The organism is Bacteroides xylanisolvens XB1A (genome assembly GCF_000210075.1).
In the GTDB taxonomy this organism is placed as follows: Bacteria; Bacteroidota; Bacteroidia; order Bacteroidales; family Bacteroidaceae; genus Bacteroides; species Bacteroides xylanisolvens.
The window spans coordinates 300365-342603 of sequence record NC_021017.1 but is presented as its reverse complement, the minus strand read 5'-3'; the positions used below and the strand labels follow the sequence as shown (position 1 = coordinate 342603).

The following is a 42239-nucleotide window of genomic DNA, read 5'->3' as shown; positions in this document are numbered from 1 at the left end:
AGAGTAGTTTGTCCTGAACAACAGAATGATATAATAAAATTATTAATATTATTCCTATCCAACACGGACCGTATTCCTTGAACTTGACAAGGCATACAAGTCACTATAATACCATTTTTAATACTCGATATATTCTCCTTTAAAAAAGAGAATATATCGATATCTTGATAAACACTACCACAGATATTTATTTCATTAAAGTCATATATCAATTTTGGAATATAGCCGCACTTTTCTTTATCATAAACAAAAGTCATAGAGGTATCATATTCAGACGTTGAAAGGAGATATTTAATGATAGATGTTCCTATACCGCCCGAAGATGCTTTATAACGAATCAGGTCATCTGTTGAATATCCGATATAATAAGCTAATGCTTTATTTATATTAGAATTTTCTCTCATATCTCTTATTAAATTTATTCTTGATATATGTTATAAAAAACGTGCGTTCATCCTTAGAAATTCCACTGAAAAATATAATGATACATGTAGCTACCAATGACACTAAGGAAAGTATTATAAAACGTTCTAATCCTTGCGTCATGAAACTAATTATAATATATGGAGATATCAATGAAGACATAGAAACCAATATAACCCTTACTATAACATCCTTAAAAAATATTCGTATAGACAATCCTATAATCCTATGTAGCATTATTAAACGAACAACAAGGCAAAGAATAGAAATAAAAATAGTTGCATAATAACAATATGCTGGCTCAAATCCCATTTTAAAAAGACCATATGAAAGCGGAAATGCCATCAAAGCTAATCCTCCCACAATTATTTGGTAATTCCGTATGTTGCCAGTGGCTAACATTGCAGTAAATAAAGTATTTGAGAGAGATTGACATAACATATATATCAAAGATAACTGTACAAAAATAACTGTATATTTTGGTGTATTTTTCAGCCAACATGCAAGGATATATTCTGTTTCGAAAAGAATGGGTATTACCATAATCAACAAAAGATAAAAAGAATAACGCGAACCAGTCATCACAAGTGTCATCATATATTCTCTATTTCCAGATGCATAAGATTTTGTTATTTGCGGATTAAGTGCCATAACAAAATTGCTTACAAACTGATTTAAAGCATTATCAACTTGTGTCGTAATTCCTCTAGCCGCATTAACTGCTACACCAAAGAATATATTTAAAAGAATATTAATTCCATAGTTAGTCAAAACGACCGATGAGGACCCAATTATATTCCAGCCAGAGAATCCCAAAATTTGTTTATAATAAAAACGTTCTTTTACTAATTTGAATTTACATTCAATAAAATTTTTCGAACAATATACCCCATAAACCATACGAATAGCTAAAGAAACCAGCAACATTAAAGCTCCATATATTATCAACTTATCAAAAGTGGATAATATCAATAGATAAACGATGAGTAATTTCAGAATAGACTCTATTAAAGTGATATAAGCAAAAGCAGCCATCCGTTCATGTGCAATTATAGTTGAATTATATGGGATGCTAATAATATTAACAACAAATGTTATTAATGAAAACTGAAACACCCAGTTAGCAGCCGTTAATCTTGATATAGGGATATTCATTTGATTATTCAAAAAATATACACCTACGCTCTCTGCAAGTACGATTATTACGAGTGCTATAATTATATGTATTAATACAGCTGTTGAGAAAATCTCCTGACTATGATTTTCATCTTTTTTTCCTAATTCATATGTAATGAAGCGTTGTGTAGACGATGTTAATGTAGCACTAATTAAAGCGAACATTCCAACAAATCCACCTACAACATTATAAATTCCAAAATCATTTATACCTAAAACTTCTAAAAATCACACGTGAAGTATACAAACTTATGGCCATTGTAATAAATGTCCGAATATAAAGAAGTAATGTATTCTTCGCTATACGTTTAGAATTATTTTGTGTAATATTTTCAGTCAAAATAGAAATTTACCCGTTAATTATTAATGTTTATAGAAAACTTTAATAATTCATTTTACCAATATAAAAATGCTCTTATTAAAGAGATTTATCATCTCTGCCATTATCTTTTTGATAATCACCAGTTGTCACATTATCCATCCAGTTCTGATTATCCAAATACCATCTAACAGTTTTCTCTATCCCTTCTTCAAACTGCAAACTTGGCTCCCAACCTAATTCATTCTTCAATTTATTCGAATCGATTGCATAACGTAAATCATGTCCTTTACGATCTGTAACATAAGTAATCAAATGATCTGAAGTACCCTCGGAATTACCTAACAAACGATCAACAGTCTTTATGATAACTTTTATAAGATCAATATTCGTCCATTCATTAAAACCACCAATATTATAGGTATCAGCCGTGTTTCCGTTATGAAAAATCAAATCTATCGCCCTAGCATGGTCAACAACATATAACCAGTCTCTTACATTTTCCCCCTTACCATACACCGGCAAGGGTTTGCCCTGACGGATATTATTTATAAATAATGGGATCAATTTCTCCGGAAATTGATAAGGACCATAATTATTGGAGCAGTTTGTTACAATGGTAGGCATACCATAAGTATCATGAAAAGCCCTCACAAAATGATCACTACCTGCCTTGCTAGCTGAATAAGGACTATGGGGCTGGTATTTAGTCTCCTCCGTAAAGAATGTACCATCGAATTCCAAAGCACCATAAACCTCATCTGTAGAAATATGATAAAAACGCTTATCTTCATAACATTCAGGAAGTATCTCCCAAGTCAGTTTTGCAGCTTGGAGCAGAGAGAGAGTCCCCATCACATTCGTTTGAGCAAATGTTAACGGATCTTTTATACTACGATCTACATGACTTTCAGCAGCCAGATGAATAACTCCATCAATATGATACTGCTTGAAGATTTCTAGCATTTTCTCAAAGTCACAGATGTCGGCCTTTACAAAGGTATAATTAGGCTGATCTTCGACATCTTTCAGGTTGGCTAGATTACCGGCATAAGTCAGTTTATCCAGATTGATTATATGATATTCAGGATATTTATTGACGAACAAACGTACAACGTGCGATCCAATGAAGCCTGCTCCACCTGTAATCAGTATATTTCGTGCAAAATTCATGTCTATTTTAATAATCTAATTGTTGTTTCAATTCATTTATACATTTCTGCAGAGAGTCTTTCCAATAAGGAACAGTGATTCCAAAAGTAAATTTCACCTTTGTTTTATCAAGTACAGAAAAATGAGGACGCTTTACCTTACTGGGAAATTCATCGCTGTGACAAGGTTGAATATTACACACATTACCACTCAAGTCACAGATTTCCCTCGCAAAGTCATACCATGAACATACGCCTTCATTACTGAAATGGTAGATACCCTCTTTATAGAGTTGATTCTCCTCAATCACTTGATAGATAACAGATGCCAAGTCTCCGGCATAAGTGGGAGTACCAATCTGATCAAAGACTACTTTCAGGGTATCTTTATCAGATGTGAGCTGTCGCATCGTTTTTACGAAATTCTTCCCATAAGGGGAATAAAGCCAAGCGGTACGAAAGATAAGATAATGACAGCCGGTTTCCTGTATGCTATGCTCACCAGCCAGCTTCGTTTTACCATACACACCCAAAGGATTAGTTTCCCAATCTTCCCGACAAGGGACATTTCTGTCTCCCTGAAAAACATAATCAGTAGAGACATGTATTAAGGTAGCATCAGTTTCTTTAGCTACAACAGCCAGATTCTCCACTGCCTTATTATTCAATAAATCAGCAGTCGCGAAATCGTCTTCCGCCTTGTCTACATTGGTATAGGCAGCACAATTAACGATGACATGAATTTGGTTGTCATTGACCATTTTACGGATAGAATCACGACTGGTTATATCCAACTCTGCCACATCGGTAAAAATATAATGGTTGGAGCTGGTTGATGACACACGGCGCATCTCATTACCAAGCTGACCATTAGCTCCTGTTACTAGAATATTCATTGAGCTTAATACAGATTTTCGTTATAATCAAATAACCAGCTGGCTTCTTCCAGACGTTCGTGATGTTTGTCCTTCTCGGAAAGGATTATTTTATCAGCAGGAACCTTCCAGTCAATTTTCAACGCGGGATCATCCCAAGCCAAAGCACCTTCACATTGGGGAGCATAGAAGTTGTCACATTTATACTGAAAAATAACCTCTTCTGTCAAAACAACAAAGCCATGGGCAAATCCACGCGGAATAAAGAACTGACGGTGGTTTTCTTCAGTCAATTCCACTGCTACATGCTCTCCAAATGTTGGTGAGCCTTTACGGATATCGACAGCCACATCAAGGACAGAGCCTTTAATGACACGTACCAGTTTACTCTGGGCATAAGGTGGTTTCTGAAAATGAAGACCACGTAAAACACCATAGCTGGATTTACTTTCATTATCCTGGACAAAATCTACCTTACGGACCTTTTCTGTAAATTCACGTTGAGAGAAGGATTCGAAAAAGTAACCACGGTCATCTTTAAAAAGGCGAGGTTCAATGATGACAACACCCTCTATAGCAGTTTTGATTATTTCCACTGTGATTAGTGTTTATTAGTTATTTAAATTACCGGAAAGGAATATGGCATTATTCCAGTCCCAGTTCATTTATCACTTTTAAAAGGTACTGGCCATATTGGTTCTTTAGCATGGGCTTGGCCAGCTCACGCATTTTATCCGCTGTTATCCAGCCATGACGCAGGGCAATACCTTCAAGACACGCTACTTTCAATCCCTGACGCTTTTCAATCACTTCAATAAAAGTACTGGCTTCGGAAAGAGAATCGTGCGTGCCGGTGTCAAGCCAGGCAAAACCACGGCCTAACAGTTGAACCTTTAATTGGTGGTCATTGAGAAATTCCTGATTAACAGTAGTGATTTCTAACTCTCCACGGGGAGAAGGTTGTATATGTTTGGCTACATCCACCACTTTATTGGGGTAGAAATAGAGTCCCACTACAGCATAATTGGATTTTGGATTTTCTGGTTTTTCATCAATACTCAAAACATTTCCATCCTTATCAAAATCAGCAACTCCATAACGTTCGGGATCAGCAACCCAATAACCGAATACGGTTGCTTTCTGCTCCTCCTCTACTGTACGAACAGCTTCCTGTAACATACGGGTAAAGCTTTGACCATAGAAAATATTATCACCTAATACCAGGCAGACGGAATCATTCCCGATGAAGTCTTCACCGATAATAAAGGCTTGTGCCAGACCGTCCGGAGAAGGTTGTTCGGCATATTCAAACCGTACTCCGTAGTCGGAGCCATCACCCAAAAGACGCTTGAAGCCCGGAAGATCATAAGGAGTGGAAATAATCAGGATCTCACGGATTCCAGCCAACATAAGGACTGAAATCGGATAATAAATCATAGGCTTGTCAAAGACAGGAAGCAACTGCTTACTCACTCCTTTGGTGATAGGATACAGACGAGTGCCTGAACCACCAGCTAAAACGATTCCTTTCATAAAAGCTTATTTCAATTTTAGAAAATAAGTAAACTGTTTTGAGATGGACACAAAGTAGCTTTTATTCTGTGTCTATTTAAATGGTTCCACATACCCAACCGGCATATCCGCACAAGCACACCCCAGCATATTCAACCGGACAGCAATCTTACTTCTACCATCTACCGTAACAAGTTCTCCTACAAGACCAGTCAAGGGACCTTTAATGACACGCACTTTCTCACCACGTGCCAAAGGAGCACTATTCATACAAATTGCCTCTTCGGAATAGTCGAGCATAAAACGGAAACGAGCCATTTGTTCATCAGGAATGATAGTTGGACTGCTCTCACCACGCATTACCATATACCGACTAACTGTAGAAAAGGAAAGAACCTCTTTACGTTCTTTGGGATCAGCGTGTACAAAAACCATCATAGGAAGCAATACGGATTCAACCACTTTACGGCGGTCACTCCATTGATGTACTTCTTGCTGGACTGGTACAAAATTTTCAATCCCCATTTTATCTAAACGCTCGGCTACTTTCTTTTCATGATGCATACGGACCAGAGCGACATACCAGCGTTTAGAGTGTGCTACGCCTTCCCCTGTCCCAATACTAGGCCCAGCACTTAAAGTTTCTTTCGTTAGAATCATACTTTTTTACCCCTTACTTTTCCGTTACTTCTTAGGTAACGGATAAGGTACTCATTCACAGAAAAACAGATGAAAGCAGAAAAACATGGACAGGAACTGCCTACAAAGATGTTTTTCTAACCTACGCGAAGGGAAAAGCATCTTTGGAAACAGAGTACAGGAATTTCAGGCATGATCAAACAGAATCATCATGTCCTGATATATTTTTGTTGCATATTTCAACAATTCAGAAAAAAAAGAAGATTTTACTTGTTTACTATTTGTATTTTTGCATATCTTTGCACCGAATAATTATCCGTTACCTAAGAAGTAACGGAAACATTTCGCCCTTGATTTCTAACACTTTATCGTTAACTATCAACCTAAACGATAGTTTCTAATGTAAGATAAATTCCCTTTATTTACCTCTGTACGTTCTTTGAGTTCAAAACCTTTTAAATAGATTTGTGTCGTTTTTATAGATTTATGCCCCAATGATTCACTGATCATTTCAATTGGCACTCCACGATACTTCGCTGTCGTTGCCCAAGAATGGCGCAGTGTATAAGAAGAAACCGGAGATTTCAACCGTAAAACTCTCGCCAAATCTTTCAAACGATTATTAAAATTCCGAAGAGCAGACTGATATTCACGGTATGCCCTTTCATCTTTCCGTTTTTTGTTACTGCAAAGTATATCAAACAGATAGTCCGGACAATCGGGAATGGGTTCCTGATTACTCCGGAGTTGATTTATCATTCCCCTGGCGGTATCCAATACTTCTACGCTCATAGGAGTTTTCGTCTTGATTCGATTATAGCGCAACACGCTCTGATCTAAAGCTGATTTTTCCAAATGTGCCAAATCAGCAAATGACATTCCACAAAACTGAAACATCAGGGCGGCAATAATTTGTGTACGACGTAAACGTTCCGATTTGGGATCTTCATACAAAAGCTTATGTAATTCACCGGCAGACAAAGCTTTCTTTTGCCGGACATCCACACCTGTATAGACATCATGAAACAATCGAGGAACATAAGGGGCACTCCCCGCTTCCACTCCCCGATTGTAAATACTACGAAGCATACGCATATACGTAGAAATCGTATTGGGCTTCAAACCACACTCATAAAGATACTGACCATAACGTCGTAAACGTTCCTTGGTAACTTGCTTGAACGACACATTCAATGTACCACAATACCTCCCGAAAGAATAAAGGGCGTTCTTATAAACGTGCGCCGTAGAATAACGCCCTTCCTTTCGTAAACGATTGATGTAGTTCTCACCACATCGACTAAATCCATTTTTATTCATCATTTGCATCACTAGTTATTTTATATATATACTATTTGGCAAGCGACAAAAGAACAAATCTTTTTGCAGGTTCAATTTCACTTTCCAGATATTATTTTCAAATTAACATTCATTAATATTGCAGAAATTAACTAATTATGAGAAGCGAAAAATCTAAAAAAGGAAGTAAAAACAACAAAGCAAAAAGAAATGTTCAAACAGTGGAAAAAGCCCCCGGAAGACAGTCAAAGGAAGAAATCATCAGTGAAGAAGAGCTGGAAAACAGAATAGCAATCAGTGGAGATATCCGCCTTTATCTCACCATGCATTTGAGAATCTTTATTGATGGATATTTCCACCATCCTAAGAAAAAAAAGCTGATAAATCTGGCCCAATATATCTATGACCAAAAAGTATTATACATTCACAAGCATGGCGGCTATAAGTTAATGGAACTTAGCAGTATACATGCTGAATTGGCGGCATTGAAAAAGTCTGTCGAAGAAGAATATATGAAAGAGAAAAAGGAAAAAAGAGAACAGGCTGAAAAGCTTAAAAGCAAGTACTAAGAAAAAATAATGGGACAAGTGAAATATAAGACCTACCTTCGCCGCCGTTTTCAACCGGTCGGAAAACAACAAGAATTTCTCTCAAAAAATAGTGACGGTATGCTGTTGTCATAGCGTCACTATAATGAAAGGATAGTAACGCTATGACAACAGCATACCGTCACTATCCGACAGGGGATATTTATGTTTAAATAAAAACTTAATTTTTCAATCAAAAAACAGAAGAAAATGAGACAAAAGATCAAGAAAGGCAAGTTGGAAGCTTGCAAATTAGTATGGAAAAAACGTATTACTGCCGAAAAGGGGATTTCGGATAAATGTGCGGAGAGAATTGTACAGGAGTGCATTAAACTAATAGAACACATGTTGTATGGAAATGCAATGATAGCTTTTCATAAGCAGGATGGTACGTTCTGCCTGGAAAGAGGAACACTGGTAGGATATGAAAAATTCTTTCATAGAGAATTTAATATCACAGCACAACAAGAGTCTATTATCTATTGGAGTGAAGAACAAAAAGGATGGAGAAGATTCATGATCGGAAACCTGATGGAATGGAAAGCTATTGTATAGTTTATAATAAAAAATACTGAATAATGAATATGATTAATAAAGGGATACCTTACTTCCCGACACCGGCAAACTTTTTTGACGAAGAAGTGATGGAATTATTAGAAGCCAAATTCGGAGTATTAGCTTCTTACATGGTCATGAGATTGCTTTGCAAAATCTATAAAGAGGGATATTACATCTCTTGGGGGAAAGAACAAAATCTAATTTTCGTCCGCAAAGTAGGTGGCGGGATCAAAGAGGACATGATGGAAAAGATTGTCGACCTGTTATTGGAAAAAGGATTTTTCCATAAAGAAACCTACGAGAAACACGGTATACTCACTTCGGAACAGATTCAAAGAGTGTGGTTCGAAGCTACGACACGAAGAAAAATAGATTTCTCACAACTACCTTATTTATTAGAGACCAAACAGAGAAAAAGGATACACAAGGATGAGTTGAACAAGGAAAATGCTAACATTTTTCCAACTCAAGAGGAGGTGAGTTCAGAAAATGCAGACATTTCTCGACAAACTAAACTAAAGGAAACTAAACTAAATACTGAAGAAGAAGAAATAAGCGATGCTTCGTTTGAAATTCCGGGGTATGCATACAATCAGGCCACACACAACATGAACGGACTGATAGACAGTCTGGAACGCCACAAAGTAACTAATTTGAAGGAGAGGCAGACAATTCTCCGGTTATCAGACTATGGCAGGAAAGGCACCCAAGTATGGAAACTACTCTCCAATACGGCCTGGAGCAAAATCGGAGCACCGGGGAAATATATCATTGCAGCACTAGCCAGCGGACGGAAATAAACCGACTGATTAAAAGCTGATAAAAAAGGTACGAAAAATCTGTGCTTTTCACAAATTCTTCGTACCTTTACGCTCCGGTAAAACAAGTTCTATCCACATAAAAGATAACAAAATGGAAAACAGAAGTTTAGTAACCATTGCCGAACATTCTAAAGAAAAAATCCTCTACATGCTCGAAATGGCGAAGCAGTTTGAAATGAACCCCAATCGCCGGTTATTACAAGGAAAGGTAGTAGCAACCCTGTTCTTCGAACCTTCCACCCGTACCCGCTTGAGTTTTGAAACAGCTGCCAACCGTCTCGGTGCACGAGTAATCGGATTCTCTGACCCCAAGGCCACCAGCTCTTCCAAAGGGGAAACACTTAAAGACACGATCATGATGGTGAGTAACTATGCAGATATTATCGTCATGCGACACTATCTCGAAGGAGCTGCACGATATGCCAGCGAAGTAGCCCCGGTGCCCATTGTCAATGCAGGTGATGGAGCTAACCAGCACCCGTCGCAGACGATGCTCGATCTTTACTCTATCTACAAGACGCAAGGAACGCTGGAAAATTTGAATATTTTCCTGGTGGGTGACTTGAAATACGGCCGCACCGTACATTCTTTGCTGATGGCGATGCGACACTTTAATCCGACTTTCCATTTTATCGCTCCCGAAGAATTGAAAATGCCGGAAGAATACAAACTTTACTGCAAAACGCACCAAATAAAATACGTTGAACATACAGACTTTTCCGAAGAGATTATCGCCGACGCCGATATTCTGTATATGACCCGTGTACAACGCGAACGTTTCACCGACCTGATGGAATATGAACGGGTGAAGAATGTATATATTCTCCGTAACAAAATGTTGGAAAACACACGTCCGAACCTGCGTATCCTGCACCCGCTTCCCCGTGTCAACGAAATTGCTTACGATGTGGATGACAACCCGAAAGCATATTATTTCCAACAGGCACAAAACGGTCTGTATGCCCGCGAAGCAATCCTTTGCGATGTATTAGGTATCACATTAGAGGACGTTAAAAACGATATTTTATTATGAGCGAAAATAAACAAGCATTGCAAGTAGCTGCCCTGAAAAACGGAACAGTGATTGACCATATCCCATCTGAAAAGCTCTTCACCGTAGTGCAACTGCTCGGTGTGGAACAAATGACAAGCAATATCACGATCGGATTCAACCTCGACAGCAAGAAGCTGGGTAAAAAAGGAATCATCAAAATTGCAGATAAATTCTTTTGTGACGAAGAGATCAACCGTATTTCGGTAGTAGCACCGCACGTCAAACTGAATATTATCCGCGATTACGAGGTAGTGGAAAAGAAAGAGGTAAAAATGCCGGATGAGCTTCGTGGCATCGTGAAATGTGCCAATCCGAAATGTATTACCAACAATGAACCGATGAGCACCATCTTTCATGTGATAGATAAGGATAATTGCATCGTGAAATGCCATTATTGCGAAAAAGAACAGAGACGTGAAGAGATAACAATCCTCTAACTTCAGCTCACCACAGATTACACGGATTCACACAGATTTTTATTTTATGGGACAATAACATCTATATCTGTGTTAATCTGTGTAATCTGTGGTGAAAAAAATGACAACTATGAAACAGGACTGGAAACCAGGAACGATGATTTATCCGCTGCCGGCTGTACTAGTCAGTTGCGGAAAAGAGGAAAGCGAATATAATATGTTCACAGTAGCATGGACGGGTACGATTTGCACGAACCCGCCCATGTGTTATATATCCGTACGTCCGGAACGCCACTCATACGATATTATCAAAAAGAACATGGAGTTTGTCATCAACCTGACAACCAAAGACATGGCTTTTGCCACCGACTGGTGCGGAGTTCGTTCGGGACGTGATTATCATAAATTCGAAGAGATGAAACTGACACCCGGACAGTGTACGGTGGTCAGTGCACCGCTGATTGAAGAATCACCCCTTTGCATTGAATGTCGTGTAAAAGAAATCATCTCTCTTGGCTCACATGATATGTTTATTGCCGACGTAGTAAATGTGCGTGCCGATGAACGGAACCTGAACCCCGAAACCGGAAAGCTGGAACTGGCGGAAGCTAATCCGCTGGTATATGTGCACGGAGGATATTACAATTTGGGAGAGAAAATCGGTAAGTTCGGTTGGAGTGTAGAAAAGAAAAAATCATAAAAGGAACGATACTGTCATGGATATGCTGCGTAAATTCATTTTTTTAGGTTTATTAGTTGCAGCCGGCAGCCCGGTTGTCGGACAGAATTATAACGCAGACAGAGTAGACCGTCCCAACACAAAAAAATAAATATCGGTATCAAAGCGGGCTTCAACTCTTCCATGTTCATGGTGTCTGAACTGAAAATTAAAGATGTAACTATCGATGAGGTGCAGAATAACTATAAGATTGGTTATTTCGGTGCTCTCTTCATGCGCATCAATATGAAAAAACATTTCATTCAGCCTGAAGTGTCGTATAATGTAAGCAAATGTGAGATTACTTTCGACAAACTCGGTTCCCAGCATCCTGCCATCGAGCCTGATTACGCTTCGGTGCAATCGGTGTTGCACAGTGTCGATTTTCCCGTTCTATATGGATATAACGTAGTGAAAAAAGGACCTTACGGAATGTCTATCTTCGCAGGTCCCAAGCTTCGCTACCTATGGGGAAAGCACAATGAAATCACTTTTAAGAATTTCGACCAAAAGGGTATTCACGAAAAGTTGTATCCGTTCAATGTCAGCGCAGTGATTGGCGTAGGTGTCAACATCTCACGTATCTTCTTCGATTTCCGCTACGAACAAGGTATAGGAAACATCTCCAAGTCTATCATTTATGACAATATCAACTCCGACGGCAGTACGGGTGTGAGCAACATTATTTTCCGTCGCCGTGACAGCGCGTTAAGTTTTTCACTGGGATTCATTCTTTAAGAATAAAATATCATTAAATCCCGCTTTTTACTAACATTTTTCTTACTGTTCCTTCATTCTTTATTTATTTTCATTAACTTTGTGCGCTTAAAATAGGTATCTCGAATTAGAAATTTAATCTTACTTATAAAAGAATGAAAAGAGACGACATCATTTTCGACATCATCGAAAAAGAGCATCAACGTCAGTTGAAAGGAATCGAGCTGATTGCATCAGAAAACTTTGTGAGTGACCAAGTAATGCAGGCAATGGGTTCTTGCCTGACTAACAAGTACGCAGAAGGTTATCCCGGCAAACGTTACTACGGAGGTTGCGAAGTAGTAGACCAAAGCGAACAAATCGCTATCGACCGCCTGAAAGAAATTTTCGGCGCTGAATGGGCAAACGTACAGCCACACTCGGGAGCACAAGCTAATGCTGCTGTTTTCCTTGCTGTTCTGAATCCGGGCGACAAATTCATGGGATTAAATCTGGCACACGGCGGACACCTGTCTCACGGTTCATTAGTGAACACTTCCGGTATCATCTATACTCCTTGCGAATATAACCTGAATCAGGAAACAGGACGCGTTGATTACGACCAGATGGAAGAAGTCGCTCTTCGTGAAAAACCAAAAATGATTATCGGTGGTGGTTCTGCATACTCTCGTGAATGGGATTACAAACGTATGCGTGAAATCGCTGACAAAGTAGGCGCTATCCTGATGATCGACATGGCTCATCCTGCCGGTCTGATCGCTGCCGGAGTGCTCGAAAATCCGGTTAAATATGCACATATCGTCACTTCTACTACACATAAAACACTTCGCGGACCTCGTGGTGGTGTCATCATGATGGGTAAGGATTTCCCCAATCCATGGGGTAAGAAAACTCCGAAAGGTGAGATCAAAATGATGTCTCAATTACTGGATTCTGCCGTTTTCCCGGGTATCCAAGGCGGACCGTTGGAACATGTAATTGCTGCTAAAGCAGTTGCTTTCGGCGAAATCCTGCAACCTGAATTTAAGGAATATGCTAAACAAGTACAGAAAAATGCTGCCGTACTTGCACAGGCTTTGATCGACCGTGGCTTTACCATCGTTTCCGGTGGTACAGACAATCACTCTATGTTGGTCGACCTGCGTAGCAAATATCCTGATCTGACAGGTAAAGTGGCAGAAAAAGCATTGGTTTCTGCTGATATTACCGTTAACAAGAACATGGTTCCGTTCGACAGCCGTTCGGCTTTCCAGACTTCCGGTATCCGTTTGGGTACTCCTGCTATCACAACTCGTGGTGCAAAAGAAGACTTGATGCTCGAAATTGCAGAAATGATCGAGACTGTATTGTCTAACGTAGAAAATGAGGAAGTTATTGCACAAGTACGTGCACGCGTCAATGAGACAATGAAAAAATATCCTCTTTTCGCTTACTAAAACACAATTTTAAAGCTAGTAATTGTAAACTGTTATTAGCTTAATTCCCATTTAAGGTCTGCTCTTTACGAAAGGAGCAGGCCTTTTTTTATTTATTAACGGTCCCGTTCGAACCATCTTTCCGGAATTTCGTTTTTGTTACTATAAAAGAAATATATGATGTCATATATCACCCACAACAAGTACGAATTCAACCGTACAGTGTACATGAAGAGAAAAGAGAAGCGCACTGGACTCTATATACAGTCATCCCCGTCTTTCCACATTCATTTTATAGGGAAAGACGGGGATTTATTTTTATCGGCATAGCGCCAGAACAAGTGTTCTTTAAGTGTATATCAGCTCAATCCTTCTATTTCTCCATCCACAATATCGATATGCAATGCTTGCGGTTCTTTAGGCAATCCCGGCATACGAAGAATTTCTCCGGCAATGGCTACAATCATTTCAGCTCCGTTATTGATTACAATATCTTTAATATGGAACTCGAAATTGTTCACCGCGCCATAAATCTTAGGATCGGCAGAGAATGAATACTGTGTTTTAGCAATACAAACCGGGTAATGAGTGATGCCCATTTTCTCGATCAGTTTGATACGGTTGCGTGCAATACTGCTGTAAGTAATAACGCTGGCTCCGTAAATATTAGTAGCCACCTTTTCAATCTTCTGCTGTATATTATCTTCTTCCTTATATGTATAACGCAAAGGTTCGGACGGATTATTTTCGATTGTATCTACCACCAGGCGGGCCATGTCTACTGCCCCCTCTCCTCCTTCACTGAACGCATTGTTGATAGCAAAACCGACTCCCAACTGTTCGCAATGCTCACGCAGCAATTCCATTTCTTCATCGGTGTCGGACGCAAACTTATTGAAAGCTACAATAACCGTCTGACCGAATGAACGAAGATTACGAACATGTTTGTCCAGATTACGCAATCCTTCTTTCAGTCCTTCCATATTCGGTTCTTTGATACGGTCGAGACTGACACCTCCGTGCATCTTCAATCCTTGTGCCGTAGCGACAATCACCGTGAGACGCGGTTGGAGTCCACTCTTGCGGCACTTGATATTGTAGAACTTCTCTGCACCAAGATCAGCACCGAATCCGGCTTCTGTGATTACATAATCGCCGAAAGACATTGCCAATTTAGTGGCCAGAATAGAGTTACAACCATGCGCAATATTAGCGAACGGACCGCCGTGTACAAAAGCAGCGGTTCCTTCCGTAGTCTGCACCAGATTAGGATGGATGGCATCTTTCAGCAACACAGTGATAGCTCCTGCCACTCCCAGATCTTTTACGGTAAAAGGCTGGTCATCATAAGTGAAGCCCAACAGGATGTTTTCGATACGACGACGCAAATCACTCACATCTTTGGAAAGACAAAGAATCGCCATAATTTCCGAAGCAGGAGTAATATCGAAACCGGACTCTTGGGTAATCCCGTTAGATTTAGGTCCAAGACCGACAACGATGCTGCGCAACGAACGGTCGTTCACATCAAGCACTCTCCGCCAAAGGATTTCTTTCAATCCGAAACCTTTTGCCTGGTTCTGATAGAGATAATTGTCGAGCAAAGCCGAAATCATGTTATGAGCAGAGGTGATGGCGTGAAAATCCCCTGTGAAATGAAGGTTAATCTTATCCATCGGAAGCACTTGTGCATATCCTCCACCGGCCGCTCCTCCCTTCATTCCGAAACAAGGACCGAGAGACGGTTCACGAAGAGCGACAATCGCATTCTTTCCAATTTTATTCAGTCCCAAAGCAAGACCGATAGATACGGTAGTTTTGCCAATGCCCGCTTTGGTTGCCGTGATAGCAGTGACCAGGATGAGATTGCTTTTCTTCACTTTCTCTTCATCAATCAGTTGTTCAGGGATCTTTGCGATGTAGCGGCCATAATTCTCCACTTCCTCACGAGGAATTCCGACACCTTCGGCAACTTGCTTAATCTTCTTCAGCTCAATGCTGCGAGCAATTTCTATGTCTGATTTCATACAGAATATGATTAGTTTTATTTTTGAAAGAACAAAAGTATAACAAAAAAGCGAAATAGAGAAATTTAAAGTTCATCGGATATTTATATATCTATTTATCATAAACACTATAAACTCTTTTCACGCAATAACTGTTGTAAATGACATAACCTAAAACAACAACTTAATTATGGAATGGATTATTAATCAACTAAGGGTACACCCTGAACTTGCTATTTTCCTGACGCTCTTTGCCGGATTCTGGCTGGGCAGACTCAAAATAGGGAAATTCTCATTAGGGACAGTCACCAGTGTTCTGCTGGTCGGCGTGTTGGTCGGGCAACTGAATATCACTGTGGATGGCCCGATGAAAGCTGTGTTCTTTCTGCTTTTCCTGTTTGCCGTCGGCTATAAGGTAGGTCCACAGTTTTTCCGCGGATTGAAAAAGGATGGGCTGCCACAGGTGGGATTCGCTGTACTGATGTGTATTGTCAGCCTGGTGGCACCGTGGATACTCGCCAAAATCATGGGATACCATGTAGGGGAAGCTGCCGGACTTTTGGCAGGCTCACAGACCATATCCGCCGTGATCGGCGTGGCAAGCGATACAATCAACCAATTGGGAATCAGCGATGCACAAAAAGCAACATTCATCAATGCGATTCCGGTAGCTTACGCTGTAACTTATATCTTCGGTACAGCCGGTTCTGCATGGATTCTGGCTTCTCTCGGCCCTAAAATGCTGGGCGGACTGGATAAGGTGAAAGCCGACTGCAAAGAACTGGAGGCTCAAATGGGAACATCGGAAGCTGATGAACCCGGATTTTCCCCGGCTCTTCGTCCGGTGGTATTCCGTGCCTATAAAATCACCAATGAATGGTTCGGCAAAGGAAAGAAAGTCAGTGAACTCGAAACATATTTATGTAAGAATGATAAACGGCTGTTTGTAGAACGGATTCGTCAAAGAGGAGTGGTGAAAGATGTTGATCCGAACCTGATTCTTCGCAAAAATGACGAAGTGGTACTAAGCGGACGCCGTGAGTTTGTAATCGGAGAAGAAGACTGGATCGGTCCGGAAGTGATCGACGCACAATTATTGGATTTTCCGGCGGAAACTCTTCCCGTAATGGTGACTCACCGGACGTTTGCCGGCGAAACGGTAGCCAAAATCCGGGCACAGAAATTTATGCACGGAGTCAGTATCCGTAACATCAAGCGTGCCGGAATCAATGTTCCGGTATTATCCAAAACAGTTGTGGATTCGGGAGATATTCTCGAGCTCACCGGTCTTAAACATGAAGTGGAAGACGCTGCCAAACAAATGGGTTACATTGACCGTCCGACCAATCAGACGGATATGATTTTCGTCGGGCTGGGCATTTTGCTCGGTGGTCTTTTCGGTGCACTGGCTATCCATCTGGGAGGTGTTCCTATCAGTCTTTCTACCAGTGGCGGCGCATTGATTGCCGGACTTCTGTTCGGTTGGTTACGCAGCAAGCATCCTACTTTCGGAGGTATCCCCGAACCCTCTTTATGGGTATTGAATAATGTAGGGCTGAATATGTTTATCGCAGTGGTCGGCATTGCTGCAGGCCCCAGTTTTATAGCCGGATTCAAGGAAGTCGGAGTCAGTCTGTTTATTGTCGGTGCACTGGCAACTGCCATCCCTCTTCTCGCAGGATTGCTGATGGCGAGATACCTGTTCAAATTCCACCCTGCCCTTTCATTGGGATGCACGGCAGGAGCACGTACCACAACAGCGGCACTGGGAGCTATTCAGGATGCAGTGGAAAGTGATACACCCGCATTAGGGTATACAGTGACGTATGCAGTCGGCAATACGCTACTGATTATCTGGGGAGTCGTCATCGTGTTGCTTATGTAAAACTATATAAATAAATATCATTATGGAAAAGAAAACAAATAACCCTGCCATTACGAAAAGTTATGCCAAGAAAATGGAAACGATCAGCCCGTTCGAGCTGAAAAACAAACTGATCGATATGGCAGACGAAAGCATTAAGAAAATAGCACATACCATGCTGAATGCGGGAAGAGGTAATCCGAACTGGATTGCTACCGAACCACGCGAAGCATTTTTTCTGTTGGGACAATTCGGACTTTGCGAATGTCGCCATGCGTTTTCACTGGAAGAAGGAATAGCAGGTATTCCGCAAAAGGCTGGAATAGCTGCCCGTTTCGAGGCTTTCCTGAAAGAGAATGAAAAAAGCTCCGGGGGCTAATCTGCTGAAAGAGGGCTACAATTATATGTTGATGGAGCATGCTGCCGATCCGGATACGCTGATTCACGAATGGGCGGAATCGGTCATCGGCGACCAGTATCCTGTGCCCGACCGTATTTTACATTTTACAGAGTTAATCGTGCAGGATTACTTGGCACAAGAGATGTGTGACCGCCGTCCGCCGAAAGGGACTTTTGACCTTTTCGCCACCGAAGGAGGTACGGCAGCCATGTGTTATCTGTTCGATTCTTTGCAAGAGAATTTCCTGTTGAATCAGGGAGATGCCATTGCTTTGATGATTCCCGTGTTCACTCCTTATATAGAAATCCCGGAATTGCGACGCTATCAGTTTGACGTTACCGAAATTTCCGCCGACCAGATGACTCCTGACGGATTGCACACCTGGCAGTATAAGGATGAAGATATAGACAAGTTGAAAGATCCGCGGATCAAAGCATTATTTATCACCAATCCAAGTAATCCGCCCAGTTACGCACTTAGCAGGGAGACTACCGAACGTATCATCAACATTGTGAAGAATGACAATCCGAACCTGATGATTATTACGGATGATGTGTATGGAACGTTTATCCCTCATTTCCGTTCATTGATGGCAGAATTGCCACACAATACGCTTTGCGTTTATTCGTTCTCCAAATATTTCGGAGCTACGGGATGGAGAACCGCAGTGATTGCTTTACACGAAGACAACATCTACGACAAAATGATTGCCCGCCTGTCGGAGGAGCAGAAATCAATATTGAACAAACGTTATTCCAGTCTTAGCCTGCAACCGGAAAAAATGAAATTTATCGACCGCATGGTGGCTGACAGCCGGCAGATTGCGCTGAATCATACCGCAGGGCTTTCTCTGCCTCAACAAATGCAGATGAGTTTGTTTGCCATCTTCTCGCTTCTGGATAAAGAAGACAGTTATAAAACCAAGATGCAGGAAATTATTCATCGACGCCTGCATGCGTTGTGGGATAACACGGGGTTCACACTGGTAGAGGATCCGCTGCGTGCCGGATATTATTCGGAGATTGATATGCTGGTATGGGCGAAGAAATTCTACGGAGATGACTTCGTTGCTTATCTGCAAAAGACATACAATCCGCTGGATGTGGTTTTCCGTCTGGCAAACGAAACTTCACTCGTGCTGTTGAATGGCGGTGGCTTTGCCGGACCGAAATGGAGTGTGCGTGTGTCACTGGCTAATTTGAATGAGGCCGATTATGTGAAAATCGGACAAAGTATCAAGTGTGTGTTGGAAGAATATGCCCAAACATGGAAAGCATCAAAAGAATGAACTGATTAGACGATTTACGATCGTATGATTGAGGATAGTAACCTCAATCGTACATTGTAAATCGCCTAATCGTAAATAACTGAAAAGATAGTTTTTTTCTAAGAAAACATAACGGAAGCAAATAGTCAGGTTGAAAATCTCTATCTTTGTGGTAAATCAACCTTTACGAAGATGAAAAAACTGATTCTATTTCTTTCGCTGATATTATCGGTCGGTTTTGCATCCGCACAGTCGGAAATTCCTTCCGATAGTATTCGTCATGCTCCATCCACCAATATTAAAGAGTTTGGTGGCTTTCTGCTGGATATGGGGCTAATGAATGTAGCAACTCCCGAACTTCCCAAGTTTAATTTAGAGATGCCTAATATGACGAAAGATTATAATCAGCTCTTTCGTTTAAATACAGATGTTACTTATTCGCAAGGATTCACTGATTCTTTTTCTTCGTCTTCTTTCTCCGGCTTTTCTGGCTTTGGCTACGGATATGGTTGGGGACTGTCTTCTTCTCCACAGTTTATGCAGATGGGGTCTTTCAAACTGAAAAACGGAATGAGAATCAATACCTACGGAGATTATGATAAGGATGGCTGGCGAGTGCCTAACCGCAGCGCTATGCCTTGGGAAAGAAATAATTTCCGGGGAGCATTCGAACTGAAATCAGCAAATGGTAATTTCGGAATACGAATCGAAGTGCAACAAGGACGAAACGCGCCTTATTAAATAAGGTACTTCAATATAAAACCCCGGAAGTCTGAAATAAAACCAAGTAGTCCTATAGATTAGATCAGACAGTCCGGAATTAAATCAAGTAAGTTCGGCACAGAATTAGGAAAGCTCGAAGGCCTTATCTGCCGCACTTATTGCGTTGGCAATACGATCACACCATGAATCAAATTCCGGATCGGGTATTTGTGATTCCGGATGGGAAAGCATATAGTGTACGGCTTGTCGTAATCCGTCTGCCATGGAAGTATTGCATATAAAATCAGGAACCAACCGCTTTATCTTCGAGTTATCAAAGACTACCGTAGCTGCTTTATCTCCTAACAGTTCACCTCTGAAATCATAATGATCGCTATGCTTGGCAAGGAAATCGGAGGCTACGTGTAATGCATTCAGAGGTTTACCCAACGCGTCGGCAATGGTTTGATAAATCTGATTCCAGGTCATGCTTTCATCGGTAGTGATATGAAAAGCGTTCCCAATGGCATGAGGGTTCGCCATCAGTCCTACATAACCTTTGGCAAAATCTTTAGAGTGAGTCAATGTCCACAAAGAAGAACCGTCGCCGGGGATAATAACAGGTTTACCTTCAAGGATTCGTTTTAGGATCTGCCAGTTTCCCTTATCTCCATGTACAGATACGGGAGGTTTTGTTCCGTTGTAGGTATGGCTGGGACGGACGATTGTAACGGGGAAACCGTTTGTGCGATAGGCTGCCATCAGCACTTCTTCCGCTTCTATCTTGTTACGGGAATACTGCCAATAGGGATTGACCAAAGGGGTGCTTTCGGTTATGCGGTAATCGGCCAATGGCTTTTGGTAGGCAGAGGCACTGCTGATAAAGATATATTGCCGCGTTTTATTCTGGAACAGGCGGATATCACGCTTCACGTCTTCTGCCGTATAGCCGATGAACTGTGCAACCACATCGTAATGTTCGGACACGATGGCTTTTGCCACAGCTTCTTCATCATTAATATCCGCAATGATACTGTGAATTCCCTCCGGCATCTTTTTCGAACCACGATTTAGGAGAGTAATCTCCCACCCTTTTTGTTGCGCCAATGCCACTACATCTGTACTGATCGTACCTGTACCTCCAATAAATAATGCTTTCATAAAACCTGTTTTTTATATTCTCCGGAACAAATATATCAATTCCATCATTTACTTCCAGCAATCATTGCCATTTATTTTTCTGCCCGAAAGTTTATGTAGTATACAGATTACTGATTCTTATACCCATATTACTGATTTGCTGAATGAAATTAAAAAGATACCTTCAAATGTTTTATCTTTGTATCAGATTAATAACAGAAGCATATGGATGAAATAACAAAAATTGAAACCGTCGATCAGTATGACCAATTGTTTGGACTGGAAACATTGCACCCTTTGGTGAATGTAATCGACTTCTCAAAAGCCACCAGGTCAGTTGAATATATCCGTATGAATATCGGATTCTACTGCTTGTTCCTGAAGGATGCAAAATGTGGCGACCTCACTTATGGACGTAAGAATTACGATTATCAGGAAGGAACGGTTGTTTGTATGGCACCGGGACAAGTGAGCGGAATAGACAACCGCAACAGGCCTGCTCCCCGCACCAAGTCAATCGGCGTTTTGTTTCATCCCGATTTAATCCGCGGAACTTCATTAGGACAGCATATCAAAAACTATACTTTTTTCTCTTACGAGGTAAATGAAGCATTGCATCTTTCAGACCAGGAAAGAGAAATCGTAACTGATTGCATACATAAAATCAGGATCGAGCTGGAACATCCTATTGACAAACACAGCAAGCAACTCATCGTGCGAAACATCGAACTGCTGCTGGATTACTGTATGCGTTTCTACGAACGGCAGTTTATTACACGTAATCAGGCGAACAAAGATATTATCGTAAAATTCGAGCAATTGCTGGACGAATACTTCCAGAATCAGGTGGCAATAACCGAAGGACTGCCATCCGTGAAATATTTTGCAGACAAGGCATGTCTCTCTCCTAATTATTTCGGAGACCTGATAAAGAAGGAAACAGGAAAAACTGCACAGGAATATATCCAGTGCCGGATTATCGAACTGGCAAAAGAAAGAATACTGGAAAGTGTTCAAACTGTCAGCCAAGTGGCTTATGAACTGGGATTTCAATATCCACAGCACTTCAGCCGATTGTTTAAAAAGCATGTCGGTTGCACCCCGAACGAATATAAACAAAGAAACTAAGCATTTTTTAGCTACAGGAGTCTCAACATCATGGGAGATAAAGTACTCAAAATAGGAACCGTGCATCAATGCAATTGTTGTCTGGGAAGCAAAACACTACATCCGCTGGTGAGTGTCATTGATCTCTCAAAGGCTGATTTGTCGCCTCATACGGACATCAAGTTCGACTTTTATACGATTCTATTGAGTGAGTGTAAATGTGAGGCCTATGTGTATGGTCACCAGTATTATGATTTCTCGGACGGTACTTTGATCTGCCTGGCTCCCGGAGAGTCTATCAGTATGAAAGAAAAGAATAAAAGATTTCCCTCCAAAGGATGGATATTGGCTTTTCATCCCGATCTGATTTGTGGCACTCCGCTCGGACTTAATATAGATAACTATACTTTCTTCTCTTATCAGCCTGAAGAGGCACTGCATATATCATTGCGCGAGAAACAGATCATTCTGGAATTTATGGACAGAATCAACCAAGAACTCGAACGTTGTATTGATCGCCACAGCAAAAAAATAGTTTCCAAATATATAGAGCTATTGCTGGATTACTGTGTACGTTTCTACGAACGCCAATTCATTACACGTAACGAAGTGAATAAAAAGATTATCAAGCAATTTGATAAAATCATAAATAACCATTTCGAAACGAAGCCGGCACCAGCTGTCGATGTGCTTTCAAATGAGTATTGCGCTAACGTGCTTCATTTATCTCCTGAATATTTCAACGACTTGCTGAAGCACGAAACGGGGAAATCTTTTAAAGAATACATCGAGTTCAAACGTTTCGAGATTGCCAAAGACTGGTTGCTGAATACTGATAAAACAGTTAATCAGATAACACAAGAACTGGGTTTCCAGAATCCGCAGTATTTCAGCCGGCTATTCAAGAAAGTTACCGGTTGCTCTCCGAATGATTTCAGAGTACCTAACTAGAAATGAAATCTAAAAGGATTGGAGGACGATAAAGCAACAAAAAAGTCTTAATAAAATTTGAATTGAAATATCCAATTCTTAATCTATGTTATGAAACATACTTTTTTGCTTGGATTATTTGCTAATTTCCCAAGAGTCCGTATCTTTGCAATGTGTTTTTCATAGTATTAGATTTAAGGTTAACAAAGGTTGGAGCAAGGCGTTGCTCCTTTTTTTATGTCCATACGTCAACTCTCCTCTTTAACTTCCTAAGTTACCATTTCCCGAACAGCTGTTCTTTCTTATGAATGACGGTATTGGAATTACGCTATTTTTCAGTAACTTTGCAAAGAGAGATGTATCAATTATGTCCCGGTAAAGCAAATCAAAAAGTTCTCTTTTTACGTTATATATAAAAAGAAAATTTAATCCTTAGTAGAATAATGGAAACAATGCAACAATATTATCGTCTGATGAAATCAATCCTCTTCGTATTATTTCTTTCTTTCGGCATGATTTCGTGTGAGAAAGAAGATCCGGTTTCTACATCTCCAGACACAAGGCAGACGGACAACACTGATCCGACAGATCCTGATCCTACCGACCCGGTGGTTCGTTCGGATAATGAACAAACTGTATTTATGTATCTGCCCTGGTCGACTGACCTGACTTCCTTTTTCTATCAAAATATTGCTGATCTGAAAAGTATTATCGGACAGAACATATTGAAAAACGAACGGGTTCTCGTATTTATGTGCACAACGGCTACAAAAGCCACTCTCTATGAGCTTTCTTACGAAAAAGGCGCAGCTGTGCAGAAGGCTTTAAAAAGCTATAATTATCCGACTCCCAGCTATACAACGGCCGAGGGTATCACTTCTATCCTGAATGATGTACAGACCTACTCTCCCGCCAAACGATATGCAATGATTATCGGATGCCACGGGATGGGATGGCTCCCCGTATCAAGAACGCAATCACGCAGTAGCCTGCAAACAGTCAAAAAACATTGGGAATATGGGAATACACCTATGACACGTCTCTTCGGAGGCAGAGAATCCAAGTATCAGACGGATATTACTACACTTGCCGAAGGAATATCGAGCGCAGGATTGAAGATGGAGTATATCCTTTTCGACGACTGCTATATGTCGACAGTAGAGGTTGCTTATGACCTTAAAAACGTAACAAGTCACCTGATAGCATCCACTAGTGAAATTATGGCTTATGGCATGCCATACGACAAGATTGGCCAGTACTTAATCGGAAACATAGATTATGAAAAGATTTGTGATGGTTTCTATTCTTTTTATTCAAATTATGTCACTCCCTGCGGAACAATCAGTGTCACAGATTGCTCGGAAATAGATAATCTGGCGGCCATTATGAAAGAAATAAATCAACGTTATACGTTTAACGAAGAATTAATTTCTTCTTTGCAGAGTTTAGACGGATATAAACCTTCCATATTCTTTGATTGTGGTGATTATGTTGCAAAGCTATGCTCCGATCCTGATTTATTGGAGCAATTCAACGAACAACTGAAACGCACAGTTCCATATAAAAGGAATACGGAGTATTATTTTACAGCAATATCCTCCTATTATGGAGAACGAAAAAAAATCAATACTTTCTCCGGTATCACTATTTCTGATCCAAGCACTAGTGCAGCTGCTTTGAAAAAGAACGAAACAGCGTGGTATGTTGCCACTCATTAAGGCTACTAAAAGAAATAGTACGATAATGGAGGCTTTACTCTTGTCTGTGATCAGTCAAATCTCTTAATAAAAATAGATTCGAGAATACAAATTCTTAATCAATGTTATAAAACATACTTTTTTTCTTGGATTATTTGCTAGTTTCGCAATAGTCCGTATCTTTGCAATGTGTTTTTCATAGTATTAGATTTAAGGTTAACAAAGGTTGGAGCAAGGCGTTGCTCCTTTTTTTATACCTATACTCCAAATTGCCTTTGCTTTCCTCTTCTTGGTACATCTGTCAATCACCCTTTAATAACTGCCATTGGAGCAAGTTCCACCAACGGCTTCACCAAATCCCGCTCATTCGCTATCACTTGCGCAATATCTTTATAAGCTCCCGGCGCTTCATCCAGTTCATCCTGCGAACGGAGTCCGTGAATGATTCCTTGCTGGTTCATTCGCTCTTTCTCTTCATCCAGTGACAAACGGCGACAGGCATCCTTTCGTCCCATCAATCGGCCGGCACCATGCGAACAGCTTTTGAAGCTCTCCGGATTACCCAGTCCTTCAACGATATAGGATTTAGTACCCATAGATCCGGGGATAATACCAATCTCACCTTCATAGGCACGCGTAGCTCCTTTTCGGTGCACAATCACATCCTGATCGAAATGGTTCTCCCAGGCTGCATAGTTGTGGGCAATATTAATCATAGGCTCAAAGTCCGTTTCAGGTTTCACAGCCTGGATGGCTTCACAAATACGGGTCATCATCAACTGACGGTTAGCAAAGGCAAAGGCCACACAGTAGTTCATTTCACGGAAATAATCCTTTGCCATCTGCGTCTCCATTGGCAGGTAAGCCAGTCCCGATACCATTTCAGAATACCATTTCTCATTCCAATATTGCGCAATCTTATTATAGTGATTGGCAACCTTCAAACCAATGTTACGGCTTCCGGAGTGAATCATCACCCACACATCAGACGTTTCGGTATCTTTCTGAATCTCAATAAAGTGGTTTCCTCCTCCCAAGGTTCCTATCTGCTTCAAACAAGCCTCGTACTGATTCTTCAATATAGGCATCTCCTCAAGGTCGAATCCTTGTGGAAGTAACTCCTGATCTTGCTTTTTAGTATGATGATCGAATCCCAAGGGAATGGCCGCACGAATCTTCGACATGATGGAAGTCAAATCCGTATAACTAAAATCATCCGCTTTTCGATTGGTCTTAATCGCACACATTCCACAACCGATATCCACTCCCACAGCATTGGGAACAATCACACCCTTCGTAGCCAACACACCGCCAATTGGCATTCCTTTTCCCGCATGGGCATCAGGCATGATGGCGATATGTTTAAACGCAAAAGGAAGTGAAGTTAAATCCATAATCTGCGACATACAAGAGTCTTCTACTTCATTCAACCAAAGCTTAGCGGGCAAACGTGTTCCCATAATTACTTTTTCCATACTTCTTTTCTTTTATCCATTCATATAAATCTCGTTATCGGGAGCAAAGTAAGATGGGAAGTACGAAATCTATTTGCGCAATGGATATTATTTTCTATTTTTGTAGAAATATGTGCAAAAAAAGTCGTGTCTCCGCAATGATTGTATCATCAAAAAGTCCGGATATGGCGCCTTGATATCTATAACACTATATATAAATAGAACCTAATGAAGAAGATATTGATTATCGGCGCCAATGGATTCACCGGACGCCAAATATTGAATGATTTGTCTGTTCATGCACAATATAAGGTAACGGGGTGCTCTCTGCATCCGGATATTTCTCCGAATGATGTAGGGAAATATCGTTTCATTGAAACAGATATACGGAATGAAGCGGACATTAAGTGTCTTTTTGAGGAGGTTCAGCCTGATGTGGTCATTAATTGTTCCGCCCTGTCCGTGCCGGATTATTGCGAGACGCATCATGAAGAGGCTTATCTTACCAATGTGACCGCAGTGAGCCAACTGGCTGTTTTTTGCGAAGAATATAAAAGCCGGTTCATTCATCTATCGACGGACTTTGTTTTCGATGGAAAGATGTTTGTTTTCGATGAAAAGATAAATGAAGATGCCGGACCGTTGTACACAGAAGAAGACATCCCCGCTCCCGTCAACTATTACGGATATACCAAGTGGAAAGGAGAAGAGAAAGTGGCAGAAACTTGCAGCAGTTATGCTATTGTCCGTGTAGCAATCGTTTATGGCAGAGCGCTGCCGGGACAACACGGTAATATCGTCCAGTTGGTAATGAACCGTTTGAAAGCCGGACAAGAAATCCGTGTCGTATCCGATCAATGGCGGACACCGACTTATGTTGGAGACGTATCGGATGGTGTACAGCGTTTGATAGCACATCCAACGAACGGTATCTTTCACATTTGTGGCGTTGAGTGCATGAGCATTGCGGAGATTGCTTATCAGGTAGCAGATTATATGGGACTGGATCACTCTCTTATCCATCCTGTCACGACAGAGGAAATGAATGAAACCACTCCCCGTCCCCGTTTTAGTGGAATGAGTATCGATAAAGCACGAACAATGCTTGGATACGAGCCACAGAAGCTTAAAGAAGCTCTTGCGAACTGGGAACATTTATAAGGAAGAGGACAGATTATCAATTATTCAAGGATTATCCATCATTTTACGTAAGCAGAAAACTACAAGAGGAATTCTGTGGTTTCTATTTATATAATAAGAGAGTCCCCAAATGATGAACAGTGGCTATTTACACAAAATACGGGATAGTGCCCAAATTGAAGACAGTGGTAGAATTGGAAACAATACTACTTTTTACAACAATCTATTTCATTCCGAATAATTCTTTCGCTTCATTTATTGCATATTTATTTTGAAAATATGCAATAAGTTATTATCTTTGCACCAAAATCAAAAAAGACCAATGATGAATCAAACATTACAACTACATAACGCTAATCTTTTTCTTGCAGGAATACCGACTTTCTGTAAGTCTTGCTGCGTGCATGTACATTGGTTCAGTGGATTCATCTAAATTACCCTATTATTTCTTAACAGGAACTATCTGCTGACTTGTTTCACTATTCACAGCAGTATTCCTTTCCGATTTTCAAGCAGATGTATCATCTTCTTTGAAAATTCTCTTGTGCGTTGTCAATAATCAGTTTAACCTAACCAAAAATATATACATTATGTTCTCTATTATATCTACTATGTTTTTAGGAATCGGCATCGGTTATGTATTGCGTAACTGGAGTATCTTGCAAAAGACAGAAAAGACAATTTCTCTTACAATATTCTTGTTGCTCTTCATTCTCGGTGTGTCTATCGGTTCTAATAGCCTGATTGTAAACAATCTCGGTAAATTCGGATGGCAGGCAATTGTTCTTGCCGTGTCCGGTGTATTGGGAAGCCTGATCGCTGCCCGTTTGGTACTGCAATTGTTTTTTAGAAAAGGAGGCGAATAATAAAAAAAGGAGTCTGATTTCTTTTAAGAGGAAAAAAGACGCGTTTATTCAAGAAGGAGGTGAACAATGAAAGGAAGTTTGATCGTTATATTATTCTTTTGTGTAGGTTGTGTCATGGGAGCTTTCAACAAGTTCCAGTTTGATACGCACACAGTTTCAATGTATATACTTTATGCGTTAATGCTGCAAGTGGGAATCAGTATCGGTTCTAATAAGAACCTGAAAGCGATTGTTTCACATTTGCATCCTAAAATGCTGTTGATTCCGTTGGGAACGATTATCGGTACGTTGCTGTTTTCTGCTTTAGCAAGCCTGCTATTGCGCCAGTGGAGCGTGTTCGACTGTATGGCAGTGGGAAGCGGATTCGCATACTATTCGCTCTCTTCTATCCTTATCACCCAGTTCAAAGAGCCTTCTATCGGGCTGCAACTGGCTACGGAATTAGGAACTATCGCACTGTTGACTAATATTTTCCGTGAGATGATGGCACTTCTCGGTACTCCAATCATCAAGAAGTATTTCGGGAAACTGGCTCCTATTTCAGCGGCAGGAGTCAATTCGATGGATGTACTCCTGCCCTCCATCAGCAGATATTCGGGAAAAGAAATGATTCCCATCGCTATCTTACACGGTATTCTGATTGATATCAGTGTTCCTGTTTTCGTTTCATTTTTCTGTAATCTCTGATATTGCTTGCGATGGTTTGACAAGAGCAAGAATGAGCATTGTGAACGAAAGACAGAGATATTTTTATGTTTGGGGCTAGGTCCAGAGATAATTAGTTAATGCCCGGAAACAGCCAATACAAACTTTATATCAGCATAGGAGACATCGTCTCCTAATGCTGCCTTAATGGCAAATATTCCCATGTATTCATGTTCTTCCAGATGCTTACGAATCTTCGCCAGATTTTCAGCTTTCACTACTTTCTCCACTTTAATCTTTCCTAAACGGACATAATATTCCAAATGACCGGCAATGGTTCCCGATACCAATTCGCGAGCTTTGGCTATTTCATCTATGCTCATTCCCTGGCAGAACATTTCATAGCTGACTAATTTTGTATCTTTTTTCTTCTCCTTCTCCGCTTCTTTTTTCTGTTTCTCTGCTTCCTTCTTCTGTTTTTCTTCCTCTTTCCGTTGCTTCTGTTCTTCTTTCCGTTGCTTCAGCTCTTCCCGTCGGCTTGCGGCTTCCCTATTATCAGAGATGAGCATATCCATTATTTCCGGTCTTTCCAATTGATTTTCCGCCATATACTTACGGACAATGCCTAATATTTCAAGTCCATACCTTTCCACCCCTTTTGCTCCGAAATAGGGTATCGCTTCCAGAGCTCTTGGATTATCCGGTAGCAGATTCACAATTCCCATCAACGCTTTCTGCTGCATAATAACATACGCAGGAAGATTCACCTCACGTGTTTTGGCTGTCCTCCATTCAGACAGGGCGCGATAAAGCTCCGGATGCAAAATATCCGTAGGCACTTCCACTTTCACCTTTTCAGCACCGCTACGTGTACGCTCTTTCCGTTCCTTCCGCTCTTTCTTTTCTTTCAACGCTTTCGAAGAACCGGAAGAAGAAGAATCATCCTCAAGACTCAACATTACTTTAGCCTTCAACTTCAAATAATCCGTAATAGCGAATCTCTCTCTTGCAGACACAGCCTCCAACAAAGACTCTTTAATCCACAACGCATCATCCAACGCCTGCATACGTTCCGCCAACAGCTTTCTCAACTCTTTATTATCAAGAGGCATATTAGTCTTATTATACAAAGCCCGAACCGGCGCCAACTCTTTATGAAAATATCTGGCCCCGGAACGAATCCGCTCCTGTAACTCCTGATTCGTCGCATAGTCTTCACTCTCATGTATCAACCGGGTATACTGGTTACGAAAACGCTGGGACACTTCCACTATTTTCTCTTTGATGCGAGGTTCCAATGCCTTATATTCTGCCAACTGCTTCGGAAAGAGCTTATACAAATCTTCATCTATCAAACGAAGCAATCGTTTATAAGCCTGATCGATCGAATAGAAATTAAACAAATCACTCAACAAATCAAAGAAATACGCCTTTTGCATATCGTTCAACTGCTGACTGCCCGGCTTATTCTGCTCTACCGCTTTGGTGAAATTATCCACCGTAGCATCACTAATAATGGCTTCCCTCCGCAAAGGAGACTCCAACACCATCCCTTCCAAAGTCTTGCAACGGCTCAACGCTACATAAGTCTGTCCGTGCGCAAAAGAGTTACGCGCATCAATAATGGCACGCTCAAACGTCAACCCCTGACTTTTATGTATCGTAATAGCCCATGCCAGACGGATAGGATATTGACGGAACGTTCCTTCTATCACTTCCGTGATTTCCTTTGTTTCCTCATTCAGCACGTACTTATAATTTCCCCACTCTTCCGGCAACAACTGAAATTCTGATTTATTCCCCTTCCCCCGCACGATAATGCCTGCATCATTAACAGTGACCACCTCACCAATCATACCGTTATAATATCGTTTCTCGGACGATGGATCATTCTTCAGGAACATAATTTGTGCCCCTTCCTTTATTGTCAGGAGTTCATCCGCAGGGTACGAATATTCGGGGAAGTCTCCTTCTATCTCGGCACGAAAATGATACGCCTTGCCGGATAAAGATGCCAGTTCACGGTCATTTACTTTCTGTGCCTGATAATTATGTGTCGTCAGCCGAATATATCCTTCTTCTTTTTGTGGCTGGAAACCAGGCTGATAACGACGGTTCAGTTCATTCAACACTTCATCATCAGCCTTATTTTCCCGGATTTTATTTAATAAAGACAGGAAGAATGTGTCACTCTGCCGGTAGACTTTTTTAAGCTCAATGGTCATATATACCGTTTCTTTCAACGCATGGCTCGCAAAGAAATAAGGGGTTTCGTAATGCTTCCTCAACAGTTCCCACTCATTATCTTTCACGACGGGAGCCAATTGCTGCAAATCTCCAATCATCAACAGCTGCACCCCGCCAAATGGTTTCTCTCTATCGCGATACCGCCGCAAAGTTGCATCCACCGCATCCAACAAATCGGCACGCACCATACTGATCTCATCAATAACGAGCAAATCCATACTACGAATTATGTTCCGCTTTTCTTTACTGTAACGGTAATGCGTTTGGGAAGAATTAAAGGTAGTTTCCGGCACGAAAGGGGCAAAAGACAACTGAAAGAAAGAATGAATCGTTACTCCTCCCGCATTGATAGCTGCAATCCCTGTCGGAGCCAATACGACCATGCGTTTGGGCGTATGTTCTTTCAATCGTCTAAGAAATGTCGTTTTTCCGGTTCCGGCTTTTCCGGTAAGAAATAAATGTGTGCCTGTATTTTCTATGAACTGCCAAGCTAGCTGCAGTTCCGGGTTATTTTCCATGAAAGTTATATTGTTTTGTGCAAAGGTACAGAAAACTATATAGAGATTGAAATAAAAGTAGCAAACTTTTTCTGGTAGAGATGAGAAGCAATCGGATAAAAGAAAGTCCCGGTCGTTTTCATTAAATAACGACCGGGACGAGAGAACAATAAAAACACCAAATGTTGTGTTATATGCTTTGAGAGTTAATTTACATGATTGTTATACCAATCCGTATATTTTTCTCCTTTAGAATCTGCCCAAGCTTTAAAGTTAGGATATTCGGTATCAATACTCTTTTTTTCAGTTACTGAAATAAAGTTCAAGATAGGAATATCAATAGCAAACGGATAAGCTCCTTCTTTATCTATGTAATAAGCATCCTTTTGAGTACCTGCTAAAGACAAGTCCGCAAGAGATGTTGCCTCATGCTTAGGCAGATGCACTTCTGTACGACCTTTTTGCCCTTCGGCATACTTCACTATGATATAAGGATTATATGACTTTAAATCTTTCTTATTGAAAGAACCGCCTGTAAATTCACGGGTTATAGTATATACCTTTTGAATAGCTTGCTTCACATTCGGACAAACAATAATAGAAGATGTTGCAGATTCCGTATGTATCCCTTCCGTAGTAGCGGAAAAAGTCATTTTACCGAATTGTCCCTTATCTACCTGATAAGCAAAAGCATTCGCAAACACTGCACCATCATGTACAGGAGTAAATGTATCTACAATTTTAGTTACCTGGTTCTTTTTATCAAAAGATACGGCACGATTATATTCTACGATTACGTCATTCATATCATAATCTCCACCGCCAGGCCATATATCTTCAAAAGCTAATGTACCGGTCTTCGTTTCAGTTACATCCGGTTTTTCTGGTTCATTTCCATCATCCGGAGTTATAACAGGTCTGTCATTGGGTTCCTCAATAGTTTTTGATGCATTTACATAGAATAAAAGATCACAATAACTATTATTTGCCCCATCTTCTACTCCGATAATAACCTTGCCGCTTGTCTCGTCCTTTACAGATACAAAATTCTGTCGCTGCTGTCCCAACACCTGATTAGAAGCTAATAAATTAGAGAAACCTGATGCAACTTGTTTTGTTATATCAATTTCATTCTCACTCTGATTATATCCATCAGCATACATAAACCATCCTACCGTATAACCGGCTGGAAATTCCTCTTTAGCATTACCTTGTTCATCAAAATAGAGCAAACGTACTTTACTGCCACATTTCAAAATAGGCAACTGACCTCCATATACAGAGAAAGAAACATTTGGAAATATGATATACTTCTTCATATCTGACATTCCGCGCATATCAGGTTCCTTAGATGTTTTATAATAATAATACCCGAACGAATTATTATACATGGCATCCCGATTCAGGAAAATAACATCCAATGCAGTCCCATCTTGTGTTACCGTAATATTTGTAGTTCTGGATTGGGTGACTAAATTCATATTATCAACATTCGCTATTCCATCAGGATTAAAGAAATTCTTCAAACGTTGCGTCAAACTTCCAACCGTTTCATCACCAACGTTCTCTTCAAATGACATATATTTACTGTCAAGACTTCCTCCCTCTCCCCATTTACATAAGGAATACAGTTTATTATTTCCATTCAAGACATAAGGAACCGTCCCTTGAAAACCATAAGACCGTGTATTATTTTTTGCTTTTACAGTAGAAGCTCCTATATTTGACATATCAAAACTAACCATACCATCCTTTATTTCCAATGGCATACACCTTGGTAATCCCCAACTTTCCGTATATAGGTATATCGATTTTACAGAAGTAGGAATATTCATCTTTCCATTAAACTTTCCGCTTTCATCTGTGTAAATCTTGAATAAAGCTTCCACTCCTTGTTTTTTTACAGGTGTATTATCCACAATTTCCATCGGATCAATGTCATAGACTTCAATAAGAGCCGCAAATCCGGGTAATGCATAATTCACATCAAGCGACACATCTCCACGTGTTTCGAATCCAAAATATTCTTCAGGACCTTTTACAGGTTCTTTCCCATAATTAGGATCATACAAATCCTTTTCTGCACATCCTACTGCCACACCGATAAATACCGTTGCAACGAAAAAGTTCAATAAATGCTTAATTCTCATAATCTATATATATTTTTAAGTTTGTTTTGTCTAGGCATAAACCCATAATCAAGCCTAATTATGCCACAAATATATATACAAATATCCCATTTTTAAGGCTTATCTTAAAAATGGGATACCGAATCAAAAAATATTGTTATTAATCCTTGGAATCTATTTCATTGTCCCCCCTACAATATCCAGCAACTCATTTGTAATCGCCTGCTGGCGACTCTTATTATACTGCTTCGTCAAATCCTGAATCAGTTCATTTGCATTGTCCGTAGCCACTTGCATAGCCAGGGTACGTGCAGCATGTTCCGATGCATTAGAGTCGACGGCAGCGGTAAAAATCTTCTGGCTCAATACTGTTGGTATTAAGCTGGCGATCAATTCTTCCGCGTTCGGTTCGATGATATAATCATTGGCAATTTCATGCTCCTCTACCTCCTCCTTATTCATTCTGTCCTCTTCACTTACCACATTCGTCATATCAATGGGGAGATACGTCTCCCGGAGAAGAATCTGTACCCCCATTGATTTGAAGTGATGATAGATTATTTCCACGCGGTCCACTTCTCCTGCCACATACATATCCATCAGTCGGTGAGCCAATTCGGCAGCCTCCTGATACGTCGGTTTGTCGGAGAGCGTCGGAGAAGTCTCCTGCGGTCTGAATCCCATTCGTTTGACCGCTTCATCCACCTTCTTGCCAATTGGGAATATCAAGATATTATCCTGTCCCAGGGTGCGGAACTCCCCGATCGTTTGCATCATCATTTTGATGACGTTGGCGTTGAAAGCACCACAAAGAGAAGTGTTTGAAGAAAAGACGACGATTGCTACACGCTTCACTTCACGCTCCTGCACATAAGGAGATTCGATGGGCAGGTCCGCGCTTAGGAAGTTAGTCAGAATCTTGTTCAACTTCTTCTGATAAGGCAGCATATTCTCAATGGCTCCTTGTGCCTTGTGTAATTTGGCAGAAGCCACCATCTTCATTGCTGAAGTGATTTTTCGGGTACTTTTTACCGAATTTATTCTGGTTTTTACTTCTTTCAGTGAAGCCATTTTTTTATTGGTTAGTGGTTAATTATTAATAGTTGGTGATAGTGATTAATAGTTGGCGGTTAGTGGTTGGTGACAGTAAGCTAATCACTTATCACTAACCAACTAATCACTATTATAAGTACTGTTTCGCCACCATAGCGGCAGTCTCTTCGATAGCTTTAATCACGTTATCGTCGATCACGCCCGTTTTCAGTATGTCCAATACATCCTCCTGATGATTCAGTTGCAGAGATTCGATGAAACTGCGTTCAAAGTCTTGCACCTTATCCAATGGGACATCATGTAGAAGTCCGTGCGTACCACAGTAGAGGATAGCAATCTGCTGCTCTACGGGCATCGGGCTGTATTGCGGTTGAATCAATAATTGTCCGTTCTTACGTCCTTTATCAATAGTCAGGGCAGTAATCGGGTCCATGTCGCTGCTGAACTTAGAGAAGGCTTCCAACTCGCGATATTGCGCCTGGTCAATCTTCAATGTTCCGGCCACCTTCTTCATAGCCTTAATCTGCGCGTTACCACCTACACGGGATACGGAGATACCGACGTTGATAGCCGGACGCGTACCCTGGTTGAACAAGTCAGTCTCAAGGAATATCTGTCCGTCGGTGATAGAAATCACGTTCGTCGGGATATAAGCCGATACGTCACCTGCTTGCGTTTCGATGATAGGCAATGCTGTGAGCGAGCCGCCACCTTTCACAATCCCCTTTAGACTTTCTGGGAGATCGTTCATTTCGCGTGCCACTTCTTCCTGACTGATAATCTTGGCAGCACGTTCCAACAGACGGGAGTGCAGATAGAAGATATCACCCGGATAAGCCTCACGACCGGACGGACGGCGAAGAATCAGCGAAACCTCACGATAAGCCACCGCCTGTTTGGAAAGGTCATCATAAACCACTAACGCATGACGCCCGGTATCACGGAAATACTCGCCGATGGCAGCACCTGCAAACGGAGCGTAATACTGCAACGCAGCCGGGTCACCAGCCGTGGCAGCTACAACCACCGTGTAGTCCAGTGCTCCGTACTCACGAAGCGTATTAACGATAGAAGCAACAGTAGAACCCTTCTGACCGATAGCTACATAGATACAATATACAGGGTCGCCTGCCAGGAAGTTAGTGCGCTGGTTGATAATCGTATCAATCGCAATGGCAGTCTTTCCTGTCTGGCGGTCGCCGATAATCAACTCACGCTGTCCGCGACCGATAGGAATCATGGCGTCCACAGCCTTCAATCCGGTCTGCAACGGCTGGTTCACAGGCTGACGATAGATTACTCCCGGAGCTTTACGTTCCAAAGGCATATCATACAGTTCGCCGCCAATCAATCCTTTGCCGTCGAGCGGTTCGCCCAGCGGGTCAATCACACGTCCCAGCATGCCCTCTCCTACACGGATGGAGGCGATACGTTTGGTACGCTTCACGACGAATCCTTCTTTGATTTTGTCCGTCGGGCCCAACAGTACAGCACCCACGTTGTCCTCTTCGAGGTTCATCACGATTGCTTTGATACCATTATCAAACTCCAGCAATTCATTGGCCTCGGCGTTCCGTAGTCCATAGATACGCACTACGCCGTCACTCACCTGGAGCACCGTACCGATTTCGTCAAGTTGCACATTGGCATTGATTCCTTCGAGCTGCTTGCGCAATATATCGGATACTTCGCTTACTCTTATATTTTCAGACATTATACAATTCTCCTATTCTTATCAATAAATTGTTGTTTCACTCGCTTCAACTGCGTGGCAACGCTTGCATCCAACCGATAGTCGTTGATATCAAAGATAAACCCACCTTCGATAGAAGGATCTATCACCGTTTCCAGCTCCATCTGAGCATGCAGGATATGTGCGGCAGCCGACCGGATCCGGTCTTCTGTTTCCTTATTGACAGGAACGGCTGTAATCAGCTTTCCTACGCCAATATGTTTCAACTTCCGGTAGAGATCCAGATACATCAGGCTGATAAATTGCAGATAGCCTTCACGCCTGTTTCGCAGTACCAAAGTGATAAATTGGACAAACTCTCTGGTCGATTTACCGTCACCATCGGCAGCTGTGCAGACTAACGCCAACTTTTCCTTGGTCGTGATGACGGGATTATCAAGCGCTTCGCGCAGACCGGGCTGTTCACAAAAGCTGTGCGACAGGGTCAGAAACTCCTGATACAACCTGTCTTCCAGACCTTTTTCCTGTGCGTATTCAATGATAGCTTTTGCATAACGCATTGAGAGTATTCCGACTTCCATCTTCCTTAGTTCTTATTCGGGGTTAGTACTTCATCCAGCATGCGGTCGATCATGCCCATCTGTGCATCCTTGTCCTCAAGACTCTTGCGGAGCACTTTCTCGGCGATGTCAACAGAAAGCACGGCCACCTGGCGACGGATGTCGCGGATTGCTTCGTCTTTCTCCATCTGGATTTGTTGTTTCACCGCATCAAGTTCTTTTTGTGCGGCAATTTCGGCTTGTTTACGGGCCTCGTGAACAATCTTGTCACGTTCTTCCATTGCTTCCCTCAAGATGCGTCCTTGCTCTTTGTTGGCGGCTGCCACCAATGCGTCGCCTTCTTGTTTCAGTTTAGACAACTGGGCATTAGCTTCCCTCGCCACCTCCAAAGACTGGTCGATATAGGTCTTACGGCCTTCCACCATCTTGATGATGACGGGGAAGCCGTATTTCGCCAATATCACGAACACAATCCCGAATGAGAGAAACATCCAGAACAGCAGGCCACTATCAGGTAATAGTAATGACATAATCTTTATTTACGATTTTACGATTTACAATTTACGATTTCGCGGCTGCCCATTGCATGAGGATCTCCCCCATTTAGAAACAGGGTTTTACGCCTGCGAAATCCGCTTGTTATATACCTGATTAGAGGAAGAACACCAACAGACAAACTACTACCGCCAACAGGGCCACACCTTCAATCAAGGCGGCGGCGATAATCATGTTCATACGAATGTCTCCCGATGCTTCCGGCTGGCGTGCGATAGCTTCCATTGCCGAACCACCAATCTTACCAATACCCAAACCAGCTCCGATTACTGCAAGACCTGCACCGATAGCTGCACCTAATTTACTAACTCCTACTGCTGCTGCAGTGGCTTGTAACAATACTGATAGTAACATAATTTTCAGTTTTAAAATGGTTTATATTTTCTCTTGTTTTTATTATTTAATTCCTCATTCCGCGCGTTTATTCCGTATTCGTTCAGTCACGTTTTCACCGCGTTTCATTGATTATTCTTCTGTTTTCACTCTGGCTCCTTCCTGTGCCAGTCCGATAAACACTGCCGACAACATCGTAAATACGTAAGCCTGGATGAAAGCCACCAGCAGTTCAAGCGCATTCATAAAGATGTTGAACAATACGGAAGCCACCGTGAGCGTGCCGTTCAGCGCAGGCCCCATGCTTGCCGAGATAAAGATCAGGCAGGTGAGCACCAGCATCGCCATGTGTCCGGCCAGCATATTGGCAAAAAGACGGATCATCAAAGCAAACGGTTTCGTAAAGATTCCGAAGAACTCGATGAACGGCATCATCGGCACAGGCACTTTCAGCCACCAAGGTACATCGGGCCAGAAAATATCTTTCCAGTAATGTTTCGTACCGAAGATATTGACTGCAAGGAACGTGCAGACCGCCAGCACCATCGTGATAGCGATATTTCCCGTCACATTCGCGCCTCCGGGGAAGAACGGAATCAATCCCATCATGTTATTGATAAAGATGAAAAAGAACGCTGTCAGCAGATATGGCGCGAACTTCCGGTAGTTAGGTCCGACACAACTCTTGATGATATCGTCGTTCACCATCATGATGAACATCTCCATGAATCCGATAAATCCTCCCGGTGCTTTGGCTCCTTGCGGACGTTTCCTGTACCAATGTGCCACACACAACACGATAACGAGCAGCAATACGCTGTTGAACAACAAGGCAAACGTCACTTTCGTAATGGAAATATCCCAAGGGCGAACCTGTTCGCCTGCGGCGTCATACTCTACCAGTTTGCCTTCATATTTGCTTCCTGCGGGAGCGATGGAAAGTCCTTCATACGTACCTCCATTCTCTTCGAGACGGGAAGAAAGGAACGTGTGCCAACCTGAAGTGCTACTATAAACAATAATAGGTAACGGTATAGTAATATGCGTGTTACCCCATGTTGTAATATGCCATTCGTAGGAGTCGCCGATATGACCGAACACAATTTCTTTCACATCAACCGTGTTCTCCTGTTCCTCCTTCGGAGTAATTTCGTCCTGCGTCTGCTGCGCCACCGTTTCCCCCTCTTGCTCTTGCGCAAGAACCGGCAAACTGACCGCTGCCATCAGACAGAACAGAATCAACGGAGCTACTATGTTATGCAACTGTTTCATGTTTCTTCTTATTTTTCTTTTTCCGTTTCTGGTTCATCTCAAAAGAGAAGAAAAACCAGGTTTCGAATATCAGATATATCAAATAGAACGAGATAAACGTCAGTAAAAAAGCTCTGGCTTCTTCGCGTACAGCAAGGCAATAAATCAAGACCAGAATCAGCGAAAGAATCATCTTTATCATCTTCATTGCCAAATACAACAGTAACAATCTCTGCGGAGCGTGCCGCCGGCAAGCGTCGAACATATAGATGCTGGCCAACCCGAAGAAGTAAAAATAAACCGGTATAAACGGATACCCTCCGAAATAATGCCCCGGCAGAGCGAAGTGTAGGATAACAGCTCCGAGCGCCGCACTAATCACTGCAAATAAGGTATGCCAACAGATAAAGTTCCGTTTAGTTTTACTAATATTCATCATGTTACTGTGTTTTTCTGTAAGGTTATTATCTCGTTTTTTTCAATCTTTAGATACTTGGTCTTTGTGCCGGAAGGCTTCCGTCAGGAAACACAGGCAGAAACCGTGCCGTCACTCATTTCAACAAAACCGCCCTGAATATCCATCGTGTGCTCTTCTCCCTCCATCGTCGTATAACTCAACGTTCCCGCTTTCAGCGACGATACAATGGGCGCATGCCCCGGCAGAATAGAAAACGAACCGATCATGCCCGGCAATGTGACAATCTTCACATCTCCGTCGAATATGCTCTTTTCGGGCGATACTATACTCAAATGCAGTTCTTTCATCACTCTATATTTTTATTTTTTCGCCTGTTCCAGCAATTTCTTACCTTTCTCTATTGCTTCCTCAATCGTGCCGACATTCAGGAAAGCCTGTTCGGGAAGATAATCCACTTCTCCGTCCAGAATCATCTTGAATCCCTTGATGGTATCTTCAATACCCACCATCACACCCGGAACGCCTGTAAACTGTTCGGCTACGGCAAACGGTTGCGAAAGGAAACGCTGCACACGGCGGGCGCGGTTCACTACCATCTTGTCTTCTTCCGAGAGTTCTTCCATACCGAGGATAGAGATAATATCCTGCAATTCCTTGTTACGCTGCAAGATTTGTTTCACTCGCTGCGCTATGTCGTAATGTTCCTGGCCTACAATGTGCGGGTCGAGGATACGTGACGTAGACGCCAACGGGTCGACAGCCGGATAGATACCCAGCTCGGTGATCTTACGGTCGAGTACGGTAGTTGCGTCCAAGTGGCTGAAAGTCGTTGCAGGAGCCGGGTCGGTCAAGTCATCGGCAGGCACATACACCGCTTGTACGGAGGTGATAGAACCTTTGCGGGTAGACGTGATACGTTCCTGCATCGCACCCATTTCCGTGGCCAGCGTAGGCTGGTAACCAACAGCGGAGGGCATACGTCCCAAAAGGGCGGACACTTCCGAACCTGCTTGCGTGAAACGGAAGATATTATCGATAAAGAACAGGATATCGCGTTTCTCACCTTCTTTACCGGCGTCGCGGAAAGATTCCGCTACCGTCAGTCCGGACAGTGCCACAGAAGCACGTGCGCCCGGAGGTTCGTTCATCTGACCGAAAATCAGCGATACTTGCGATTTCTCCAGTTCGTTATAATCTACTTTCGAAAGATCCCAGTGGCCTTTCTCCATGCTTTCCTTGAATGCTTCGCCGTAGCGGATAACGCCGGATTCGATCATTTCGCGCAGCAAGTCGTTACCTTCACGGGTACGTTCACCTACTCCGGCAAATACGGAGAATCCGTTATGTTTCTTGGCGATATTATTGATAAGTTCCTGGATCAATACGGTTTTTCCCACACCGGCGCCGCCGAACAAACCGATTTTACCACCTTTGGCATACGGTTCGAGCAGGTCGATCACTTTGATACCCGTGAAGAGCACCTCTTGCACAGTTGTCAAATCCTCAAATTTAGGGGGATCTCGGTGAATGGAATACGCACCGTCGCGGTTGAGCCCTTTCATACCGTCGATCGAATCACCGACTACGTTCATCAGTCGTCCTTTAATCTGTTCGCCTATCGGCATAGTGATCGGGCCTCCGGTGGGATACACTTTCATGCCTCTCTGAAGTCCGTCGGTACTATCCATCGCTACGGTACGCACCGTATTTTCGCCGATATGTTGCTGAACTTCTATAACCAGTATTTTGCCGTTTGGCCTTTTTATCTCCAGTGCGTCGTGGATGCTTGGCAGCACCAGTTCCGCATCCGTACCTTCAAAGTACACATCGACCACAGGGCCGATGACCTGCGAGATATGTCCGATAATCTGTGACATAAGCAATCTCTTTTATTTATATTATTCTTTTCTCTCCTTTTTGACCTTATAATATGATAAGGAATAAACATTTTCGCGTTTTACCTAATTTCAATATTATAATAAACAGTTGAATTAATTTTTTGTTCAACTATTTTCTATATCCTAGAAACTTCTACCACTAGAAATAGTTAAAGAAACAACTGCACAAATGTAGAAACAATTCTGTATCATTGTTACTCCTTTTTTATAATTTGTCGTTCGATAACACTTATTAGACTAATAATAGCTACAGATTGACCAATTTAGGCGAATTTAGACTACAAATCAATAGCAAAATAGATTTTGAGATAATAATATATCAATAAACCGGATTTTCGCGTCCAGTTTCCTTTCTCTTTGTTTTAAATCAAGGATTTAGCCGTAATACAAAATAGTAGCACAGACAACTAGTTTTGTGCTCGAACACAGCGAACGCTGTTTTTTCATGTTTTCCTTAAGAAAGTTTAAAGCCGTATTTTCTATTTTTCTACGATCCATTTCTCTATATTTCGCGTCTCCGCACTAAAATTCACAGCAATTTTCAGGAGGTTCTGGTTGTCTTTTTCAAGGATACGCTTTTCAACTAAAGAAAACACCAAATCCTGCACGAAAGTTTTTCATGCAGGATTTACATTGCACCTTATATTATATAGAAGACTATTCCTTATTTATATAAAAGAGAAATATAATCAACGCCTATACAATTA

General features: G+C 41.6%; 36 protein-coding genes and 3 pseudogenes. 17 read left to right on the top strand and 22 right to left on the bottom strand.

Going from position 1 to position 42239, the window contains the following annotated elements; all coding sequences use genetic code 11:
• The 8 genes and pseudogenes from BXY_RS01450 to BXY_RS01415 all read right to left on the bottom strand — a co-directional run.
• A partial coding sequence (locus tag BXY_RS01450; RefSeq protein WP_316927923.1) for a coenzyme F420 hydrogenase/dehydrogenase beta subunit N-terminal domain-containing protein occupies nucleotides 1-404 on the bottom strand: 404 nt, incomplete at its 3' end.
• Nucleotides 388-1939: pseudogene (locus BXY_RS01445) on the bottom strand (oligosaccharide flippase family protein). The gene BXY_RS01450 and the pseudogene BXY_RS01445, both read right to left, overlap by 17 nt.
• A gap of 78 nt (nucleotides 1940-2017) precedes the next feature.
• Entirely contained in the window at nucleotides 2018-3091 is a 1074-nt protein-coding gene (gene rfbB, locus BXY_RS01440) for a dTDP-glucose 4,6-dehydratase (protein WP_015531042.1), read from the bottom strand.
• Nucleotides 3092-3098: 7 nt separating this feature from the next.
• Nucleotides 3099-3965 carry a dTDP-4-dehydrorhamnose reductase gene (gene rfbD / locus BXY_RS01435; protein WP_015531041.1) on the bottom strand — a complete coding sequence of 289 codons (867 nt, stop codon included), beginning with the start codon at nucleotides 3963-3965 and terminating at the stop codon, nucleotides 3099-3101.
• 5 nt (nucleotides 3966-3970) lie between these two features.
• The gene (rfbC, locus tag BXY_RS01430; protein WP_008016688.1) at nucleotides 3971-4540 is read right to left on the bottom strand and encodes a dTDP-4-dehydrorhamnose 3,5-epimerase; all 570 of its coding nucleotides are present in this window, start codon (nucleotides 4538-4540) and stop codon (nucleotides 3971-3973) included.
• 49 nt (nucleotides 4541-4589) lie between these two features.
• Nucleotides 4590-5477, bottom strand: a complete 888-nt coding sequence (gene rfbA / locus BXY_RS01425; protein ID WP_004316631.1) for a glucose-1-phosphate thymidylyltransferase RfbA — start codon at nucleotides 5475-5477, stop codon at nucleotides 4590-4592.
• A gap of 72 nt (nucleotides 5478-5549) precedes the next feature.
• On the bottom strand, nucleotides 5550-6116 hold the full coding sequence (locus BXY_RS01420; RefSeq protein WP_015531040.1) for a UpxY family transcription antiterminator: 567 nt from the start codon (nucleotides 6114-6116) through the stop codon (nucleotides 5550-5552).
• A 357-nt stretch (nucleotides 6117-6473) separates the two neighbouring features.
• The gene (locus BXY_RS01415; protein WP_008022559.1) at nucleotides 6474-7424 is read right to left on the bottom strand and encodes a tyrosine-type DNA invertase cluster 3b; all 951 of its coding nucleotides are present in this window, start codon (nucleotides 7422-7424) and stop codon (nucleotides 6474-6476) included.
• A gap of 128 nt (nucleotides 7425-7552) precedes the next feature.
• Between BXY_RS01415 and BXY_RS01410 the strand changes: the two genes are divergently transcribed.
• The 8 genes and pseudogenes from BXY_RS01410 to glyA all read left to right on the top strand — a co-directional run bounded on the left by BXY_RS01410 (nucleotide 7553) and on the right by glyA (nucleotide 13701).
• Nucleotides 7553-7963 carry a DUF4119 family protein gene (locus tag BXY_RS01410; protein WP_004315279.1) on the top strand — a complete coding sequence of 137 codons (411 nt, stop codon included), beginning with the start codon at nucleotides 7553-7555 and terminating at the stop codon, nucleotides 7961-7963.
• A 228-nt stretch (nucleotides 7964-8191) separates the two neighbouring features.
• Entirely contained in the window at nucleotides 8192-8536 is a 345-nt protein-coding gene (locus tag BXY_RS01405) for an SH3 beta-barrel fold-containing protein (protein WP_009039539.1), read from the top strand.
• Nucleotides 8537-8559: 23 nt separating this feature from the next.
• The gene (locus tag BXY_RS01400; protein WP_015531039.1) at nucleotides 8560-9339 is read left to right on the top strand and encodes a DUF4373 domain-containing protein; all 780 of its coding nucleotides are present in this window, start codon (nucleotides 8560-8562) and stop codon (nucleotides 9337-9339) included.
• A gap of 112 nt (nucleotides 9340-9451) precedes the next feature.
• A complete protein-coding gene (gene pyrB / locus BXY_RS01395; protein ID WP_009039538.1) occupies nucleotides 9452-10393 on the top strand; it encodes an aspartate carbamoyltransferase in 942 nt (313 codons plus the stop codon).
• A complete protein-coding gene (gene pyrI, locus BXY_RS01390) occupies nucleotides 10390-10851 on the top strand; it encodes an aspartate carbamoyltransferase regulatory subunit (protein WP_009039537.1) in 462 nt (153 codons plus the stop codon). Before pyrB ends, pyrI begins: the two co-directional genes overlap by 4 nt.
• 109 nt (nucleotides 10852-10960) lie before the next feature.
• Nucleotides 10961-11530, top strand: coding sequence for a flavin reductase family protein (locus BXY_RS01385; protein ID WP_004303449.1), 570 nt, complete (start codon nucleotides 10961-10963; stop codon nucleotides 11528-11530).
• A 16-nt stretch (nucleotides 11531-11546) separates the two neighbouring features.
• Nucleotides 11547-12286, top strand: a pseudogene (locus BXY_RS01380) (porin family protein).
• Between the two features lie 134 nt (nucleotides 12287-12420).
• Nucleotides 12421-13701, top strand: a complete 1281-nt coding sequence (gene glyA, locus BXY_RS01375; protein WP_004303451.1) for a serine hydroxymethyltransferase — start codon at nucleotides 12421-12423, stop codon at nucleotides 13699-13701.
• 338 nt (nucleotides 13702-14039) lie between these two features.
• On the opposite strand, the gene BXY_RS01370 is transcribed toward glyA, so the two are convergent.
• A complete protein-coding gene (locus BXY_RS01370) occupies nucleotides 14040-15707 on the bottom strand; it encodes a formate--tetrahydrofolate ligase (protein WP_008640016.1) in 1668 nt (555 codons plus the stop codon).
• A 169-nt stretch (nucleotides 15708-15876) separates the two neighbouring features.
• On the opposite strand from BXY_RS01370, the gene aspT reads away from it, so the two are divergent.
• The 3 genes and pseudogenes from aspT to BXY_RS01355 all read left to right on the top strand — a co-directional run bounded on the left by aspT (nucleotide 15877) and on the right by BXY_RS01355 (nucleotide 19958).
• The gene (gene aspT / locus BXY_RS01365) at nucleotides 15877-17571 is read left to right on the top strand and encodes an aspartate-alanine antiporter (RefSeq protein WP_009039535.1); all 1695 of its coding nucleotides are present in this window, start codon (nucleotides 15877-15879) and stop codon (nucleotides 17569-17571) included.
• Between the two features lie 22 nt (nucleotides 17572-17593).
• Nucleotides 17594-19238 (top strand): annotated as a pseudogene (aspD, locus tag BXY_RS01360) (aspartate 4-decarboxylase).
• A 171-nt stretch (nucleotides 19239-19409) separates the two neighbouring features.
• On the top strand, nucleotides 19410-19958 hold the full coding sequence (locus BXY_RS01355) for a hypothetical protein (RefSeq protein WP_009039533.1): 549 nt from the start codon (nucleotides 19410-19412) through the stop codon (nucleotides 19956-19958).
• 105 nt (nucleotides 19959-20063) lie between these two features.
• On the opposite strand, the gene BXY_RS01350 is transcribed toward BXY_RS01355, so the two are convergent.
• Nucleotides 20064-21080 carry an SDR family oxidoreductase gene (locus tag BXY_RS01350; protein ID WP_008022584.1) on the bottom strand — a complete coding sequence of 339 codons (1017 nt, stop codon included), beginning with the start codon at nucleotides 21078-21080 and terminating at the stop codon, nucleotides 20064-20066.
• A 204-nt stretch (nucleotides 21081-21284) separates the two neighbouring features.
• On the opposite strand from BXY_RS01350, the gene BXY_RS01345 reads away from it, so the two are divergent.
• The 3 genes from BXY_RS01345 (at nucleotide 21285) to BXY_RS01335 (ending at nucleotide 24814) form a co-directional block, all read left to right on the top strand.
• The gene (locus BXY_RS01345) at nucleotides 21285-22187 is read left to right on the top strand and encodes a helix-turn-helix domain-containing protein (RefSeq protein WP_015531033.1); all 903 of its coding nucleotides are present in this window, start codon (nucleotides 21285-21287) and stop codon (nucleotides 22185-22187) included.
• A gap of 30 nt (nucleotides 22188-22217) precedes the next feature.
• Complete coding sequence (locus BXY_RS01340; RefSeq protein ID WP_015531032.1) at nucleotides 22218-23117, top strand: helix-turn-helix domain-containing protein; 900 nt, start codon at nucleotides 22218-22220, stop codon at nucleotides 23115-23117.
• Between the two features lie 422 nt (nucleotides 23118-23539).
• Nucleotides 23540-24814 (top strand): clostripain-related cysteine peptidase, encoded by a 1275-nt coding sequence (locus BXY_RS01335; protein ID WP_015531031.1) that lies wholly within the window; start codon nucleotides 23540-23542, stop codon nucleotides 24812-24814.
• A gap of 284 nt (nucleotides 24815-25098) precedes the next feature.
• Here BXY_RS01335 and BXY_RS01330 read toward each other — a convergent pair whose 3' ends face one another.
• Nucleotides 25099-26268: an RtcB family protein gene (locus BXY_RS01330; protein ID WP_015531030.1), complete on the bottom strand. Its 1170-nt coding sequence runs from the start codon at nucleotides 26266-26268 to the stop codon at nucleotides 25099-25101.
• 207 nt (nucleotides 26269-26475) lie between these two features.
• On the opposite strand from BXY_RS01330, the gene BXY_RS01325 reads away from it, so the two are divergent.
• The 3 genes from BXY_RS01325 (at nucleotide 26476) to BXY_RS01315 (ending at nucleotide 28940) form a co-directional block, all read left to right on the top strand.
• Nucleotides 26476-27408 (top strand): SDR family oxidoreductase, encoded by a 933-nt coding sequence (locus BXY_RS01325; RefSeq protein WP_015531029.1) that lies wholly within the window; start codon nucleotides 26476-26478, stop codon nucleotides 27406-27408.
• A gap of 569 nt (nucleotides 27409-27977) precedes the next feature.
• Nucleotides 27978-28253: a LysO family transporter gene (locus tag BXY_RS01320; RefSeq protein WP_004315294.1), complete on the top strand. Its 276-nt coding sequence runs from the start codon at nucleotides 27978-27980 to the stop codon at nucleotides 28251-28253.
• A gap of 66 nt (nucleotides 28254-28319) precedes the next feature.
• Complete coding sequence (locus BXY_RS01315) at nucleotides 28320-28940, top strand: LysO family transporter (protein WP_004315295.1); 621 nt, start codon at nucleotides 28320-28322, stop codon at nucleotides 28938-28940.
• Between the two features lie 95 nt (nucleotides 28941-29035).
• On the opposite strand, the gene BXY_RS01310 is transcribed toward BXY_RS01315, so the two are convergent.
• The 11 genes from BXY_RS01310 to atpD all read right to left on the bottom strand — a co-directional run bounded on the left by BXY_RS01310 (nucleotide 29036) and on the right by atpD (nucleotide 41511).
• Complete coding sequence (locus BXY_RS01310) at nucleotides 29036-31663, bottom strand: helix-turn-helix domain-containing protein (RefSeq protein ID WP_008639993.1); 2628 nt, start codon at nucleotides 31661-31663, stop codon at nucleotides 29036-29038.
• A gap of 185 nt (nucleotides 31664-31848) precedes the next feature.
• Nucleotides 31849-33792 (bottom strand): LruC domain-containing protein, encoded by a 1944-nt coding sequence (locus tag BXY_RS01305; RefSeq protein WP_008639992.1) that lies wholly within the window; start codon nucleotides 33790-33792, stop codon nucleotides 31849-31851.
• 153 nt (nucleotides 33793-33945) lie between these two features.
• Complete coding sequence (locus BXY_RS01300; RefSeq protein ID WP_015531028.1) at nucleotides 33946-34842, bottom strand: F0F1 ATP synthase subunit gamma; 897 nt, start codon at nucleotides 34840-34842, stop codon at nucleotides 33946-33948.
• Between the two features lie 112 nt (nucleotides 34843-34954).
• The gene (gene atpA, locus BXY_RS01295; protein ID WP_004315299.1) at nucleotides 34955-36538 is read right to left on the bottom strand and encodes a F0F1 ATP synthase subunit alpha; all 1584 of its coding nucleotides are present in this window, start codon (nucleotides 36536-36538) and stop codon (nucleotides 34955-34957) included.
• A complete protein-coding gene (locus BXY_RS01290) occupies nucleotides 36538-37098 on the bottom strand; it encodes a F0F1 ATP synthase subunit delta (protein WP_008022606.1) in 561 nt (186 codons plus the stop codon). The genes atpA and BXY_RS01290 overlap by 1 nt, the downstream gene beginning before the upstream one ends.
• Nucleotides 37099-37103: 5 nt before the next feature.
• Nucleotides 37104-37607 carry a F0F1 ATP synthase subunit B gene (gene atpF, locus BXY_RS01285; protein WP_004315301.1) on the bottom strand — a complete coding sequence of 168 codons (504 nt, stop codon included), beginning with the start codon at nucleotides 37605-37607 and terminating at the stop codon, nucleotides 37104-37106.
• A gap of 121 nt (nucleotides 37608-37728) precedes the next feature.
• The gene (gene atpE / locus BXY_RS01280) at nucleotides 37729-37986 is read right to left on the bottom strand and encodes an ATP synthase F0 subunit C (protein WP_004295758.1); all 258 of its coding nucleotides are present in this window, start codon (nucleotides 37984-37986) and stop codon (nucleotides 37729-37731) included.
• A gap of 111 nt (nucleotides 37987-38097) precedes the next feature.
• Complete coding sequence (gene atpB, locus BXY_RS01275; protein ID WP_008022608.1) at nucleotides 38098-39237, bottom strand: F0F1 ATP synthase subunit A; 1140 nt, start codon at nucleotides 39235-39237, stop codon at nucleotides 38098-38100.
• The gene (locus BXY_RS01270) at nucleotides 39221-39655 is read right to left on the bottom strand and encodes a hypothetical protein (protein ID WP_008022610.1); all 435 of its coding nucleotides are present in this window, start codon (nucleotides 39653-39655) and stop codon (nucleotides 39221-39223) included. The genes atpB and BXY_RS01270 overlap by 17 nt, the downstream gene beginning before the upstream one ends.
• Before the next feature lie 80 nt (nucleotides 39656-39735).
• Entirely contained in the window at nucleotides 39736-39981 is a 246-nt protein-coding gene (gene atpC / locus BXY_RS01265) for an ATP synthase F1 subunit epsilon (RefSeq protein ID WP_004315304.1), read from the bottom strand.
• A 12-nt stretch (nucleotides 39982-39993) separates the two neighbouring features.
• Nucleotides 39994-41511, bottom strand: a complete 1518-nt coding sequence (atpD, locus tag BXY_RS01260; protein ID WP_008022611.1) for a F0F1 ATP synthase subunit beta — start codon at nucleotides 41509-41511, stop codon at nucleotides 39994-39996.
• Nucleotides 41512-42239 lie beyond the last annotated feature (728 nt).

What these genes read in the sequence shown, in the direction of transcription:
- rfbB (WP_015531042.1), bottom strand. Translation starts at nt 3,091, where the DNA reads ATGAATTTTGCACGAAATATACTGATTACAGGTGGAGCAGGCTTCATT.
- rfbD (WP_015531041.1), bottom strand. Translation starts at nt 3,965, where the DNA reads ATGAATATTCTAGTAACAGGAGCTAATGGTCAGCTTGGTAATGAGATG.
- rfbA (WP_004316631.1), bottom strand. Translation starts at nt 5,477, where the DNA reads ATGAAAGGAATCGTTTTAGCTGGTGGTTCAGGCACTCGTCTGTATCCT.
- BXY_RS01420 (WP_015531040.1), bottom strand. Translation starts at nt 6,116, where the DNA reads ATGATTCTAACGAAAGAAACTTTAAGTGCTGGGCCTAGTATTGGGACA.
- BXY_RS01415 (WP_008022559.1), bottom strand. Translation starts at nt 7,424, where the DNA reads ATGCAAATGATGAATAAAAATGGATTTAGTCGATGTGGTGAGAACTAC.
- BXY_RS01410 (WP_004315279.1), top strand. Translation starts at nt 7,553, where the DNA reads ATGAGAAGCGAAAAATCTAAAAAAGGAAGTAAAAACAACAAAGCAAAA.
- BXY_RS01405 (WP_009039539.1), top strand. Translation starts at nt 8,192, where the DNA reads ATGAGACAAAAGATCAAGAAAGGCAAGTTGGAAGCTTGCAAATTAGTA.
- BXY_RS01400 (WP_015531039.1), top strand. Translation starts at nt 8,560, where the DNA reads ATGAATATGATTAATAAAGGGATACCTTACTTCCCGACACCGGCAAAC.
- pyrB (WP_009039538.1), top strand. Translation starts at nt 9,452, where the DNA reads ATGGAAAACAGAAGTTTAGTAACCATTGCCGAACATTCTAAAGAAAAA.
- pyrI (WP_009039537.1), top strand. Translation starts at nt 10,390, where the DNA reads ATGAGCGAAAATAAACAAGCATTGCAAGTAGCTGCCCTGAAAAACGGA.
- BXY_RS01385 (WP_004303449.1), top strand. Translation starts at nt 10,961, where the DNA reads ATGAAACAGGACTGGAAACCAGGAACGATGATTTATCCGCTGCCGGCT.
- glyA (WP_004303451.1), top strand. Translation starts at nt 12,421, where the DNA reads ATGAAAAGAGACGACATCATTTTCGACATCATCGAAAAAGAGCATCAA.
- BXY_RS01370 (WP_008640016.1), bottom strand. Translation starts at nt 15,707, where the DNA reads ATGAAATCAGACATAGAAATTGCTCGCAGCATTGAGCTGAAGAAGATT.
- aspT (WP_009039535.1), top strand. Translation starts at nt 15,877, where the DNA reads ATGGAATGGATTATTAATCAACTAAGGGTACACCCTGAACTTGCTATT.
- BXY_RS01355 (WP_009039533.1), top strand. Translation starts at nt 19,410, where the DNA reads ATGAAAAAACTGATTCTATTTCTTTCGCTGATATTATCGGTCGGTTTT.
- BXY_RS01350 (WP_008022584.1), bottom strand. Translation starts at nt 21,080, where the DNA reads ATGAAAGCATTATTTATTGGAGGTACAGGTACGATCAGTACAGATGTA.
- BXY_RS01345 (WP_015531033.1), top strand. Translation starts at nt 21,285, where the DNA reads ATGGATGAAATAACAAAAATTGAAACCGTCGATCAGTATGACCAATTG.
- BXY_RS01340 (WP_015531032.1), top strand. Translation starts at nt 22,218, where the DNA reads ATGGGAGATAAAGTACTCAAAATAGGAACCGTGCATCAATGCAATTGT.
- BXY_RS01335 (WP_015531031.1), top strand. Translation starts at nt 23,540, where the DNA reads ATGGAAACAATGCAACAATATTATCGTCTGATGAAATCAATCCTCTTC.
- BXY_RS01330 (WP_015531030.1), bottom strand. Translation starts at nt 26,268, where the DNA reads ATGGAAAAAGTAATTATGGGAACACGTTTGCCCGCTAAGCTTTGGTTG.
- BXY_RS01325 (WP_015531029.1), top strand. Translation starts at nt 26,476, where the DNA reads ATGAAGAAGATATTGATTATCGGCGCCAATGGATTCACCGGACGCCAA.
- BXY_RS01320 (WP_004315294.1), top strand. Translation starts at nt 27,978, where the DNA reads ATGTTCTCTATTATATCTACTATGTTTTTAGGAATCGGCATCGGTTAT.
- BXY_RS01315 (WP_004315295.1), top strand. Translation starts at nt 28,320, where the DNA reads ATGAAAGGAAGTTTGATCGTTATATTATTCTTTTGTGTAGGTTGTGTC.
- BXY_RS01310 (WP_008639993.1), bottom strand. Translation starts at nt 31,663, where the DNA reads ATGGAAAATAACCCGGAACTGCAGCTAGCTTGGCAGTTCATAGAAAAT.
- BXY_RS01305 (WP_008639992.1), bottom strand. Translation starts at nt 33,792, where the DNA reads ATGAGAATTAAGCATTTATTGAACTTTTTCGTTGCAACGGTATTTATC.
- BXY_RS01300 (WP_015531028.1), bottom strand. Translation starts at nt 34,842, where the DNA reads ATGGCTTCACTGAAAGAAGTAAAAACCAGAATAAATTCGGTAAAAAGT.
- atpA (WP_004315299.1), bottom strand. Translation starts at nt 36,538, where the DNA reads ATGTCTGAAAATATAAGAGTAAGCGAAGTATCCGATATATTGCGCAAG.
- BXY_RS01290 (WP_008022606.1), bottom strand. Translation starts at nt 37,098, where the DNA reads ATGGAAGTCGGAATACTCTCAATGCGTTATGCAAAAGCTATCATTGAA.
- atpF (WP_004315301.1), bottom strand. Translation starts at nt 37,607, where the DNA reads ATGTCATTACTATTACCTGATAGTGGCCTGCTGTTCTGGATGTTTCTC.
- atpE (WP_004295758.1), bottom strand. Translation starts at nt 37,986, where the DNA reads ATGTTACTATCAGTATTGTTACAAGCCACTGCAGCAGCAGTAGGAGTT.
- atpB (WP_008022608.1), bottom strand. Translation starts at nt 39,237, where the DNA reads ATGAAACAGTTGCATAACATAGTAGCTCCGTTGATTCTGTTCTGTCTG.
- BXY_RS01270 (WP_008022610.1), bottom strand. Translation starts at nt 39,655, where the DNA reads ATGATGAATATTAGTAAAACTAAACGGAACTTTATCTGTTGGCATACC.
- atpC (WP_004315304.1), bottom strand. Translation starts at nt 39,981, where the DNA reads ATGAAAGAACTGCATTTGAGTATAGTATCGCCCGAAAAGAGCATATTC.
- atpD (WP_008022611.1), bottom strand. Translation starts at nt 41,511, where the DNA reads ATGTCACAGATTATCGGACATATCTCGCAGGTCATCGGCCCTGTGGTC.